Annotated in this window: 53 protein-coding genes and 1 pseudogene; 10 read left to right on the forward strand and 44 right to left on the reverse strand. The window is 46.1% G+C overall.

The window, feature by feature from the left end; genetic code table 11:
• The 28 genes and pseudogenes from WG8_RS28665 to WG8_RS16960 form a co-directional block, all read right to left on the reverse strand.
• The coding region (locus WG8_RS28665; protein WP_007431424.1) for a DUF1177 family protein at nt 1-266 on the reverse strand (266 nt) is incomplete at its 3' end.
• Nucleotides 267-279: 13 nt separating this feature from the next.
• A complete protein-coding gene (locus tag WG8_RS16835; RefSeq protein ID WP_007431425.1) occupies nt 280-1,551 on the reverse strand; it encodes a M20 family metallopeptidase in 1,272 nt (423 codons plus the stop codon).
• A 140-nt stretch (nt 1,552-1,691) separates the two neighbouring features.
• Complete coding sequence (locus WG8_RS16840; RefSeq protein WP_007431426.1) at nt 1,692-3,284, reverse strand: ABC transporter substrate-binding protein; 1,593 nt, start codon at nt 3,282-3,284, stop codon at nt 1,692-1,694.
• A gap of 33 nt (nt 3,285-3,317) precedes the next feature.
• A complete protein-coding gene (locus WG8_RS16845) occupies nt 3,318-4,226 on the reverse strand; it encodes an ABC transporter permease (RefSeq protein ID WP_007431427.1) in 909 nt (302 codons plus the stop codon).
• Nucleotides 4,227-4,261: 35 nt separating this feature from the next.
• Entirely contained in the window at nt 4,262-5,272 is a 1,011-nt protein-coding gene (locus WG8_RS16850) for an ABC transporter permease (RefSeq protein ID WP_007431428.1), read from the reverse strand.
• A gap of 338 nt (nt 5,273-5,610) precedes the next feature.
• On the reverse strand, nt 5,611-6,828 hold the full coding sequence (locus WG8_RS16855; protein ID WP_007431429.1) for an MFS transporter: 1,218 nt from the start codon (nt 6,826-6,828) through the stop codon (nt 5,611-5,613).
• Nucleotides 6,829-6,937: 109 nt separating this feature from the next.
• Nucleotides 6,938-7,900 carry a helix-turn-helix domain-containing protein gene (locus WG8_RS16860; protein WP_043891140.1) on the reverse strand — a complete coding sequence of 321 codons (963 nt, stop codon included), beginning with the start codon at nt 7,898-7,900 and terminating at the stop codon, nt 6,938-6,940.
• A 184-nt stretch (nt 7,901-8,084) separates the two neighbouring features.
• Nucleotides 8,085-8,258 (reverse strand): hypothetical protein, encoded by a 174-nt coding sequence (locus tag WG8_RS27165; protein ID WP_007431431.1) that lies wholly within the window; start codon nt 8,256-8,258, stop codon nt 8,085-8,087.
• 178 nt (nt 8,259-8,436) lie between these two features.
• Nucleotides 8,437-8,661 (reverse strand): annotated as a pseudogene (locus tag WG8_RS16865) (family 1 glycosylhydrolase); the annotation flags it as partial.
• Between the two features lie 43 nt (nt 8,662-8,704).
• Nucleotides 8,705-10,162, reverse strand: coding sequence for a glycoside hydrolase family 1 protein (locus WG8_RS16870; RefSeq protein WP_007431433.1), 1,458 nt, complete (start codon nt 10,160-10,162; stop codon nt 8,705-8,707).
• Between the two features lie 108 nt (nt 10,163-10,270).
• Nucleotides 10,271-12,184, reverse strand: coding sequence for a beta-glucoside-specific PTS transporter subunit IIABC (locus WG8_RS16875; protein WP_007431434.1), 1,914 nt, complete (start codon nt 12,182-12,184; stop codon nt 10,271-10,273).
• A 110-nt stretch (nt 12,185-12,294) separates the two neighbouring features.
• Entirely contained in the window at nt 12,295-13,128 is an 834-nt protein-coding gene (gene licT, locus WG8_RS16880) for a BglG family transcription antiterminator LicT (RefSeq protein WP_007431435.1), read from the reverse strand.
• Between the two features lie 591 nt (nt 13,129-13,719).
• The gene (gene moaA / locus WG8_RS16885; RefSeq protein WP_007431436.1) at nt 13,720-14,736 is read right to left on the reverse strand and encodes a GTP 3',8-cyclase MoaA; all 1,017 of its coding nucleotides are present in this window, start codon (nt 14,734-14,736) and stop codon (nt 13,720-13,722) included.
• A gap of 37 nt (nt 14,737-14,773) precedes the next feature.
• Nucleotides 14,774-15,007 (reverse strand): molybdopterin converting factor subunit 1, encoded by a 234-nt coding sequence (gene moaD, locus WG8_RS16890; RefSeq protein ID WP_007431437.1) that lies wholly within the window; start codon nt 15,005-15,007, stop codon nt 14,774-14,776.
• A complete protein-coding gene (locus WG8_RS16895) occupies nt 15,000-15,443 on the reverse strand; it encodes a molybdenum cofactor biosynthesis protein MoaE (protein ID WP_007431438.1) in 444 nt (147 codons plus the stop codon). Before WG8_RS16895 ends, moaD begins: the two co-directional genes overlap by 8 nt.
• Nucleotides 15,444-15,532: 89 nt before the next feature.
• The gene (locus WG8_RS16900) at nt 15,533-16,552 is read right to left on the reverse strand and encodes a ThiF family adenylyltransferase (protein WP_007431439.1); all 1,020 of its coding nucleotides are present in this window, start codon (nt 16,550-16,552) and stop codon (nt 15,533-15,535) included.
• 62 nt (nt 16,553-16,614) lie between these two features.
• On the reverse strand, nt 16,615-17,814 hold the full coding sequence (locus WG8_RS16905) for a nitrate/nitrite transporter (protein WP_007431440.1): 1,200 nt from the start codon (nt 17,812-17,814) through the stop codon (nt 16,615-16,617).
• A gap of 204 nt (nt 17,815-18,018) precedes the next feature.
• Nucleotides 18,019-18,666, reverse strand: coding sequence for a response regulator transcription factor (locus WG8_RS16910; RefSeq protein WP_039774269.1), 648 nt, complete (start codon nt 18,664-18,666; stop codon nt 18,019-18,021).
• A 7-nt stretch (nt 18,667-18,673) separates the two neighbouring features.
• A complete protein-coding gene (locus WG8_RS16915; protein ID WP_007431442.1) occupies nt 18,674-19,738 on the reverse strand; it encodes a sensor histidine kinase in 1,065 nt (354 codons plus the stop codon).
• A complete protein-coding gene (locus WG8_RS16920) occupies nt 19,739-20,191 on the reverse strand; it encodes a GAF domain-containing protein (RefSeq protein ID WP_043891141.1) in 453 nt (150 codons plus the stop codon).
• Nucleotides 20,192-20,237: 46 nt separating this feature from the next.
• The gene (gene narI / locus WG8_RS16925; RefSeq protein WP_007431444.1) at nt 20,238-20,921 is read right to left on the reverse strand and encodes a respiratory nitrate reductase subunit gamma; all 684 of its coding nucleotides are present in this window, start codon (nt 20,919-20,921) and stop codon (nt 20,238-20,240) included.
• Entirely contained in the window at nt 20,918-21,484 is a 567-nt protein-coding gene (gene narJ, locus WG8_RS16930; RefSeq protein WP_007431445.1) for a nitrate reductase molybdenum cofactor assembly chaperone, read from the reverse strand. Before narJ ends, narI begins: the two co-directional genes overlap by 4 nt.
• The gene (gene narH, locus WG8_RS16935; protein WP_007431446.1) at nt 21,477-23,066 is read right to left on the reverse strand and encodes a nitrate reductase subunit beta; all 1,590 of its coding nucleotides are present in this window, start codon (nt 23,064-23,066) and stop codon (nt 21,477-21,479) included. Before narH ends, narJ begins: the two co-directional genes overlap by 8 nt.
• Nucleotides 23,056-26,730, reverse strand: a complete 3,675-nt coding sequence (locus tag WG8_RS16940; RefSeq protein WP_007431447.1) for a nitrate reductase subunit alpha — start codon at nt 26,728-26,730, stop codon at nt 23,056-23,058. Before WG8_RS16940 ends, narH begins: the two co-directional genes overlap by 11 nt.
• A 157-nt stretch (nt 26,731-26,887) precedes the next feature.
• A complete protein-coding gene (ric, locus tag WG8_RS16945) occupies nt 26,888-27,595 on the reverse strand; it encodes an iron-sulfur cluster repair di-iron protein (RefSeq protein ID WP_007431448.1) in 708 nt (235 codons plus the stop codon).
• Nucleotides 27,596-27,712: 117 nt separating this feature from the next.
• Nucleotides 27,713-29,131: a protoporphyrinogen oxidase gene (gene hemG / locus WG8_RS16950; protein ID WP_007431449.1), complete on the reverse strand. Its 1,419-nt coding sequence runs from the start codon at nt 29,129-29,131 to the stop codon at nt 27,713-27,715.
• Nucleotides 29,128-30,234, reverse strand: coding sequence for a TIGR04053 family radical SAM/SPASM domain-containing protein (locus tag WG8_RS16955; protein ID WP_007431450.1), 1,107 nt, complete (start codon nt 30,232-30,234; stop codon nt 29,128-29,130). Before WG8_RS16955 ends, hemG begins: the two co-directional genes overlap by 4 nt.
• Nucleotides 30,235-30,249: 15 nt before the next feature.
• Nucleotides 30,250-31,038, reverse strand: coding sequence for a YwiC-like family protein (locus WG8_RS16960; protein ID WP_043891142.1), 789 nt, complete (start codon nt 31,036-31,038; stop codon nt 30,250-30,252).
• 489 nt (nt 31,039-31,527) lie between these two features.
• On the opposite strand from WG8_RS16960, the gene WG8_RS26025 reads away from it, so the two are divergent.
• The 3 genes from WG8_RS26025 to WG8_RS16975 all read left to right on the forward strand — a co-directional run bounded on the left by WG8_RS26025 (nt 31,528) and on the right by WG8_RS16975 (nt 32,996).
• On the forward strand, nt 31,528-32,169 hold the full coding sequence (locus tag WG8_RS26025; protein WP_007431452.1) for a WXG100 family type VII secretion target: 642 nt from the start codon (nt 31,528-31,530) through the stop codon (nt 32,167-32,169).
• A gap of 67 nt (nt 32,170-32,236) precedes the next feature.
• A complete protein-coding gene (locus tag WG8_RS16970) occupies nt 32,237-32,518 on the forward strand; it encodes a hypothetical protein (protein ID WP_007431453.1) in 282 nt (93 codons plus the stop codon).
• Nucleotides 32,511-32,996: a DUF5381 family protein gene (locus WG8_RS16975; RefSeq protein ID WP_007431454.1), complete on the forward strand. Its 486-nt coding sequence runs from the start codon at nt 32,511-32,513 to the stop codon at nt 32,994-32,996. The genes WG8_RS16970 and WG8_RS16975 overlap by 8 nt, the downstream gene beginning before the upstream one ends.
• A gap of 76 nt (nt 32,997-33,072) precedes the next feature.
• On the opposite strand, the gene WG8_RS16980 is transcribed toward WG8_RS16975, so the two are convergent.
• The 4 genes from WG8_RS16980 to WG8_RS16995 all read right to left on the reverse strand — a co-directional run bounded on the left by WG8_RS16980 (nt 33,073) and on the right by WG8_RS16995 (nt 36,944).
• Nucleotides 33,073-34,932 (reverse strand): stalk domain-containing protein, encoded by a 1,860-nt coding sequence (locus tag WG8_RS16980; RefSeq protein ID WP_007431455.1) that lies wholly within the window; start codon nt 34,930-34,932, stop codon nt 33,073-33,075.
• 120 nt (nt 34,933-35,052) lie between these two features.
• Nucleotides 35,053-35,550, reverse strand: coding sequence for a methylated-DNA--[protein]-cysteine S-methyltransferase (locus WG8_RS16985; RefSeq protein WP_007431456.1), 498 nt, complete (start codon nt 35,548-35,550; stop codon nt 35,053-35,055).
• A gap of 23 nt (nt 35,551-35,573) precedes the next feature.
• The gene (locus WG8_RS16990) at nt 35,574-36,134 is read right to left on the reverse strand and encodes a bifunctional transcriptional activator/DNA repair enzyme AdaA (RefSeq protein ID WP_043891143.1); all 561 of its coding nucleotides are present in this window, start codon (nt 36,132-36,134) and stop codon (nt 35,574-35,576) included.
• A 42-nt stretch (nt 36,135-36,176) separates the two neighbouring features.
• Nucleotides 36,177-36,944: an isocitrate lyase/PEP mutase family protein gene (locus tag WG8_RS16995; RefSeq protein WP_007431458.1), complete on the reverse strand. Its 768-nt coding sequence runs from the start codon at nt 36,942-36,944 to the stop codon at nt 36,177-36,179.
• Nucleotides 36,945-37,416: 472 nt separating this feature from the next.
• Here WG8_RS16995 and tnpA point away from each other — a divergent pair, with 472 nt between their 5' ends.
• From tnpA to WG8_RS26680, 3 genes are read left to right on the forward strand one after another with little or no spacing between them, the layout of a single operon-like run.
• Nucleotides 37,417-37,821 (forward strand): IS200/IS605 family transposase, encoded by a 405-nt coding sequence (gene tnpA, locus WG8_RS17005; protein ID WP_007431459.1) that lies wholly within the window; start codon nt 37,417-37,419, stop codon nt 37,819-37,821.
• 3 nt (nt 37,822-37,824) lie between these two features.
• Entirely contained in the window at nt 37,825-38,862 is a 1,038-nt protein-coding gene (tnpB, locus tag WG8_RS17010) for an IS200/IS605 family element RNA-guided endonuclease TnpB (protein ID WP_007431460.1), read from the forward strand.
• Nucleotides 38,772-39,245 carry a GNAT family N-acetyltransferase gene (locus tag WG8_RS26680; RefSeq protein WP_232289115.1) on the forward strand — a complete coding sequence of 158 codons (474 nt, stop codon included), beginning with the start codon at nt 38,772-38,774 and terminating at the stop codon, nt 39,243-39,245. The genes tnpB and WG8_RS26680 overlap by 91 nt, the downstream gene beginning before the upstream one ends.
• Here WG8_RS26680 and WG8_RS17015 read toward each other — a convergent pair.
• The 4 genes from WG8_RS17015 to WG8_RS17030 form a co-directional block, all read right to left on the reverse strand.
• A complete protein-coding gene (locus tag WG8_RS17015; RefSeq protein ID WP_007431461.1) occupies nt 39,218-40,390 on the reverse strand; it encodes an MFS transporter in 1,173 nt (390 codons plus the stop codon). The two genes, WG8_RS26680 and WG8_RS17015, sit on opposite strands and share 28 nt — an antisense overlap.
• A gap of 71 nt (nt 40,391-40,461) precedes the next feature.
• A complete protein-coding gene (locus tag WG8_RS17020) occupies nt 40,462-40,740 on the reverse strand; it encodes an ArsR/SmtB family transcription factor (protein ID WP_007431462.1) in 279 nt (92 codons plus the stop codon).
• A gap of 148 nt (nt 40,741-40,888) precedes the next feature.
• Entirely contained in the window at nt 40,889-41,539 is a 651-nt protein-coding gene (locus WG8_RS17025; RefSeq protein ID WP_007431463.1) for a hypothetical protein, read from the reverse strand.
• Between the two features lie 112 nt (nt 41,540-41,651).
• On the reverse strand, nt 41,652-42,698 hold the full coding sequence (locus tag WG8_RS17030; RefSeq protein ID WP_007431464.1) for a LacI family DNA-binding transcriptional regulator: 1,047 nt from the start codon (nt 42,696-42,698) through the stop codon (nt 41,652-41,654).
• A 340-nt stretch (nt 42,699-43,038) separates the two neighbouring features.
• Here WG8_RS17030 and WG8_RS17035 point away from each other — a divergent pair, with 340 nt between their 5' ends.
• The gene (locus WG8_RS17035; protein ID WP_007431465.1) at nt 43,039-44,091 is read left to right on the forward strand and encodes a 2,3-butanediol dehydrogenase; all 1,053 of its coding nucleotides are present in this window, start codon (nt 43,039-43,041) and stop codon (nt 44,089-44,091) included.
• A 117-nt stretch (nt 44,092-44,208) separates the two neighbouring features.
• Here WG8_RS17035 and WG8_RS26685 read toward each other — a convergent pair whose 3' ends face one another.
• Nucleotides 44,209-46,200, reverse strand: a complete 1,992-nt coding sequence (locus tag WG8_RS26685; protein ID WP_007431466.1) for an ABC transporter substrate-binding protein — start codon at nt 46,198-46,200, stop codon at nt 44,209-44,211.
• A 188-nt stretch (nt 46,201-46,388) separates the two neighbouring features.
• On the opposite strand from WG8_RS26685, the gene WG8_RS17045 reads away from it, so the two are divergent.
• Both WG8_RS17045 and WG8_RS17050 read left to right on the forward strand, forming a co-directional pair.
• Nucleotides 46,389-47,732 carry an amino acid permease gene (locus tag WG8_RS17045; RefSeq protein ID WP_007431467.1) on the forward strand — a complete coding sequence of 448 codons (1,344 nt, stop codon included), beginning with the start codon at nt 46,389-46,391 and terminating at the stop codon, nt 47,730-47,732.
• 7 nt (nt 47,733-47,739) lie between these two features.
• On the forward strand, nt 47,740-48,894 hold the full coding sequence (locus tag WG8_RS17050) for a VanZ family protein (protein WP_007431468.1): 1,155 nt from the start codon (nt 47,740-47,742) through the stop codon (nt 48,892-48,894).
• 84 nt (nt 48,895-48,978) lie between these two features.
• On the opposite strand, the gene WG8_RS17055 is transcribed toward WG8_RS17050, so the two are convergent.
• The 6 genes from WG8_RS17055 to WG8_RS17080 all read right to left on the reverse strand — a co-directional run bounded on the left by WG8_RS17055 (nt 48,979) and on the right by WG8_RS17080 (nt 56,558).
• Nucleotides 48,979-49,626 (reverse strand): nitroreductase family protein, encoded by a 648-nt coding sequence (locus tag WG8_RS17055; protein WP_007431469.1) that lies wholly within the window; start codon nt 49,624-49,626, stop codon nt 48,979-48,981.
• Between the two features lie 53 nt (nt 49,627-49,679).
• Nucleotides 49,680-50,072 (reverse strand): MarR family winged helix-turn-helix transcriptional regulator, encoded by a 393-nt coding sequence (locus WG8_RS17060; protein ID WP_007431470.1) that lies wholly within the window; start codon nt 50,070-50,072, stop codon nt 49,680-49,682.
• Nucleotides 50,073-50,362: 290 nt separating this feature from the next.
• A complete protein-coding gene (gene gdhA, locus WG8_RS17065; RefSeq protein ID WP_007431471.1) occupies nt 50,363-51,739 on the reverse strand; it encodes an NADP-specific glutamate dehydrogenase in 1,377 nt (458 codons plus the stop codon).
• A gap of 469 nt (nt 51,740-52,208) precedes the next feature.
• Complete coding sequence (thrC, locus tag WG8_RS17070; RefSeq protein WP_007431472.1) at nt 52,209-53,600, reverse strand: threonine synthase; 1,392 nt, start codon at nt 53,598-53,600, stop codon at nt 52,209-52,211.
• 216 nt (nt 53,601-53,816) lie between these two features.
• Nucleotides 53,817-55,160, reverse strand: coding sequence for a TldD/PmbA family protein (locus WG8_RS17075; protein WP_007431473.1), 1,344 nt, complete (start codon nt 55,158-55,160; stop codon nt 53,817-53,819).
• Between the two features lie 3 nt (nt 55,161-55,163).
• Nucleotides 55,164-56,558, reverse strand: a complete 1,395-nt coding sequence (locus WG8_RS17080) for a TldD/PmbA family protein (protein WP_007431474.1) — start codon at nt 56,556-56,558, stop codon at nt 55,164-55,166.
• Nucleotides 56,559-56,626: 68 nt separating this feature from the next.
• On the opposite strand from WG8_RS17080, the gene WG8_RS17085 reads away from it, so the two are divergent.
• Entirely contained in the window at nt 56,627-56,812 is a 186-nt protein-coding gene (locus WG8_RS17085; protein ID WP_007431475.1) for a hypothetical protein, read from the forward strand.
• Between the two features lie 152 nt (nt 56,813-56,964).
• Here the strand turns inward: WG8_RS17085 and WG8_RS17090 are convergent, their stop codons facing one another.
• Nucleotides 56,965-57,237 carry a hypothetical protein gene (locus WG8_RS17090; protein ID WP_007431476.1) on the reverse strand — a complete coding sequence of 91 codons (273 nt, stop codon included), beginning with the start codon at nt 57,235-57,237 and terminating at the stop codon, nt 56,965-56,967.
• Between the last annotated feature and the right edge of the window lie 434 nt (nt 57,238-57,671).

A 57,671-nucleotide genomic window follows, 5' to 3' on the forward strand; every position in this document is an offset into this window, starting at 1 on the left:
TCGGATACAAATCCGATCATTTCCGGTCTGGCTCCAAGCCCGCCAAGGCGGCCAACTACGCCCAGAGTTGGAGAATTCCCTCCCTGAATGCGGCCGTTTTTCCCGGCAATGACGATTTTAATAAAATCCGTAGAGCCCTTATCGCCTTCTACGGTTGAGACCGTGATCTCCGCTTGACCCAGCTGCTCCAGGTAAGCTTTGACTTCTGCCCCACTGGCAGACGGGCTATCCAAAAGTTCATATACTTCATAGACTTGCTTCATCATGCTGCAGATCCCCTTATGCTTCTTTTTGTGTTGTTTTCAGATATTTAAGCGCCGTCAAAGCGTATACCTTCGCAGATTGAATGATCTGCCATACCGGAGCCTTTTCATTAAAATTATGAATGGTCCGCAGTTCGGCAGGCCCGTATTGCAATACCGGGATGTTGTATTTGCGGAACGCACGTGCATCGCTGGTTGCCCATTGCAGTACACCATAGGCCTCTTTGCCACTGACCTCAGCGATAGATTCTACGAGCTCATGCACAATCGGTTCGGTGGGCGGCGTCCAGTTGGCATTGCCATAAAATCCGAATTGTTTGGGTTCAGCATCAATACCTACACTTGCAAGCAATTCCTTCGCTTTTGCCAGTACATCCCGGTAATCTACGCCAAATGGAACACGGGAGTCCACTTGTACTGTGCAACGGTCGGCAACCACATTGACTTTGGTGCCCCCCTGAATCGTACCAATGTTCACTGTTACATGATCAAACGCTTGTCCATAGCTCGGGTTTTCCCGTTCGCTTGCATAACGTTTGGAGATTTCAATAATTTCTTGGACTTCCTCCGGAATATCCGGCTTGATGTCCCACAGTTGCTGCAGAGCTTCAATCCCTCTGGCCGCCTTCAAAATAGCACTTTCACCTGCGATCGGCTGCAAACTGCCGTGACCTGGCGTACCCTCAACGGTAAATTCAAACCAGCAGCTTCCTTTTTGCCCGATGGTCGGGTTTTGCGGGCCCGAAGGCTCTGCGATCACAGCAGCCGTTCCTTCAATCAGTTTTCTTTCCAGCACCCAAGGTACACCAAGATGTCCCCCGGTTTCTTCGTCTGGAACTACAAGCAGCGACAATGCCCCTTCGAGCGGTACGCCAAGCTTGGAAAACAGCGCAACGGTAAATATCAGTCCAGCCAGTCCGGCTTTCATATCCGAAGCGCCGCGGCCAAGCAGATAGCCGTCACGAATTTCGCCGCAGAACGGATCAAAATCCCAGCGGGTAAGATCCCCTGCTGGCACAACGTCGGTATGCCCACAGAAAATCAGCTTTTTTCCATCCGTTGTTGCAGTGCCATAATCGGAAATGAGATTCCACATATTCGGCCCGGATTCATGTACAGTTGTTTCAATCCCCGCTTCTTTAAGGTAGTCCATAATAAACTGGCTGATTTCACGTGAATCGCCTGGAGGATTTTCCGAAGGAAACTGAATCAACCGCGAGCAAAGCTCAAGCAGCTCATCCTGCCGTTTATCTATTTCATCAAGAACTAGCGTCTTCCAGTCTGTCATTTTATTCCATCTCCTTCACTTTTTTATTCCATGTAGTGTAGTCATCTACAGCTCCCACCCCGAAATAGCAGTCTACTTCAGATGTAAAATGATAGCCTTCGGCTGTAGTCAACCGAAGGCATCCAGGTAAGATGAGCAACCTACTCTTTTTTCAATGAATAGAATCGAATAACTTCATCCGGGTAGTACACATATCCTGTGATGTTCTTGCTCATGCCGACAACCCGATTGTATTCATACAGGTACGCCCAAGGGGAATCTTGATTGATAAGCTCTTGCGCTTTGCCATACAGCTCTTTTCGTTTATTTCCATCCTGCTCTTTGCCTGCTTGCTCCCACAGCTTATCCACTTCCGGATTGGCGTAATGCACATAGTTCGAGGAACCGCCGCTGTACATCAGGAAGCCAAGATGGTAGCCTGGGTCATTGACGAAGGAGGTCCATTTGGAGATGTATGATGTCAGGTTGCCTTCTCTTTGTTGTTCAAGAAATTGTGCACGAGCAACGTTGACAACGTTCATCTTTACACCGATTTTGGCAAGTTCAGCTTGAATCAACACGGCATCATCCGCCCAGTCCTGGAAGCCGGAGCCCAGGGTCAAATCAAAGCTAAAGCCATTCGGGTAGCCTGCTTCAGCTAGCAATTGTTTTGCTTTGTTCAGATCATGCTTATAGCTGTAGCCTGCATCAGTGTAGCCCGGCGTGTTGCTCGCTACGGAACTCTTCATTTGCTTCGCTTGACCGTACATGACATCATTGATTAATTGGTCATAAGGAATAGCATAAGAGATTGCCTGACGAACTTTTGGGTTATTAAAAGGCTTTATTTTGTTGTTCATGGCAAAATACAAAATCCGGTTACTTGCGTTGGATTGAACCTTCAACTCGGAATTGCTTTCCAGCTTCGCTACGTCCTTGGCAGGAATTTCAATGGCCATGTCGACATCGCCTTTATCCAGCAGGAGTACACGATTGGAGGCTTCCTTGGTAAACTTCATCGTGACTTTGCTCAGACTTGGCGCACCTTGCCAGTAGCTGGAATTGGCATTAAAGACGGCTTCTGTCGCCGGGTCCCATTTTTCAAGCTTGAACGGACCAGAGCCTGCTGCATTTGTTTTCAAAAAGTCGCCATCGCCCTTTTCTTTGACAAGCACGTCATCCACGATAGAGAAGTTGTACAAGGACAGAATTTGCAGGAACATATGATTAGGCTGGGACAAGGTAATGACAACGGTGTGCTCATCCGGTGCAGTAGCGGTTTTGATAGAGCTCATGCCGTAAAGAAAGCTGCCGGAATCGGAATTTTTGAGCCGCTCAAAGGAATACAACACCGAGTTGGCGGTCAGCGGGTTGCCGCTATGGAATTTAACGTCTTTACGCAGATGCATTGTATAGATCATGTTATCAGCGGAAACGTCCCATTTCTCAGCCAGCATGGGCTTGATTGTCTCCGTATCTGCGACTTCGCCGCTGTCCGTAGACTTCTTGCCGTAGGTGACAAGCTGGTCATAGAGCGCAAGCACAAGTGTATCGGATGTAAGATCACTTGCTTCAGCAGGGTCCATGGTCGACCCTCCCTCCGAGTAGGCAAGCGTAATCGCCTTGGGCGGGGCTGAAGCTTCTGCGCCTTTCTCACCGGATAAAGCGGATGGGCTATTGGCATTGCTTGCGCAGCCTGCCGTCCAAAGCAACGTAGACAAGACGACAATTAGAGAAAGACTTTTTTTCAACATGGCTTACGTTCTCCCCTTTGATGATCTATTATTTTATTTGCTAGAGCGCAGTCTAGGATCAAGAACATCCCGCAAACCGTCTCCAAGCAAATTGAAGCCCAAAATAGCTGTCGCAATTCCAAGACCCGGGAAGGTTACAATCCACCACTCACCGGAAATGATATACGCCCGCCCTTCTGAAATCATCGCTCCCCACTCAGCAATCGGGGGTTTGACACCAAGTCCCAGGAAGCTAAGACTGGCAGAGGTCAGAATGGCGAAGCCCATTCCAAGGGTTGCACTCACAAGCAGCGGAGCAAGTGCATTCGGCAGAATGTGTCGAAACAAGATCGTTCCGTTCGTTACACCGATCGCCCGGCTGGCCTCCACAAACTCCTTCTCCCGCAGAGAGATGGTTTGTCCGTGAATCAGTCTGGCGAATTCGGGGATACCCACAATACCCACAGCGATGAGTGCACTCATCAGTCCTGGTCCCATGGCTGCGGCAATTGCCATGGCGAGCACCAGCGAAGGGAAAGCAAGCAGGATATCCATACAGCGCATAATAAGACTGCCCATTCGACCGCCATAGAACCCGGCGACTGCTCCAAGCGGTACGCCGATAATGAACGAGATCGACACGGCGATCATCCCTGTCCAAATACTGATTCTCGCCCCGTAAATCACACGGCTGAGAATGTCACGTCCGTAATTATCAGTTCCAAACCAATGCTCCGCACTTGGCGGCAACAGCTTGTTCGCCGGGTCGGTTACATAAGGATCATGTGGAACGATCCATGATGAGAGGATGGCGACGAGCGTCCATCCCACAATAAAGATAAAGCCGATTAAAGCGAGCTTGTTGCCAAACAACAAACGCCAAAAGGTCTTTCTTTTCGGTATAGCGGCTGTGTTGGGCTGAGGCACAGCCGCTTTTGCCGCCAAATCACTTGCAGTGCTCATCCGAGTACCTCCCCTACTTTTCGTGCTTCATGTCATCATTCGTACCGGATACGTGGGTCAATTAATCCGTAAATCAGATCAACTCCGAGGTTGATAAAGCTGTAAATCAGCGCACTTACCAGGGTAAAGGCTTGTATCGGTGCATAATCAGCCGCCAAAATGGAATCCGTCACATAGCTGCCCACCCCTGGCCAGGTAAAGATCGTTTCGGTAATAACCGCCCCACCAATCAGGTACCCAACCTGCAAACCAAGTACGGTAAGCGTTGGAATAAAAGCATTAATGAGGGCGTGCTTGTAAATGACAATCCCCTCACGCAAGCCCTTGGCTCTGGCTGTACGGACAAAATCCTGGCCGATAACCTCCAGCATGCTGGAACGCATCATCCGTGCCACAATCGCCATGGTGCCGGTGCTGAGACAGATTGCAGGCAGAAGCAGATGGGACAGGCTGCTTTTTAGAGCTACAAAATCTCCCGTCATCAAGCTATCGAGCACATAAAACCCTGTAATGTGCGTGGGAGGATTGATGTCTCCACTAATCCGGCCCATTGGCGCTGGAGCTATCCCCCATTTGGCATAAAAAATATAAATGAACAACAGTCCGATCCAGAAGATAGGCATGCATGCACCGATTAAGGAAAACACACGTGAAATGTGGTCAACAATCGATTCTTTGCGGGTCGCCGCCAGAATGCCAATCGGGATCGCCACCAGGACGGCAATGATCAAACTCGCCAATGCCAGCTCGATGGTTGCCGGAAACCGGGTAGCAAAGTCACTTGCCACCGATTGCCCGGTGTGGTAAGCCTGGCCCAGATCACCGTGGAACAATCCAACTACATAATGAAAGAATTGAATGTACTTGGGCTGATCCAGCCCCATGCTGCTGCGAATATTTTCAATCGTCTCAGGTGTAGCCTGTTCCCCCGCAAGCATCACGGCAGGATCACCCGGAAGCACTCTCGAGATCATGAATGTGATGACGACAATACCAAGCAGTGCCGGAATCATTTGAATCAATCTACGTAGTGTGTAAACGGCCACAGCCTGTCCCCCTTTGCTCTTAATCCCTTTCTTCCTGTCACGTTTCTTCTCACTAGTTGTTATTTTGAATAATTGTACTAAGGAGGAGAGCTAGGTTCCACGTCCTGAACAGCTAAAAATAGTGGCGATTTTTGTCGTTTGCGCACTAAAGCAACTCATCATGTTATTTAAATGTTATGTATTAATGAAAAAAATCAAAAAACATGACAACATTACAGTAAAGCAGTATAGCATTTTCATATGATTGTATATAAAATGCACAAAGACCCTCATCCAACAGGACAAAGGGCCTTTATCAAATATGAAATAGTCAAACTCTTATATACTTAATTCTCTCCTCATTCCACTTCCTGTTGATTTTCCTGATACTTCTTATAGCTTATTGTCCCTTTTCCTTTTCTTACCCCCAACATCATGATAGCCATAGCAGCTACCAAAACCGCTATAAGCACAAAGGGAATATATTTGTCTACCCGATACAGGGTGGTCGTCAAAATAGGAGCAATGATCGCGGAAATTCCCTGTACCGCTGCTACCAGACCTGCGGCTCCCCCTTGCTGTTCCTTACTGACCGAAAGAGAGGCACCGGCCATAAATCCGGGCATCAGCAAGCCTGTACCTATACCAAACATAAAGAACGCTGCATAGTAAACGGCCAAGCTGGTTGAAATCAGAAATAATCCCATGCCAGTAATCAGGAACAGAGAACCAAGCAAAATCATCGGCTTCGGCTGCCATTTAAGCCATTTCATCTGGATAATCTGCACAATCAGCATCGCTGCCCCGGAAAACATGAGCCCAAAAGAAACTACTCTTGCCGTTTCTTCGGATGTAAGACCCAATTGATCTTGAAAATAAAAACCACCTATAACCTGAATAGTCACAATGCTAATCATCGTAACCAAGCCTGCAAGCAAATATATTCTTAGGCCAGGCTGGAAAGGGTTAATCCGAGCTAGTTTTTGCTGAATAACGGGTTTGGCAGCCGGAATCGCCAGCAGAGACACCACGAATGCAACAGCGGCAATGACAATTCCAAAATATAAGGGCCATAGCAGCCCTATTAAAGTAAAGGCACCTGCAATCGCGGGGCCAAATACCAGCCCAAGCCCATTAGCTGCACTAATAATAGCCATACCACTCCCGCGCTCTTCTCCCTCCGTTACGTCCCCCATATAGGCTTGAGACGATGACAGCACCGCCGGGATAAAGCCTCCTATCAAGCCGCGTGTAACAATCAGCAGAACTAAAAGCAGTCCACCATTGAGCCATCCATGTAATCCACCAAAAAGAGTAAGCGTAAACAGCAAGCAGCTTACACACATCCCTATGAAACCAAGCAGGATCACAGGCTTGCGTCCCTTTGCATCACTCAGATTTCCCCATACTGGAGCTATTAAGGCCATCGTTATGGAACCAAGCGATATAATTAATCCGGAATGGCTTTCTCTTAAACCCAACTCACGAATAAGGGGTGGCATAATCGGAGCAATGAGCATTAGCCCTAGCATGGCCACAAATACACTGAAAAAGATACTCCCTTTGATTCTATTCATCCTCATGCACTCCTCTGCATTCAATATCTCTTTATGCAGAAGTATAAGGGGCATATCACAAGCCCACTACCTGTACACGGATGAATCTGCGGTTAAACGGATTTTAATTTTAAAATACTTTCTTTATTGCCGACGGCTTCACTCCGTATTCACGGAAAAATTGCTCCGAAAATGCACTCACATTGCTATATCCTACAGCCATCGCAGCTTCTGTCACATTGCTTTCTTGACTTCGTAGCAGCTTCATCGCGTAATCCAGACGAATCTGGCGCAAATATTCAAATACAGTAGTCCCAAAGCACGCTTTGAATCCTTTTTTTAATTTAAAGTCGTTAAGGCCAACTTTTCTGGATAATGCGATTAGTGAGGGAGGATCAATCATGCTGGATTCAAGGATTTGCCGGACCAGGTGCAGCTTTCTGACATCTTCTTTGGACAACCCTTCAGGTATGGGGGTTAAATCAAATAATTGAATCATATACCTGTTGAATATCTCTAATGCCGCTGCCTCCATTAATAAAGGGGATCTATGCACACTTTTCAGATCTTTTATCAAATGCTCAATCATCACTTTGCTTCTGTGATCCAGTTCAAAACTAAAATGATGAAAAGCAGCTCCCTTAATAATTTGATTAAATTCAATGGCTGCCTGCTGACGAGCCATCAGCTGCGAGGCCGCATAATTAAACAATGAGACAGGGATGCCAAGTGCAAATGATGTGTATGGCTCACGAACCGGGGGATGAAAATGCGCTTTAAAATCCTGCAAAAAAATAAGTGCCCCCCGTCCGATCGGAAGTATATAATCCACACTGCCTACATGGACATGGCGTTGACCGGAAAGCGCGAATTGAAGCTCAATCATTTGCCCGCTGGAGGCAAACTGGATCGGATACGGCTCGTAATATTGAATGTGCGAATACACAATTTCAATTCCGCTGTATGTTGTATACCGGTTAATCTGTCCATGACCCGCTTCCGGTAAAATCATATAGGTATGTTCATTCTGTTGCTTAAACGGAGTTTTTTCCAAATAGCGCTGGTAGATTAATGATAATGAATTTGATATCACAAGCATTCACCTCAAATGTATTCATTCAATCCAATCCCACAAATGAGAATCATTATCAATAATCATAGCTGAATATGCACGATTTGACCAGACTTATTGGAGTAATTCGAAACCGTTGATTTTCCTTAATCTGCTCATATACAAAAGCCGTTCCCTTCCGTTCGGACTATTTAGTAAGCGTCACTTAAAAGTTACCTATTGAGCCACTGCGCAGTCGGATGGTGCTTCCCATCGCCACCGCCCCCGGATTTCTGGAATAAATTCTTTTATCGGTAGAAATCCGGGGACAAAAGCGACCGCTTCGCTTGTACAGCACCATTCCGCCTACTCCGTTTTCCAGATACTTTTCTGCATTCAATAGATTGCTTGCTCTAATAACAAATAAACACCCAGTTACTGATGTTCTCCTCCACCTTTTACACATGCTACTTTGAAAATGAACATACAATAAAGACCATTAATGACTATAGGCAACAAAAAAGCTCCTGAATGTTCAGGAGCCCAAAAGATTGAAAACAAAGGATATATAAGAAACCTTAATAACTTAAATATTCACCATTGGAAGCAATCACTTTTTGATAAAAATAGAATGAATCTTTCCGGTATCGATTCATTGTACCCTTACCGAATTCGTCCAAATCTACGTAGATAAAACCGTACCGTTTGGACATTTCCGACGACCCGCAGGAAACGATGTCAAACGGCCCCCACCACGTATAACCGATGAGATCCACGCCATCTTGAATTGCCTCTTTCAAGCGCGTACCGATTTGGGGTCGGCACGCGCTGGCTGTATATATTTTTTTAATCCAACTGCTCTCCATTTGTTTCTATCACGTTCTTATACCAATAAAAGCTCTTCTTTCTGGATCTGGCAAGTGTACCGTTGCCTTCATTATCCTTATCGACATAAATGAAGCCATAACGCTTTTTCATTTCCCCGGTTCCTGCGCTTACCAGATCAATACATCCCCACGGAGTATATCCTATTAATTCCACTCCATCAGCAATGGCCTCTTTCATCTGCTCAATGTGTTGCTTCAGATAATCAATGCGATAATCATCGTTAATGGAGCCGTCTTCTTCCACTGTATCCACGGCGCCAAGACCATTTTCAACAACCATTAACGGGATTTCATATCGGTTATAAATGTTATTGAGAGACCATCTTAATCCCTGTGGATCAATCTGCCAATCCCAGGCGCTTGCTTTCAAATGTGGATTCTTTAAGCCCATGGATAAATTTCCTCCCACCTTCTCCTGGTTGGGATCGGCACTGACACAAGTAGACGAATAATAACTGAAAGTATAGAAATCTACACGACCTTCTTTTAAGATGTTCTCATCCTCTTCTTGCATGTTGATCTGAATGTTATGATCTCTAAAATAACGCTTGGCAAATCCCGGATAAGCTCCTCTGACTTGAACATCTGAGCATAGGAAATTACTCATGTTATCCTTTTGCTGGGCCAACAGCACATCATCAGGGTGACATGTAAGCGGATAGGAACACATATAAGCAATCATACAGCCGATTTTAAAGTCCTTGTTGATTTCATGCCCCAGCTTTACTGCCTTGGCACTAGCAATAAATTGATGATGCAAAGCTTGATACAGGACCTGCTCATCCTTTACTGTAGCATGGGCAAGCTCTCCATTCCCCTCCGGCATCATAGCTCCAGCCATGAACGCGCCAAAGGACAAGGTTAAAATATTGATTTCATTAAAGGTTAACCAGTATTTCACGACATCTTTGTATCTGTTAAAAAGCACTTCACAATATCTCACATAAAAATCTACGACTCTGCGATCTGACCAGCCATTATATTTTTGGGTTAAATGAAACGGTGCTTCATAATGGGAGATCGTAACCAAAGGCTCAATATTGTACTTTTTCAATTCTGCAAATACACGATCATAGAACTGAAGGCCTTGCTCATTCGGCTCCGCATCATCTCCGTTAGGAAATATTCTTGACCACGCAATGGACATTCTAAAAACCTTGAATCCCATTTCCGCAAATAAGCGGATATCCTCTTGATAGCGGTGGAAAAAGTCAATCGCCTCGTGACTCGGATAGTTCACTCCTTCTTCCAGTACAGGTGTAATTCTTCGTGAGGTTGTATGGGTTCCGGCTGTTATCACATCAGCGGTGCTTAATCCTTTACCTTCTTCATTATACCCACCTTCAAATTGGTTGGCAGCCGTTGCCCCTCCCCATAAAAATCCTTGCGGAAATTCCATAGGCGTTGTATTTTTCATGATTTAATTCCTCCTCAGTTTTTTGTTGCCCAGGCTCCCTCCGGCTTCGTACAAAAGCCCGTTGGAAGCCTAAGCACATGATCAGAAAGCCCTTTCCATATATTAGGATCAGACCACGACGGTCAACAGGTCCTCTTGATACTCAATCGACTTTTTCTCGGTTTCAATGACATCCAGATAATTCGCCGTATTGGCAACGATAACAGGTGTGGTCAAAACATAACCTGCCTCTTTAATAGCCTCCATATCAAACTCCATGAGCAGCTGTCCTTTTTTAACAGCATCCCCCTGTTTTACTTTAGGATAAAAATGTTGGCCTTTTAATTTGACCGTATCCTTGCCTACATGGATAAGGACCTCAACACCGTGATCACTTGTAATTCCGATCGCATGGCCTGACGAAAATAATGAGGTTAATACGCCATCTACTGGTGCAACAACCTTGCCTTCGGAAGGCTCAATGGCAACTCCTTTACCAAGAGCACCTGTCGAGAAGGCTTCGTCGGTTACTTCAGATAAAGGCTTCACTTCACCCTTTAACGGGCTAATAACCGTCTCTTGTTTTACTAAAACTTCTCCTTTAGCTGCCCCTGTTGTGCTAACTTCCTGTTTAGCCTCTTTCACTTCATCATCTTTAAATCCGCTAAAGAACATAAGCAAGAAGCCTAACACAAAGCTTACCAGGATACCAATAACTGCTCCATAAAATCCGGTGTCTATTCCTGCCGGACTGATATAGCTTGGAATAGCGAAAATACCCAAGCCACCAAGGATATACCCTTTGGTTCCCATCGCCCCTATAATACCGCCACCAACTGCAGCCGCTATACAGCTTAAAATAAACGGTTTCTTACGCGGTAATGTAATCCCGTAAATCGCGGGCTCTGTAACACCAAAAATCCCCGAGATGATAGCTGGAATAGAAAGTGATCTCAGCTTTACATTTTTGGTTTTAAACAAAATCGCCAGCACTACGCCTGTCTGAGCAAAGGAAGCTCCAAGCGTCGCAGCAAGGATCGTATCGAATTTGAGCACTGCCAGATTGTTAAGTGCGATAGGGACAACTCCCCAATGTAATCCGAAGATAACAAATACTTGCCAGAAAGCACCCATGAGAATACCTTCAATAATCGGACTTAAGTTATACACAAAGAGAGTTCCTGCCCCCAGCAATTGACCTGCCCATGTCGAGAGAGGTCCAATCACAATCAGTGCTAATGGTACAATAACTAACAAGGTGAAAAATGGAACCAAAAATGTTCTTACTACACTAGGAATTACCCTTTTAAAGAAATTTTCTATTTTTGAGCCTACATAGGTGGATATGATAATCGGAAGAACGGTTGACGCATAGCTCATCAGAATTACTGGAATACCTAAGAAGGTGATATATACTGGTGACTCAAATATAGTACCGCTAAATAAAGTGTATAGCGGTTTGCCCGTTGCTGTTATCGCGCTAAATGTTGGATAAACAAGCGATGCCCCGATGGCCATGCCTATAAAAATATTGGCATTGAACTTTTTAGCCGACGTGTATCCCAGGAAAATAGGGAAAAAGTAAAATAAGCAATCTCCTAAAGCATTGAGAATTTGATAAGTACCTGATGTGTTGGTGAGCCAGCCCAAAGCTACAAATAAGGCAGTAAATCCCTTAATCATACCTGTGGCACTCAGAACACCAAGCGTTGGTGTAAATACCCCTGAAATGGTATCGATAAATTTATTAAACAAGCTCACCTTTTCATCAGATACTTCTTCCGAAGAACCTGCCTGGAAACCGCCTATAGCGGCCACATCTGCATACACCTCAGGTACATGGTTGCCTATAACAACCTGGTATTGTCCACCGCTTTTTACTACCGTGACAACCCCATCCATATTTTTCAAAACCTCTGTATTGGCTTTACTTTCATCTTTTAGTTTGAAACGCAAACGTGTAATACAATGAGTTAGACTATTCACATTTTCTTTGCCGCCGACATTTTGGATGATGTCTTTTGCTAATGTCTCATACTTCATCGTAAGTTCCCCTTTAGCTGTATTGGTATTTATAAAAAGGCGAAACCAAACAGATCGAATTCGATCTAGGTTGGTTTCGCCTGCATTACCAGTAACAATCCAAGTGTTATTTAATTTTGTCTTTGGGTCAGCCGCTGAATATGAATCGTGATATACAGCTTTTCCTCATCCGACAATACCGTATTCAAGTATTTCTCGATCTTCAGCATGCAGCCGTGGGCCTTTTTATACTTTGCTTTCACTTGTCTCCACAGAAAATCGTCTTCCAGTTCTGTTTTTTCTTTTTTATTTAATCGCTGAAAGAAGAATCTTAAATGTGTAACAAATCGCTCATAACCGATCGAGTGTTCATCCAGGGTAGTGTTATAAGAGTATTTAATAATATTCAAGATATCCTGTATTTTTTGAGTTTGCTGTGCAACATCTGCTACCTTATTGTAGGAGCTGTTTACTTGAGCATTGATCAAATGAAGAGCTATATTACCTGCTTCATCTTCTGACAATCGTTTGCCCGTCTCATCTTCAATAAAGTCCAGTGCTTTTAATCCAACCCCGAATTCTTTGGGATAAAATTTTTTGATTTCCCAAATTAACGGATTTGTATTTTTAAGCCCTTCATCAAACATTTTAAATGCATTGTTCATGTGATCCGTAAGCGACACATATATATAATCGCTCAATTGTGCTTCTAATATACTTTTTCCATATTCAATGATGTCATAACATAACGAAACATATTCTGTAGGAACATCCTCTAACAATAATTTAAATTTCTCTGAAGCATCTTTTTGTTTAAGCACGAACACCTTTTCGATTAAATGCTCTTCTACTTGCTCTCCTGCACTCTTTTTGAATGCAATACCGCGGCCCATAACAACAAATTCATCCCTTTTTGAATCTTTGGCTATTATGGCGTTATTATTAAATATCTTCGTTATGATCATCTTACTGCCCCCTTATCCCACAATCATTAAAAAAAGGATTTAGATGCTGGGCGAAATTTCAGATAGGTCACAAGACGGTAATAGCCGATCAAACCTTCGTCGTAAACCAAAATGGAAAGGTGACGATTTACAACTCCATGTTATGAAAACGCATTCATACCAAGAGACAAAAGCCTTACGTTTTCCATGAATGATCTTGAGTGCTCCCAAACCGATCTGATATTCCGGTATTGAAAAAATGGATATTAGTCGGTTAACCACGTCCTGCATCATTTCTCAGCTGTCGCTTCGTTGGTCGACGTCATCATCTTTGTTGCTTAGCACTTGTAAGGCTCAACATCACTCACCTTTCTGCGTTATGGCTGGGCCAAATATTCATATCGTGCAGGATATCGCAAAGCTTAGTATTCTATAAGAAAAGGCAAAACCCAACACATGGAAATATGAATTCCATGCCTCGGGTTTTGCCTTTTCAGTAACAATCCCAAGATCATAATAACACTTAATTTAAGCTTTGCCAACAAAAATGTTTGCGCTTTCTTTTCTGGGACGATCACAACTAAAACGGCACATTTTTTCTGGTATAAAATGTTAGCCGCCAATGTAGGACATGTTAATCTTTTTTCTATTTTTTGCTGTCTGTTCAGTACGTTCATCGGAATACCGGTCTGTGCGTTGTTCCCACACTGAAGTAATCACATCAAGTAGTTCCTGGTCATTCGCTCCATTACGAAGCATCTGGCGTAGATCGAATCCACCTGAAGCAAACAAGCACGTATAAAACTTGCCATCGCACGATAAGCGGGCACGTGTGCAGGACGAACAAAACGATTCAGAAACCGAAGTAATAAAGCCAAGCTGTGCATCGCTGTCTTTATAACGATAACGCTTTGCTACTTCTCCAAAATAATCCTGATCCACCGGCTCCAACTCGTACATATTCTTAAGTCGTTCAAATATTTCCTTTTTTGTCAGTACCCTTTTAAAGCTCCATCCGTTGTCATTCCCTACATCCATAAACTCGATAAAGCGAAGGGTTATTCCCTGCTCCTTAAAATAAGCAGCCATCGGCAAAATCTCCGAGTCATTCACGCCTTTTTGGACTACCATATTGATCTTGATTTCAAAGCCGATTTCTCTTGCATATTTGATCTGCTTCAAAATAACATCAGGCTTAATCCCCCGCCCATTCAACCGCCCAAACAGCTCGGGGTCCAGAGCATCCAGACTGACATTAAGCCGTCGTAGTCCCGCGTCATAGAGAGGCTTAGCCTGCTGTCCCAGCAGCACACCGTTGGTGGTCAGGCCGACATCTTCCACTCCGTCAATGGACAGGATTTGGGAGACCAGGTCGGGTAGATTCCTGCGCATTAATGGTTCGCCGCCCGTGAGGCGGATTTTTTTTACACCCAGGGATACAAAGAGCTTCGTCAGCCGATAGATCTCTTCAAACGACAGACATTCATTTTGGGGAAGAAAGGCGTAATCGTCACCGAAAATTTCTTTGGGCATGCAATAGGAGCAGCGGAAATTGCAGCGGTCCGTAACTGATATACGCAGGTCACGTATCGGCCGCTGCAACATGTCTTTCAGTGGATGAAAATTCATACGCCCCCTCCTTTCTGGTTGTTTAGCATCGTTATCATTAGCCGCCGCTGACTGGCGGAATAAAGGCTACAACGTCTCCATCCTGCACCACATCCGTGGACAACGCATACTCCTCGTTTAAGGCAATTCGTACAGAACTGATTGGCACAGCTGGATATTGATCTGTTATCCAATTGTATAAGTCGCCTACAGTTTGGCCTGCCAAATCTGCCATTTCTTCAGCTTTTCCCGTCACCTCACGGAGTCCTGCAAAATAGTACAGCTTAATCATAAATGATCTCCTTCGGCTTTTTCCTCTGATTTCCGATCCACTGCGTTCCATCTTCCCAAATCTCTTGTTTCCATATGGGGACTATTTCTTTGATTCGTTCGATCGCATATTCATTCGCCTCATACGCATCCGAGCGATGTGGTGAAGAAACAGCGATGACAACGGCAATATCACCGATTTGAAGCTCGCCAATCCGGTGTGCAATGGCCACTTTGGTCCCTATCCATTTTTCTTCGATTTCGCGACCAATTTCCGCGAGCTTTTTTTGAGCCATAGGTACATAGGCCTCATAAGCGAGGTATAAGGTTCGCACACCTTCGGTCCACTCCCGGACGTGCCCTGTAAACATGGTCACCGCTCCCGCTTCCGGCCTTAGGACATAATCCGCATAAGTCTGCGGAACAATAGGCTCAGTCACGATTTCAAAAACACTCATCTTTTCCACCTTCCAGCCACCGTGCAAACCACTCTATGATGACAAACTCTATCTAATAACTTCTGCCTCTTATATCTACATTCTTATGCTCAGCCGAACAACTGATGATATAGCTTTTGACCTTTGGCAATACTTCCAATACCGTGAATGAGAAGCCTTCCGTTTTTGAATAAAATCATTCGATGCTTAAAGGCATAAAATTCAACGAAATATGGGGTTCTTTTTACATTTTCGGCCATAAGTCTACCCATTTTCTCGGCATCATCGAGTGTAATCGGACGATTAGGGTCCGGAAGAACCTGCACAACATCCCGTCCACACAGCGCAGCATACGCCGAGCGGCGTGGTGCAGTCAGTGCAGGAAATGCAGGGTGTTCTCCACAGGTTGGACAATCCTGGTTACGGATGCGGGAAATCCCTATGTCCATCTGTGTGTTCTCCCATAGATCAAATAGATGAACCTTGCGGCGCATTTTATCACGTCTACCGGTCAGCCACTTCATGGCTTCTGCACATTGGAGAGCGGCTGTCACCTGGACTGCGGGCGAAATAATTCCAGCCGTATCGCAGGTCTGATTGATCGCCGGCAATGATGGCAGAAGGCAGCGAAAACAGGCTGACTCGCCCGGAACGAAAGGAAAAACGACGCCTGTGCTTCCAACACAGGCTCCGTAAATCCATGGAATTCCGGTCTTCAGTGCGGCATCGTTTATAAGTAGACGGGTTTCAAAATTGTCCGTAGCATCCATCAACAATGTGCTTTTGCCAGCAAGCTCTTGAACAAGCTCGGCATCCAGGTTGTCGAGATATGTGTACAAACGTACATCTTCTCGTATGGCCTTCAGCCTTTTTTCGGCAGCCATGACCTTGGGTAGCATTTCCGCAGCATCCTGTTCCGTGAACAGCTGCTGACGTTGCAGATTCGATAGCTCCACATAATCACGATCAACAAGGTGAAGCTCTCCAACGCCAGCCCTAACCAGTGCTTCGGCAATGGCGGAACCCAACGCCCCGCAACCAATAATGGTGACGACAGCTGCGGACAGATTGCGCTGTCCTTCACCGCCGATGGGTCTAAACAAGATCTGTCTTGAATAACGCTCATTCATCACAATGTCCCCCTACGTTGAAGAATGATCGTCATTCTCAATTTTTTTCTGGTGTCTTTCGGTTACTTTTGGATTTCTTTTTGTTTTTTAAAGTTGCCTTGCCCCGCCGAATCGATCGCTAAGCGTGCTTGATAATACAGCCACATGACAAGGATCAGGCTAGCCAGCGCCACTTGGGAGAGCAGCATGAATCCAATGGAGTATTGGCCAGTTGCGGCATGAATCGACGATAACAGGATCGGAGGGAAAAAGCCACCGAGGCCGCCCATCATGGATACAATACCGTTCACTATGCCTGCCTGCTTATTAAAATAGAATGGAACCAGCTTGAAAATGACACCGTTCCCGACTCCCGCACATACAGCGATAGCCAAGCAGCCTACAGTATAAAGGGTGATCCCTGGTGAAAAAGCCAAAAGAATCGCAGCGACCGTATAAACGGCAAACGTACCTACCAGCAGGAACAGAGGCTGAAACCGATCCGCCAGCCAGCCACCGACGGGGCGGAAGAATGTCGCAATCGCGATGAAGCCTGCTGTACGCATCCCTGCATCCACTTTAGTCAGTTCAAAATTCGATACCAGGAAATTCGGCAAGTACACCGTGAACGCTACAAATGAACCAAACGTAATAAAATAAAAGAGCGAGAAAAACCAAAGCTTTTCATTTTTGTAAACCCCTTTGATCTGCTCCATAATCGGTGTTTTTACTTTAGTTTCATGACGGTCCCCAAAGAAGAAATTCAAAACGATAAAAACAAGCAACAAAATAAGGTACAGCTTGACTGCAAGTGCCCATCCTACCTGCGTCGCTACAATTGGAGCGGAGAAGGTAGTTACTGCTGTTCCCAGGTTCCCCACACCATATATCCCGTTGACAAAGCCATGCTTTTCCTTCGGATAATACTTGGGCAGCGAAGTCACCCCAACCGAGAACACCGCTCCGCCAATCCCAAGGAACAATCCACCGATAATTAAATCCATCATCGTGGAAGCTTCACTGATATAGTAAACCGGAAACAAAAGTAAAATAAAGCTGACGAGGAAAACGATTCTAGCTCCGAAAATGTTGGCATAATAGCCCAATGGAATGCGCAGAATCGAACCAAGCACGACCGGAATCGCCGTGACCATGGCCAATTTTCCAGGTGGAATAGCAATATCCTCGGTAATGAACGGCATGAGGGAAGAAATGATAACCCATACACTAAATCCAAGGAGCAAGTTCATTGTTTGTAGCGGCAACTGCAACTTTCTAATCATTTAACTCACCTTTTCCAACGTTTTTTCTGTCGAATTATTGTTTTAAATTTCTGTCCCCATTGTAGCCGCTAGCTGCTCTTAACGAATATAGGGGACTCCCCTTTCCCTAACAGGGGAGTCCCTGAAAATAAAAAAAGCCGCTTCTACTAGAAACGACTTCGTTTATTCAAGAGATTTTTTTCACAAAACGTTCATTTCATTGGTTTAAAAATCCAGCATTTTTTTCTTTAATGCATATTGGACCAGCTCAGGCCGACTTCTTAAGTTCAGCTTCTCCATGATTTTGGCTTTGTTCGCTTCCACCGTCTTGACTGAGATGAACAGCTTTTCAGCAACTTCCTTGTTACCATATCCCTTTGCGACCAAAGGGAGAATCTCCAGTTCCCGCTTGGTCAGGATCTCAAACGGATCTTCTGTTTGTGATGTTGTATCTTTCTTGATGAACTCACGAACGAGAGAAGTGGCCATTTTAGGATGGATATAAGTTCCGCCCCCATGAATGGTTCGTATGGCAAGCAATAGCTCCTCATCTGGTGCATTTTTCAAAACATATCCCGAAGCGCCACTCTTCAAAATATGAAACAGATATTCTTCATCGTCATGCATGGTCAGAATCAGAATTTTAGTATCAGGATGGTCCTCCTTAATCTTGCCTGTAGCGATCAATCCACTTTCGCCTGGCGGCATGCTGAGGTCCATGATTAGAATATCCGGCTTACATTTAGCTACCATTGTGTACGCTTCAATTCCGTCTGCAGCCGTTCCAACAACCTCCATATCCGATTGGAAGTTGAGAATCATGGAAAAACCGCTTCGTACAATCGCATGGTCATCTGCTAACACAATTTTGATCAAGTCTCTATTCCTCCCCTTGTCCAATCGGAATTTGTAAAAAGACTTTGGTTCCTTGGCCAACATTCGAAAGGACACCAAAGCTTCCGCCTACCAGCTCTGCCCGCTCCTGCATACCGTATAAACCGAGCCCTGTTCCAATAGGCTTGCCCCCCTTTTCAAAGCCAATTCCATTGTCCTCTACAGTCAAACGAAGCGCATGATCATGCTCGGACAAAGAAACTTTGATCGTGTCTACCTGGGCATACTTCAAGGCATTGAGAACGGCCTCCTGACAAACACGGTAAATAACGGTTTCCTTTTCACTTCCATATCGCTTGCGGGGAAGATCGGACACAAACTCAACCACCAGACCATAGCTTTGCTCGATCCGCTTGAAGTGGGAACGGAAGGCTGCTTCAAGTCCAAAATCATCAAGGGTAGCAGGACGGAGTTCCACAGACAGGTTGCGGATATCATCCAGCAATCGCGTCATGGATGCTTCGGTCTGCTTCATGTTTTTGAGGAGCTGGTCATCATTCGTCATATATTTTAACACTCGTAATTCAACAACCGCGCTCATCAATTCCTGAGCAACACTATCATGCAGCTCCCTGGAAAGCCGCTTACGCTCGTTTTCCTGCGCTTCAATGACATGCTTCATCATTTTGTTTTGATACAATTTTTCTTGCGTCTGAAATTGCAGAGTCAAATCTCTCAGCATCAACACCCGAATTCCATTTTCAGCATCAATCGTGTGAAAAGAAGCGGCATAGGGAACCATTCCGTTTCGCTTTGTTTCCAAATAGACCTGGAAAGAAGCGAAATTTTTGGATTCGGGCACATTGAAATAACAATCAAGACAGGTGCGGGGCTCTGTGTCGCTTGTATAGCCTCTGCATGTTCCGCATAAAGCTTTTTCCTTCCCTTCATAGAGTTGAATGAGGACGTCATCACTCACAATCTCCTCAGCAGCCGGGTTCATAGCCAGGGTATCCCCTTGTCTATCAAAAAAGAAAATAGCTTCTGTACTGTTCTCAAACAATTTCAGCATTAGCGAACTCAAAGAATCGGTCCCTACAGACAATGTCAATTACATCACTTCCTTCCCGTTCAGCTCTCCAATTCCTCTCCGCGCCAAGGCTTCCAGATCGCGCATCATGGCTTCGGTCATCAGCTGTTCTTTACGAAATCCACCAAGCAGTACACCCGCGACGCGAGCATCATTCCACAGGGGTACAGCCCCGAGACTCTGGAGCCTCTCGGATTGGACGATAGGATAGTTAAACAGGTTGTCTGCACCCACAAATTGATAAACAGATGGAATGAAAATGGATTTTCCGGTTTTAAACACGACTCCTGCTATGCCCTTTCCGGATTGCAGCACAATCCGTTTAAAGCGATCATTTAAATTCCCGGCCGCATTTTTCCATTTAATTACGTATTGATATTCGGCCGGTTCAACAAGAGCAAGCGCCATGAAATCATAACCGAAATGCTCGCGAATTCGCTCAAGCTCCCTTTGATAATCCATCCTATTATTCATCACTCTCTCCTAATTACAATTAGGAAAGAAGGCAGCGCCCGCTTTCCTAATTCGATTTATGTCTTCTGTACAGAATATAACTTCTGCGCACATAATTCAATGGAACACTCCACACATGAACAAGCCGGGTGAACGGCCAGAATGCAAAAATGGCAAAGCCCATAAGTACATGAAGCTTGAAAGACAACGGTACGTCTCTCATCAGTGACGGGTCGACACGGAATATGAATAAACCGCGGAACCAGATCGAGATGGTTTCCCTATAATCAAATTCAGGCTGTACTGCGTTCGTTACAAGAGTCGCAAACATCCCCATACATACAAGGGCAAAAAGCATTATGTTTACAATCAAGTCAGAAGCTGAGCTTAAGCGGCGTACATTGCGTAAGGTTAAACGACGAAAGGTGAGAATCAACATACCGAGGAACGTTATGGCTCCAAATATGCCCCCAATATATACTGCTCCAATGTGATACAAATGATCGTTTACACCCAATGCGTGCATCCAGGTTTTTGGAATACCCAGACCGGAGATATGACCGAAAATAACCGGAATAATTCCCAGGTGGAATAAAAGACTGCCGATCATCAATTGTTTCTTTTCAATAAATTCACTTGATTTCGCTGTCCAATTGAACTGGTCTGTTCTGTAGCGAAAAATGTGGCCAACAATAAAGATGACCAAACACATGTAAGGGAAAATAACCCATAAAAACTGCTCTAGCATCATAGCGTGGCTGCCTCCTGTTCTACGCAAGCTTTAAGCGTTTCACGCAGCCCCTTGACCAGATGAAAATACGGGCTTTCCATTTTTTCCAGCGCTTTAAGCAAATGATAGGTGCCGTCTTCTAAAATTGCGACAGGCATGCGGAAGTTTTCTGTCGTCTTCGGATCTTGTGCCCATTCGGCGGCATACAAAAATTCACACATGAGTGGCAAGTAATCCGGCAGCTCTCCATCCGGCATTTCAAGACCGTACATCTCATACAAAACCTTTAACTTGACCAGCATTTGTCCTCTTTCTTTTGCATCCTCGAACTTGAAGTAAGTCATATATAGTGCGCAATTTTTTTGAAAATCAAAGGTTTCCGTATACATCTCCTGAATCTCTTCCATGCTGAATTCTTGCATAAGAGACCAGTACTTGTTAGCGTGCGTATACGCAGGATGACCCGGATCAAATGATGCCTCCAGAAAAGCTGGATGAAAATCCAGCTTTTCCGGGTACATGAGTTGTTGGGCGAAAAACCCGAATGAAGGCTTGCATTCATACAGCTTCGCTACATTAATCACGCCAAATACCCCCGTAGAAGTTTTCTTCATACATTTGCTTGCCTGTTTTTGAAGGCTCTTCCATTCCCATTGAGCTTCCCAGGCTACAGCCGCTACAGCCAGATCCACCCGATCCGCAAGATTCCATATTCCCTAAGGTGTCGCCGAAACCAGCAGCTCCCTGGGCGCGGTATGGATTGTCATAACTCTCTTTATGTGATGTTGGAATGACGAAGCGGTCCTCATATTTGGCAATGGCCAACAGTCGGTACATCTGCTCCGCCTGACGTGGTGTCATGCCAACGCGCTCAAGACGGCTTTCATCGAAAGATTGTCCTGTGGACTGGGCACGCATATAGGCGCGCATCATAGCCATCCGTTGCAGGGATTCCTTCACCGTAACCGTGTCGCCCGCTGTCAGCATATTGGCAAGATACTGAACGGGCGTACGCATTTCTTCGATAGCCGGAAAAATCATATCCGGATTCTCGATCGAGTCTTTCCCTTCAAAGTAATTCATGATCGGGCTAAGTGGCGGTACATACCAGACCATAGGTAATGTGCGATATTCCGGGTGAAGCGGGAATGCCAGCTTGTATTCAATTGCAAGCTTGTAGACTGGCGAGTTCTGAGCGGCCTCAATCCAGTCTTGCGAGATACCATCTTTTCTCGCCTGAGCAATTACCGCCGGATCACTTGGATCTAGGAACAGGTCGCATTGCGCTTTATACAGGTCCTTCTCATCCTCCATAGAAGCAGCCTCCTGCACTCGGTCTGCATCATACAGCAGAACGCCAAGGTAGCGAATTCGTCCTGTACATGTCTCGGAGCAGACGGTTGGCAACCCGGCTTCCACACGTGGGAAACAGAAGGTACATTTCTCCGCTTTGTTCGTTTGCCAGTTAAAGTACACTTTCTTGTATGGGCAGCCTGTCATGCAATATCGCCAGCCGCGGCAGGCTTCCTGATCCACGAGCACGATTCCGTCCTCGTCCCGTTTGTACATCGCGCCCGAAGGACAGGATGCGACACAGCTTGGGTTCAGACAGTGCTCGCAAAGCCGAGGGAGATACATCATGAACGACTTCTCAAAATTGAATTTGATCTCTTCTTCAATTTTCTGAATATTCGGATCAAGTGGCCCCGTTACATGGGCTCCTGCCAAATCATCCTCCCAGTTTGGACCCCAATCCAGATCCATTTTTTCGCCCGTTACTGCGGAATGCGCACGCGCTACCGGAGAATGCTTTTGCTCTTTTGCGTTGGTCAAATGCTCATAATTATAAGTCCATGGCTCATAATAATCTTTCATTTCCGGCATGTCGGGATTGTAGAAAATTTTGCCCAGCGCTATCTTGGACAGCTTGCTCCCTGACTTTAGTTCAAGCTTTCCTTTGCGAAGCTGCCAGCCGCCCTTATATTGCTCCTGGTCTTCCCAGCGCTTTGGATAGCCAATGCCGGGTTTGGTTTCCACGTTGTTGAACCACATATATTCCGCGCCTTTGCGGTTTGTCCAAGTTGTTTTGCACGTCACGCTGCATGTATGGCAGCCAATACATTTATCCAGGTTCATGACCATGGCAATTTGAGCTTTAATCTTCAAGCCAGTTAACCTCCTTCATTTTACGTACCGCTACGTACACATCACGCTGGTTCCCGATCGGACCGTAATAATTGAACCCGTAGCTTAGCTGAGCATATCCGCCAACCATCTGGGTTGGTTTGAGATGAATTCTTGTTGGAGCATTATGACTGCCCCCGCGCGTATCCGTGATTTCGGAGCCCGGCACTTGAATATGCTTGTCCTGAGCATGGTACATGAACATTGTTCCTCTTGGCATCCGGTGGCTGACAACTGCCCGTGCGGTTACGACACCGTTGCGGTTGTACACCTCCAGCCAGTCATTGTCGGCAATACCATGAGCTGCTGCATCTTCGTTATTGATCCATACCGTAGGACCTCCGCGGAACAGCGTAAGCATATGCTGGTTATCCTGGTAGGTGGAGTGAATATTCCATTTACCGTGTGGAGTCAGATAACGAAGCACAAGTGAATCCTGACCGCCCTTGATTTCCCGATCACGCGTACCGAATACCATTGGCGGCAGAGTCGGTTTATAGACTGGCAATGACTCCCCAAACTGCTGGAAAATCTCATGATCGATGTAGAAATGCTGTCTTCCTGTCAACGTGCGAAACGGAACGAGACGTTCAATATTCGTTGTAAATGGCGAGTAGCGACGTCCCTGCTTGTTTGAACCGCTGAATACCGGTGTTGGTATAACTTCACGCGGCTGTGCCGTGATGCTTTGGAACGTGATTTTTTCAGCTGCACGGTCGGCCGAGATGTCCATCAGTTTAACACCGTGATCCTTTTCCGCCTCTTCATAGGCTTTTTGCGAGACACGGCCATTAGTTGCGGACGAAAGATGAAGAATCGTATCGGCCACTTGGCGGGCTGTCTGGATTTTCGGCAAGCCGTCTTTAATGGACTCATCGTAATAGACCCCATTCAGCTTCTTCAACTCCTCATATTCCTCTGCCACCGAGAAGCTAACGCCGTGCGCACCTGTCTTCCCGGTAGCCAAATTTGGACCGAGCGAGACATATTTATCGTGAATTTTTGTATAATCGCGTTCTACAATGCTGAAATTCGGCATGGTTTTACCCGGAACTGCTTCGACCTCGCCCTTCGTCCAGTCCTTTACAAGACCCATCGGTTGCGAAATTTCGCCTATGGAGTCATGCCCGAGCGGTGCAGTCACAACGTCTTTATATATTCCTGGCAGATGCTCTTTGGCCATTTCCGAGAAGGTTTCGGATAGATGACGGTAGATATCCCAGTCCGAGCGGGATTCCCAAAGAGGATTAACCGCAGGATTAAATGGATGCACGAACGGATGCATGTCTGTCGAAGACAAATCTGTCTTCTCGTACCAGGTTGCAGCCGGGAGTACAACATCCGCGTACAATGGAGTTGTTGTCATCCGAAAATCAAGTGCAACCACCAGATCAAGCTTTCCTTCCACATCTTCCCGCCAGACGATTTCCTCAGGTTTCTGCTCTTCGTTCGGCCGGGCAAGCAGCGCGTCGGAGGCTCCGAGCAGATGCTTCATGAAATATTCCTGGCCCTTCGCCGAACTGGAAATCAGATTGGAGCGCCAAATAAAGAGTGAACGCGGGAAGTTCTCTGCTGCCCCTGGATCTTCAACCGCAAAACGGGTCTTGCGTGATTTAATCTCTTCTACAGCATGGTTAATAATGTCCGCGTTTGACTTCTTGCCTAGTTGCGCCGCTTCTTCGGCAAACAACAGGCTGTTCTTGTTAAACTGCGGGTAAGAAGGCATCCAGCCCAAACGTGCTGCCAGCACATTGTAGTCTGCCGGATGCTGATATTTGACATCCCCGCCCGTCGGTGATTTCAGCGTATCCGTGCCGCTTTCTTCATAGCGCCACTGTTCTGTTGCAAAATAGAAAAATGAAGTAGCATTTTGCAAGCGCGCTGGTCCCTGCCAGTCTTTGGCAAAGGCAATCGTTGACCAGCCTTCAATAGGACGGCACTTTTCCTGGCCTACATAATGCGCCCAGCCCCCGCCGTTTACGCCTTGAGAAGCAGTCAACATAACCAGGTTCAAAATCGATCGATAGATGGTGTCACTATTGAACCAGTGATTGATCCCCGCGCCCATAATGATCATGGAGCGCCCTTGGGTATCGATTGCGTTCTGAGCGAATTCCCGTGCAATCTGCACCACAACCGATGCCTTGACACCCGTGATTTTCTCCTGCCAAGCAGGGGTATAATGCGAAGCCGCATCGTAATAATCCTTGGCGTTATGAGGGCTGTCGTTGCGAGCGATACCATACTGACTCATCATCAGATCGTATACGGTCGCTACGAGACGTTCCGAACCATCTGCCAGGCGTACTTTTTTAGCCGGAATCACACGCTGGAACGTTCCATTACCCGAGTTATCAAAATAAGGGAATACAATCTCTTCCCATTGCTCGTCATGACCTTCCATCGTGAGCGCAGGCTCAACCCTCGTTCCATCTTCCCGTTCCAGGATCAGGTTCCATTTCTTGCCCTGCTCCCAACGCTGTCCCATCGTACCGTTCGGAACCAGCATTTCCTTCGTCGCTTCATCGTATATGACTGGTTTCCAGTCTGCATGCGGCGAAGCATCCCCCAGATCACTCGCCCGTAGAAAACGTCCACCTTTCCAGGCTCCCTCATGGGGATCAAGCAGAATCATAAATGGCATATCTGTATATTGCTTGGCATAGTTAATGAACATCGGTTCTTGGCGTTCTTTGTAGAACTCATCCAGAATGACATGCGTCATAGCCTGGGCTACGGCAGCATCTGTACCTGGATTAGGTGCGAGCCAGTTGTCAGCGAACTTTACATTCTCCGCCAAATCGGGTGCTACCGACACAACCTTAGTCCCTTTATAACGTACTTCCGTCATGAAGTGGGCATCCGGTGTCCGGGTAAGCGGCACGTTCGATCCCCACATGATCAGGTAACCCGCGTTGTACCAATCCGAGGATTCAGGTACGTCCGTTTGCTCACCCCAAATTTGAGGAGAGGCAGGCGGAAGATCGGCATACCAATCGTAAAAGCTCAACATTTCCCCACCGAGCAATGAAATGAACCGCGCTCCCGAGGCGTAGCTTATCATCGACATCGCCGGAATGGGTGTGAAGCCTGCAATCCTGTCAGGACCGTACTTACGGATGGTATAAATCAATTGCGCCGAGATCAGGCGTAGAACATCGTCCCAAGCCACACGAACATGGCCGCCTTTTCCGCGTGCCGATTTGTAGAGCTTGGCTTTCTCAGGGTCTTCCACAATACTCGCCCATGCGTCTACCGGATTGCTATGCTCCTTGATCGCATCCAGCCATAATCGCAATAGCTTGCCGCGCATATAAGGGTATTTCACACGTAACGGACTGTATTCATACCAGGAAAATGAAGCACCACGCGGGCATCCACGCGGCTCAAATTCCGGCATGTCTGGACCGCAGGAGGGGTAATCAATTTGCTGATTTTCCCAGGTGATGATGCCGTTTTTCACAAAAACCTTCCAGCTACAGGAGCCAGTACAGTTAACACCGTGCGTCGTACGAATTACTTTGTCGTGAGACCAACGCTGACGGTACACGTTTTCCCATTCTCTATTTTTTTCCTCAAGGATTGACCAGTTTCCGGAATAACTCTCGATCGGCTTAAAGAAGTTGAGACTGTATTTTTTTTTCATCGATGATCAACGCTCCTTAGATTCATTCGCTTACTCTCATTATGTAATTCATTCATCTCTGTTCCCATTAGGGAATGTCCTATAGCGGTATAGAAAATCCCTCGTTCTATGGAAAGGTACAAAAAAGCTTCCCTCTGCCAAAGGGAAGCTTGTATAATTATATTTTGAGCTGCGCCTGTCTCGTGCGTTCGATTAATGTGCAGTTCTCAAGAAGAATATGATTAAAAATATCGGCTTCCAGGTCCTCTAACCGTCTCAATACAAGTCGGTGCGTACCACAAGCTTCCTGTGTCGGCTCAAAGCCGTTGGTTATCAAGCGGAGCTCCTTCAGCAACTCCACCACAGCCTGATGCTCGTCTTGCAGCTTGGATACATACGGATTCAGCGCGTTTGCCCCTTCCACTGTCGATTCCTGTAAAAACACTTGAATCATCGGAAACACAACGTTTTCCTCATTCTGAATATGGTCGGATAGCTCCTGTTTAAGCAAGGTAAAAAGCTCATTCACTCGCTGTAGATGCGGATACCGTTCGCCATGAACTCGTGTTAGTTTGGTTACATACGGCGTGAGCGCCGATAGTTCCTCGCGAAGCCTTGTATGATACGTATCCTGAATATAGGCGATTAGCTCTTTGGTTTCGAGTGAGGACGGCTGCATTTGCTTATGCTGTGCCTGACTTTCAGCCACTTCATGCACCTGTGCCAGCAGTTCACCAGCATGCAGCCCCCGGCTGGCAGCCGCTTCCCGGAGTGGTATTTTCCCGCCGCAGCAAAAGTCAATCCCCAGTTTACGAAATAAATCTCCCGTTTTGGGAACCTCTTTCACAATATCAGCAACCCATGTTTCTTCCGTTAACTGGATCATTTTCTATTCCCCTACCTTGCCTTTAAGTTATTGTATTATTCATTTCAACTCTACCTCTCCTTTCAATCCGAACCCATTAGGGAGTTCCCTCTTCCAAAGCAGGAAATAGCCTGATCATTACAAAGCCGAAATCAGCTGTTCAGCCGCATCTTTCCCTTGAGCGACACAATCCGGAATTCCAACGCCTCCATAACCAGCACCACACAAAAACATATTTGGAAAATACTGTGACAAATCATGCCTTACCTTTGCCATGTGCTCTTTGTGACCAATCGGATATTGTGGCATCGATTCATTGCACCGACTAACTTCGACGAATTCCGGCTCCGCTTTCAAGCCCATTAAATCCTTCAAGTCTTTGCGCGCGGCATCCACAAGCTCAGCATCCGTCATCTGCATCCATTCCTGTGCGCCTGCATGTCCGATATATGTCCGTAACAGCGTATAGCCTGCTGGAGCAGTATGACTCCACTTGGTCGAAGACCACGTGCATGCTGTAATCCTTTTACCTTCCTTGCGCGGCACCAAAAATCCCGTTCCCTCAAAGGAAAGATTAAGCTCTGTATTTTTATAAGCAAGCGCAATATTGGCTACCGAAACATAGCTGATCTGATTGAGCAAGCCAGCACTCGCAACGCCGGAAAATAATTTAGCCGCCTCGAAGGCTGGAACAGCGCATATCACTGCATCTGCATCTATGACTTGTCCATGATCCAGAACTACCTGATAACCGTCCTCTTTTCTTACTTCAGCTACACCCTGTCCCATCACAAAATGTACGGTATGCAGCCTCTCCTTTAACCGCTCCACGATGGTAGATAATCCTTGCCGATAGGAAAGAAACATGCTTTTCTTGGCGATCTCCGGCAATTGGTTAGGAACACCCGTCTTTCGCCCCGCTCCTTTAGCCATACCTATAATCAGACTTCTATGCTTTTGCTCCATCTGCTTAAATTGAGGAAAGGTTGACATTAAGCTGAGAGAATACGTATCGCCAGCGTAAATTCCAGATAGCAGAGGCTCTGTAATCTGATCCAAAACCTCTTTACCGAGACGACGCTTGATAAAATCACCCAGCGATTCGTCCATATCACCTTGCTTTGCGGGAAGGATTAAATCCAGAGCTGCGCGCGCTTTTCCCAGTGGAGAAATCAGCCCTGTCCGAATGAAGGGAGTCAACTTTGTTGGAATGCCTAAAATGAAGCCCATCGGCATGGTGTGCAGCTTGCCCTTATGCAAAATGGAGGCAGACTTGGCCTTCGGGTTCGTCGACACCAGTTCGGCTTCCAGTCCCAATTCCATGGTCAGCTCCAGCATAGCCGTTTTTCTGGCCAGAAAAGCATCCGGTCCTTTTTCGATCAGAAAATCATGCTGACGAATGGTGTGCAGCTTTCCTCCCAGCCGATCGCTTTTCTCAACCAGCGTAATCTCTACCTCCATTTGCTTCTCCTCAGCCAGCTTTTTCACATAAAAGGCAGCGCTTAGACCACTTATTCCTCCACCAAGAATAACGACTTTTTTAGAATTCTTTTTCATAAAAACACTTTTCCTTCCTTAGCTCGAGGAGGTATATATGCACAGTAGGGGTCACTCTCCAGATAATCTCCTGTTACTGCATAGGCCCTTGCTCTGGAGCCTCCGCAGACTGTATTGAATTCGCAGACCCCACATTTTCCTTTAAGCTGTGACTTATCTCTAAGATTGTTCATGATCGGAGAGTGCCGATAAATATGTGCCAGGCTATCCTCTCGTACATTACCGCATGCAAGGGGCAGGAAACCACTCGGGTATACCTCGCCGATATGACTGATAAAAACAAACCCATCTCCATCATTTACGCCTTTTGGGGCACGTCCTAATACATCCGTCCTTTTGGGCTCGAACGTCGCACTGCTCTTATTTGCGCTGCGCTTTGCCTGCAGTACAACCCTTCGATAGTGAGGTGCTTCTGTAGCCTTTACACCGTAAGGCATCTGTTGTTGTATTTGATACAACCACTTCATTACTGCTTCATGCTCATCAGGAGTAATCATATCCTTCTCCATACCACGCCCGGTTGGAACAAGGAAAAACAAGCTCCACAACACCGCCTGCATTTCCTTTACCTTCTCTGCAATCTGCTCCAGATCGTGAAGGTTGTACCGGGACACGGTCGTGTTTACTTGGATAGGAATGTTCATTTCCTTCAAATAGCCAATTCCGCGCATGGTCGTAGCGTAAGAGCCCACAGTCCCCCGAAAATGATCATGGATATCTGCACATGAACCATCCAGACTAAATGCCCACCGTGATAAGCCGACTTGCTTGGCTTTTTCGACCGCTGCTCGTGTCACTTTTGGGGTGGCACTGGGAGTCATGGAAACCGACAGTTTTTTCTCTTCAATGGCATATTGAGCCAACTCAAATAAATCAGGACGCGCTAGCGGATCTCCACCTGTGAAAACCAGCAACGGATGATTCATTTCGGCGATTTGATCGATCAGCCGCTTGCCCTCTTCAAATGTCAGCTGACGGGGGTCCGGGTGGTACTGGGCTTCCGCTCTACAATGAAGGCATTTTAAAGCACAAGCTCGCGTTACCTCCCAAATGACGATAAACGGGTTTTCGCGATAATCTCGCGGTGTTTCCAAAGATATCATTGATGTCCCTCCTTTTTAGAAATATAAAAACAACACAGATACATAGAGCATCAATGAAAATCCAATTTCAGCCATGCCAACTTGTTTTGCCTTTAAATCGAATTTAGGAAGCCATATCGCTCGTAATAATAAAATTAAAAAAGGAACAACCAAAAATACCTTTATCCAGGCAGCAAACAGCACAATGATCAGATGATAGATGATAGAAGCATAATAATAGCGTATATTTTTTCTTTCACGGATGATCGTTTTTACATAAAGAGCAGTTCCCGTAAAGTAAGCCACCAAAAGCAAAAATAGCTCCGTGGATATTCTCCAGTCCCCCGCTTCTCCAATATGAGCAACAGGGTAAATAAAAGAACAAAAAAGTAAAATCGCAATAATATCATTGAGCAAGGCGCGTTCATTTTTCATTTTTGCGTAGTATATATTGGCCATAAAAAAGAACAGCAGCAGAACTCCATACCAGATCAACTCAGGCTTAATCCATACCAGTGAAACTAATAAGGGAAGCAGTATCGCTCCGTATAAAACAACAGGCTTGTGGTATCTTACACGGTTTCCTGTTTTGATCCATTGGAGGACAGGAAAACTGAATAAATAGATAAAAAACCAGCACGCGAATAGTAGTATATGAATGAATTCCCCTTGAGAGGCCGCTAAACCGAATAAAAATGGAAGAATGAGCATTGCCCAGGCTCCATGTTGATTGGGAATGTATCTACTGATCCCCATCAAAGACTTGCTCCTTTTTTCACAATGTATAATATCTTTATTGCTTTGGTTAATCGATTCATCATCCATTCCCCCAAGATTAAATTTTTTTACCTTCTTTAATTCTAATTATTCTTTCCAGTTGAACCAATCAGGGAGTTCCCTGATTCATATCGGGGAATATCATAAAAACGCACCGAAATAATAGTCCACTGCTTCCTGCGAGTATCCGTCATCTCCTTGCCATCCAGCATATCCCTACACTTCCATAACTACGTCGCCCGTCTAAGCATGACCGTGTGTTACCTGTTTTCACTTACTTGCAGGAGTTCGAAAAACTGTCCAAGCAAATTCCGCTAAAATAAGCTGACGGCGCGAAAGTATTAGCTTTTATGCAGGCAGGCGCCTCTTTCTTAGGAGAACTTCGGATCATAAACACTCCTACCATTCTCCCTTATGCTTTCCCACGAACTCGTACAAACGACTTATTTTTGCTTGAAAACCCCTACTTTTTTTGCTTATGCCCACTGGATTTACTAAAATATAAATTAACAATTTTATTCATCCGAGGTGGAAATCATGGCTAAAATTATGGTTCCTCCTGAGAAACTAGAGGCGGTTTCCAGGCAGTTTGCGCAGGCGCGAGAGTTGGGTGCGCAAATTTGCGGACAACTGTCACAGCAGATTCAAATGCTGGAAAATAGCTGGGCAGGAACAACACAGCAGCGTTTTTATCAGGATTTTCATAGAGCACGCGGGCAAATGGATGCCTTCACTCAAACTGTCGGTTCTGTCAGCACAGAGTTGCGTTCCATTGCAGTAAAGTTCAAGGAAACAGATACCCAGGCAGACGCGGGTATTAGTAAAGGGGATCACGGACAGAGCGGCAACAGTGAGGGAACAGCTTCCGGGAAAAAAGGCTCCGATCCAGCAGATATAGCCATTAACAGCCTGTCAGAGGCCAATAAGTGGCGTGGCCAACTGGGCTTTGCCGGAACAGCTATCTACAGCGGCCTGGCCTCCACACTTGTACTTACCAAAACAGTAGAATTCAAGAAAAGTCTGAAAAATCCCGCTAGAGCGGTCATACATAATGCGGCATGGGTGAAGGGCAAAGGCAACAATGCTTTTATGCGTAATTTGGGCAAAAGCCTAAACCGCCAATTCACCAAGCCAGGGCTTGTAATGAAGGGTTTAAAAGGCAGAGGAACAATGGAATGAGCTAACCTCTCTCAACTTTACTGTACAGCAGACAGCAGCTTGGAATCTTGGCGAGTCGGACCGACAAATGCTACAAGTCTGGCATGATGATTTTCAGCATAATCACAGCAGCTTGGATAATTTGAGCCGGATGGTATACACAGATACGGATGAAGATGGACCTTCCGTTACAGATCTGCTATTTGTTCTCAAAGGAGCGAATGATCTGTGGATTGTAAGAAATACGGAACAGGATATGCAGGCTGCACCGTGTCTGCGGATTGAAAGTGTTACCGAGGCTGAATGGAGAGAGCGGATAACTCATTTCATTCAGGCATTTGTACGCGATGAGGCGGTATTCCGTGGATAAAATTACGTATCGCAAATCTTTGGCTTTTTGGAAGGCCATGGGGAGCTTGATGTTTGTACTTATTTGTCTGTTCTTGCTGCTGCTCATTTTTATCGACGAAGATATCTCGGCTTTGCAAATCTTCTTCTTTATTACGTCAGCCATAATCGGACTCCCATTTTTCGGCAGCTATCTCGTTGTTTGTTTGAGCAGAACGCTTCGTAAGGAGAACTATTTGTTTATCTTTGACGAACACAGTATCTCCGATGGTATTCGAACTGTCCCATGGTCTGCAATCACAAAAGTTGAATTCGAAGGGGCCTCAATCCGCAAATGGCTGCGCCCTCGTTTTCCCGCCTTTATTTTTTATCTGAATGACCGCAGCACCTGGGAAGTCAGCACCGATTATGTGTTGAACGATGTTGAGCTGAACCAAGCCGGCAAACAACTGCGAAATTTCATTAACCAGCATGGCAAGCCGAAGAAAAAACGTTCCTGAATATTGCTATTGAATATATCAAAAGGGAGCCTGACATCAGCTCCCTTTGTACGGCTTTATTTTGATTTGGACAAACCTACTTCGCTAAATTCAGCTTAGCATCCCTGATATCATACAAGGTTCCTTTGTTGCTATCTACGAGCTTTTTCATTTGCTTGTTGGCCGGTCCATTTGCAGGCACGATTGCATTAAAAACAACATCATTTTTTTGTAACTGCTCGTTTATTTCATCCACTGAGAAACGGGCTTTATCCGGCGTTGTACTCTTATCGTGAACCGGCGCATCTGTAATGAATATGATCGTTTTGGAACTTGAATTTTTGGGGAATTTACTGATAGCCAACTGGATGGCCTCCAATCCCGATTCCTTCAAATCCCCGCCAGCCAAAGGGCGCAGCATATTTAAATTGCCCTTTAACTTGTTTTTATCCTTCGTAAACTCAAAAAACTCCAAATCCTTATCTGCCTTTAAATTGATATCCCGAAATGCAACGACAGCAAATTGGGAACCTGATGGAACGGAATCAACGAAACCTTTAACCTTCTGTCTCACATAATCCAGCGTTCCAGTCATACTACTCGTAACATCTATAACGAACACAATATCAGTAGATTTGGTGAGGGTAGTGGAAATCTTTTTCAGAATTGTCGGATTGGTTTGTGGTTCGGAATTGTCCTCGTTTTCCTCCATTAATTGTTCACTTTCGCTTGTTGTCAAAACCTGCGGTGGGGCAAGAAAAATTACAACGCTCTGTGCTGCAATATTCCACTTCACCTTCGCTCCCAGCGCCTCACTTACAAAGCGAATCGGAACCATCACTTTGCCGTTAATGAGTCTCGGTGCAGCATTGAGTCGCACCAATTTACCATTGATATAGGCATCTCTGGAGCCCACGGTTAATTTGATCGTCATATTCCCTTTAGTCGCCGTAACGGTCTTGGTAGCTCCATCCCATTTCACCTTCGCTCCAAGCGCTTCAAACACAGCACGAAACGGCACCAGCATACTTCCGCTAATAGAGGTCGCAGGCTGCTCATATTGTTGCAACTTTCCATCAATAAACACCACAACCTGCCCAGCTTTGTTGTTATTTATGGGAACAAATTGGGGGACAGACGCTGCCGAATTTCCCGATTGATCGATCATTTTAATATAAAAGTAGTATCCACCAGTAGACAAATTCAGGTTACTCAAAGAGTAATTAAAGGTTGTTGCCGGATCGAACTGAATCCGTTTAACCAATTGCGCATCCGAATTTTTGACCATAACGTATGCAGTGTAAGTTGGTTGAATATTTTTTATCTTCAAACGAACCGCAAATGACGTACCTGAAGAGTTAATCGTAAATGTGCCCGGGAAATTTTCACCAGATGGTATGGACAAAGGAATTTCCGGTGATTCATCTACCGGGATGTCTTCTTTAGACTCCATGACAGGCTGTATTGGCTGAGGATCGACGACTGGTTGAGAAACCTCGGATTCAATGACACCGGGGGTCTCTTTCGTCCTGGTCTCCACATCAGGCTGCGTCACTTTGGGTTCTTCAACGGGTTGGTCTGCTTTTAATTCTCCGTCAGACCCCTCCATGATGGAACCTATAGGAATCACTATATGATTTTCTGATCCTACACTAGGCGCTGGCTGCGAATCCGCAATTGTAATGGTTGAATTCGTATAATCGACTGTAAAGCCACTGGAAGGAATTTCAGTAAGGTTACTGTACAGACGAATTGGTGTACCAGGCATAATCATATTCTCAAGATTAAATTTAAACACTCTGTTGGCACCATTGCCATCCTCAAGTAAGAGCTTAAGCCTGTCTCCCTCTCTGAATACAATTGAAGTGGCAGCGTGAACACTTTCCGTACCCACCGTTAACCAACCCGTGAGTATCGTTGAAAACATGAGCAGAAGCATCGTCTTCTTGAACTTCATCCTTATTTCCCCTTTTTGGAATCTCTGATCTGTTTGGTAAATCATAGCACAGGGTTCAATGAAGTTCATGTAATCTAATGACAGTTTTGGATATGACAGCTCACTTTTTCAGGACCCTCCTCAAGATCTCTGAATGGCCTTTGAAAAATGCTTCTCATGCTGGAGTAACCATTCTTTTCTCCATAGGCCTCCTGCATAGCCAGTTAGTTTCTGATTTGAACCCATAATTCGGTGACATGGAATGACAATACTCAATTTATTTTTTCCATTTGCACTGCCTACGGCTTGAATCGCTTTTTCATTTCCAATAGCAAGGGCAATGTCCTTATACGCTGCCGTTTCACCATATGCTACTTTCACCAGCGCATTCCATACCCTTTGCTGAAAGTCTGTACCTTCAAAGACATAGGGAAACGTAAACTCATGGCGCTCACCTTTAAAATACTCGTCAAGCTGACTCGCACATTCCTCCAAAACCTGGGGTAGAACCTCTTCCTTAATTATGGTTAAGGGCACATCCCGATCAGAGAACATAATGGAATGGACGGCTTCACTCGTGCCCCATATCTCGATCTCCCCGATCGGCGATACATAATTCAATACATATAGCTTGCTCATAAAAGGATAACAACCTCCTTGAACTACTCCTTATTCAGCTTCCTGTACTCACTAGGAGAACATTGGGTCAAGCCGCGAAATACCTTATAAAAATTCGAAGGGCTTTGAAAGCCTGTCTCATAGCAAATCTCCAGATTCGTAAGATCTGTAATTCTAAGCAGATAGGCTGCCTTATCCACTCTGATTTTTTCCAAATACATGCGGGGCGTTTCCGAGGTTTCCAGCTTAAAAATGCGTTCCAAATAAAAAGGGCTTACGCCAACATGATCCGCAATATCCTGCAATACCAGTCTTTCTTTATAATGATTGACCAGGAAGGCGACCGCATTCTGGACAAGCCTGATATACGGCGAAACATCTGTGTGGGGCTGGCATCTTTTGCAGGCACGAAACCCTGCTTTCTCCACTGCGTGTATTTCATCATAAAATTCAACATTTATTTTTTTCGGCTTCCTGGAGCGACAGGAAGGTCGACAGTATATGCGGGTTGTTTTCACAGCGGTATAAAACAACCCGTCATATTTACGATCACACGCTATAATTTTCTCCCACATTTCTTCAAAAGAAAGCTTGATATTAGTCATGATCGAATGCCCTGTCCTTTCTATCGTATCCTCGGTTCATCCTCAAGAATATAAATGCGAGGTATCTTGAAGCTTGATTAACTGTTCAGCGTTCTTGTGCAAAGCAACTTTTATATTATCAGAAAAGGCATTACCAAAGCTAAACCGTTTAACTCCTAGCTGCTGAAGCTTGCGGACATTCGTCAGACCTGGCAAGGATAAAACATTCAGCGGAGCTTTTACATGGAGTACAACTTCTCTAATCTCTTCATCATCCCGGAGCCCCGGAACAAAAATGCCGCTCGCACCGCTCTCCACATACGCTTTGGCCCGTTCAATGGTTTCCGCAAGTGGAGCATCCTTTTGCAAATATGTATCCGTTCTTGCGTTTATAAAAAATTCTTTATACCCATGTGCATCCAATGCAGCTCTTATCTGGGACAGCAGGTTACTGTGCAGGCCCACTTCTCGAAGCCCCTTTTGCGTTTTCAAAGAATCCTCAATATTAATCCCTGCAACTCCCACATCGGCTATCCTTAAAACATGCTCAATGATTGTTGCCGTATCCTCCCCGTACCCTGCTTCAATATCTGCCGATACCGGAATCTGAACATGGTCTGCAATGGTACGAATGATGCTTACATGCTGGTCAAAATCAATAAGCTCACCATCTGCAAACCCAAGCGTATTGGCAATCCCCCAGCTCGTCGTACCTATTGCCTTAAAGCCTGCTTTCTCAAGAGCGACGGCAGATAACAAGTCCCAAGCGTTCCCCAAAAATAATAGTTCCTCTGATGTATGCAGTGCGTTAAATTGCTGTATTTTGTTCATGTTATTGCCTCCTGATAGGTGATGTATCTCATTCTATCAAGAGGCTTTTTTTGTTTCGTCCTCATTCTTGCCCTTATGGTCTATATAAAAGGAATAGACTTGAAAAAGGAACGTATGTTCTGTATAATCTAACTTAGCAATTTGCACAATCCTGAACTAACAGAGATGCGGACATGGACCATAAATTTATTGAGGAACTACGCGAGATCAGTAGAAATGACAAGCGAAGATCCGAATTTCTTATCAAGGGTATGAAGGAAACACTTCAGGAAAGAAAAGAAAAAAACTTTATTGAGAGATGGATTTGGCGACAAAAGAACAAGAAGCGTATCGCGCGGAGATTTAACCATTAGTTGTCATAATTCCCCCGTCTTCTAAAGCGGGGGATGAATGGCAACGGTTTGCACTGTACAACCTCATAATACTATAATAGATTTGTTCAGTCGTACTATGATAAAAGGTTGTGTTATCAGTGCAATTAGACTCAAATAATCATTCAGTGTTCTCGCTCAATTATCACCTAATTCTAGTAATCAAGTATCGCAGAAAGGTAATCAATGCTGAAATATCCGAACGTCTGAAAGAGATATTTGAGTACATTCAGCCTAATTACAACGTTACCTTTCAGGAATGGAACCATGACCGCGATCATGTTCATATCCTCATGAAGACGCATCCGAATACCGACATTTCCAAGTTTCTGAATGCCTATAAGAGTGCATCGTCAAGGTTGATCAAGAAGGAATTCCCGATCATTTGTAAATCCTTGTGGAGAGAGTATTTTTGGTCACGTTCCTATTGCCTGCTTACTACGGGTGGAGCACCGATAAACGTGATCAAGAAGTATATCGAAACACAAGGTCAGAAAGGGGGATAGGACTTGCTGAAAGCCTATAAGTATCGCATCTATCCAACTGGCGAACAGCAACAGTACCTTGCAAAAGTGTTTGGTTGCGTTCGGTTCATCTATAACAAAATGCTTGCGGATAAGATCGAGCATTACAAGAAGACTGAAACCATGCTCAAGAATACGCCTGCTACATACAAGAAGGAATTCGACTGGCTGAAAGAAGTAGATAGCCTTGCACTTGCCAATGCTCAACTGAACTTGGACAAGGCATATAAGAATTTCTTCCGTGATCAGAGCGTTGGGTTCCCGAAATTCAAGAGCAAGAAGACGAACAGGCACAGTTATACAACGAATAATCAGAAGGGCACGATCCGCGTGGAAGGCGATTACATCAAGCTTCCTAAGCTGAAAAGCAGAATCAGAATCAAGTTACACCGTCCATTCGTTGGGCTGATCAAGTCATGCACCGTAACCCAAACATCGTCAGGCAAATATTATGCGTCCTTACTAGTGGAAACGGATATTCAGCCCATGCCGAAGCTTGCGAATAAGATGGGAGTTGATCTTGGACTCAAGGTGTTTGCTATGACTTCCGATGGAGAAATCATTGATAATCCGAAGCACCTTCGCAAGTCTGAAAAGCGATTAGCAAAATTACAAAAGGACTTGTCACGCAAAAAGAAGGGAAGCAATAACCGTCACAAGACTAGGCTGAAAGTTGCCAAATGGCACGAAAAAATAGCCAATCAGCGTCAGGACTTTTTGCACAAAGTATCTTCCAAGATGATTAGCGAAAACCAAGTCATTGTCATGGAAGACCTTCGAGTAAAGAACATGATGCAGAATCACAAGCTTGCTAAAGCGATAAGTGAAGTATCATGGAGCTTGTTCCGTTCGATGCTTGAGTACAAGGCGAACTGGTACGGACGTGATCTGATTATTGCACCCCAACATTACGCTAGTAGCCAATTATGCTCATGTTGTGGTTACAAACTGTTGATCCGGTTAGTCAAATATCATCTGCTGAGGAGGCTAGCGGGACGGGAAATTTATATCTTTGGATTGTAAAAAACATCCCCGTGTCTATAGCCAATATAGCTCACCGCTCTCCGAGACATGCTCGTATTAATGCTGTGTATACCCCGCCTACTTTGCGAAAGAAAGGTTTTGCGAGTGCACTTGTAGCCGAGCTATGTTCCATCTTAAAAAATGAGCAGCTAATTCCTATGCTGTATGCAGATTTAAAAAATCCTGCCTCTAATCAGGTATATAAAAACATCGGCTTTACCGAGGCAGGTAAAATTACTGATAGTCCCTACAGAAGACGTGACCTACAGAAAACGTACTGTCAATTCAATCAAAAGAGGGCCCGTAAAACCATCTTTGTGGCCGAGCTCCCTCTTTTCAGTTTATCTATAAATCTTTATTCCGTAATACTTACTTCCGTTTGAACTGAGGATCTTCGTGAAAGCAAATGCACAGCTACAATCGCAATAGCAACACCGGCTGCTCCAAACCAAGTGATGGAAGCCAGCGATACCTGACCTACAACTACGCCACCAATTCCGGCTCCGGCCGCCATGGCAAGCTGCATTGTAGACTGATTAAGACTCAGCATGACGCCAGAAGATTCAGGCACAAGCGTGACCAGATTATATTGTTGAGTAGGTCCGGATGTCCAGGCTGCGAACGACCACAGAATAAGTAAAGCAAACACTGCAATTAGAGAATGCGCGGCAAAAGGAAGTAAAAGCAAGGAAATGACGTGTAGTATCATGCCTCCAAATAATGTAAAAGGTATGCCCTTTTTATCTGCGCTGTATCCACCGCTTTTAGACCCGATCAGGCTGGCGATCCCGAAGGCGAGTAAAACCGAACTTAGCATAGTCTCCCCTACACCTGATACGTTCAGCAAATAGGGTGAAATATAAGTATACGCAAGTGAATAGCCCCCTAGCCAAAAGAAGGTGATAGCCAATCCCAAAGCGACTTCAGGCTTTTTCAGAAGGGCAAATTGCTGTAGTAAGGGGACAGGTTGATCTCCTCTTAAACGGGGAATCGTCATAGCGATAATAATCAGGGCAATAATCCCTGTCAAAGCGATGCCAAGAAATACAGTTTTCCAGCCATATGCAGAAGATATCATTCTCCCCAGTGGAACTCCAATGATCAGCGAGGCCGTAAAACCCATGGTGACCGTAGCAATAGAACTGGCCTGTCTGCCTGCTGGGGCAATTTTCGCTGCGATGCTCAGAGCCGTAACCACAACCATTCCCGCCCCGAGTGCCATAAGAATACGTGCGGCAATAAACATGCCAAATCCCGGCAAAACAAAGGACAGGACATTGGCGACAGCAAATAATCCGAGCGAATACAGGAGCAGCTTACGTCTGTCCCATTTAGCGGTTATTGCCATCAGAATCGGCGTGCCAATCGCGTAGGCAAGAGAAAAAACGGTAATCAACTGACCTGCGGCTGCCACTGTAATTCCCATGGTCGTCGCAATCTGATCCAAAATCCCCGAGATTATATATTCGGATGTGCCTACCAGAAAACTGACAATTGCCAAGATATATACCTTCCACGTGCTCTGCATTTCTGAGTAACGCCTCTTTTCTTTTTTTGTTTTTATATTTCTACAAATATCGAAATTAAGACTAAAAAAAATTATTTTATCAGGAAAGGGGCATATTTCTCTGCTGCTTCAACATCTAAGCTGTAATAAATAAAAGTACCCTCTTTTCGAAATGTCAGCAGCCCGGATTCTGCCATTTGCTTCAAGTGATGCGATAGTGTTGAAATAGCAACACTGTTCAGCTTTTCGCCCAGCACAGAGCAGCATTGGTCACTTTCCTCTTTTAGCAAAAGTGCTATCTTGAGACGAGTCGGTTCTCCAAGCGCTTTATATATTTTTACAGCCTGCTGCATCTCCGTAGTATCTTTCACCCTGCTCCATTCCCTTCTGCTTCCAGCCATAATTTCGATGTTCATCGAAATAAAATTATCATAAACATCTACAAAAGTAAACCACTTATACTGAAAAATGAAGATAAGCCGCTCCTCAGGTAGAGAAGCGGCGGTCATATTATTTTTGTTAATAAGGGTCATCCAGCTTTACAAGCAAAGCCCGAATGACCTCCTTCTCCGCCGCAGTAAGCTTTTGTCCTGCCTGCCATTGCCGGATTTCCTTCTTGACTACCTTCGGTTCCTGATAACTAAGACCGTACGCGATGCTACCGATGCCATGTACGCGGTATGATTTGTCCGTATTGGCCAATGCTCGGGTCATCGCTGTCTTATCCCTTGTGAACAATTCCCCCATGATGGCAGCATAACTTTCGCTTAAAGCCCCATCCAATCCGTCAGAAGCCCGGATCACATTTGGAAAGCTTTCCGATGGAATAAAAGCGCGCTGCTTATACAAATATTCGATGATTTCCAGGCTTTGATGTTCACTGTTTTTGTTCAACTTCCCCCATTGAATACCTGCCAAATCGTCAGTAATGTGATGGACCTTTTCTTCATCACTGAGGGATGAATCCTTGTAAAAAGAAAGCACCCGCTCCTCTTTACTTTGCCGGGTTTGCTGCGTATTGGCTGCACTTTGCTTGGGCTTCACGGCCTTTTCCCCGGACGGCACCGCAGCATCAGTATACTGTTCCACCGGACTGGAAGCACATCCAACAGTAACGGATAGCAATAATAAAGTACAAACTACAGATACGAACATGCTACCTTTTGACACGAGTCCACTCTCCTGTCCAAACAAACAATGGTATTACGATTGCTAGACTATTTATATTCTACTGCTCCTGCCGCAGTTCATCTATCGTTACAACGATGAAAAGGTTTCTCAGTTAAGCTTCTACTCCATCACGTCCAACCGTAGGCTTACGGATTACAGAAACGCTTGATTCCCTGACGATCAGGCGGGGCTCGAATTGCACTCGCTCATAATCACCCGGTGTCTGCTCCTGAATTCGCTTAAGCAGCAGCTCCGCAGCCAATCGTGCCACCTCTTCCCCCATGATGGAAACAGAGCTGATTTGTGGCGTCGTTACCGTTGCCCACAGATTGTTATCAATACCGACTACAGCAACCTCATCCGGCACTTTGACACCCAGATCCTTAAAGCGATTGACAATACCAATCGCCACCATATCGTTCACCGCATAAATAGCATCCGGCATATGCTTCAGGCTGTAAAAATAATCGGCCGCACGCAGCCCTGTCTCAAAGGAGAAATCATCGCCAAAATAAACGAGTGAAGGGTCCACATGCTGGAGAGACTGCTCGTAAGCGAAGTATCTTTCCTCGATTTTGTCCTTTGCAGCACCTGCATAAGCAATCCTCGTTCTCCCGATTTTAAGCAAATGCTCCATCACAAGCCGGCCCTCTTGCCGGGCCAGACTGACGATATCCGCTTTTACATTTTCACCCAGCTTCTTGCCGTAATTAATGATGGATACGGGAACACTGGACTTGTTGATCAGATCCACCAGCATTTTGGGGTATGCCAGCGGCATAATAATAAGTCCGTCCACATGCAGCTTTTTAACCTCCCGAACCGTTTCAAGCTCCATTCTGGCATTGCCGGCGGTATTAATCTGCACCACACGGTAGCCATGCTGCTTGGCTGCCTGCTCCACAGACCAGGCAATCTCAGGGATGATCGCGTTGCGAATATCCGGCACGGCCAGCGCAATTTGGCGTGTCTGACGTACCTTCAAGCTTTGCGCCGAGGTATTGGGTGTAAAGCCCATTTCTTCAATTACCCGCAAGATCAACGCTTTCGTCTTCGGGCTGATGCCCTCACTATCGTTAATAGCTCTGGAGACAGTCGCAATACCTACCCCTGCCCGCTTGGCTACATCCTCTATGGTTACTTTTTTTTGATCTGTCACGCCCAAAATCCTTTCAAAAACGGAATCGTTTTCCGACTTTCTAAAATGTAATTTCGATATTGATATTATACCATAGAATGAGTCTCCGAAAATGAAAGACAGTCTTCTACATTGTCTCTGCTTCACCTGAAAATCCACCCCATCCCTTGGATGAAGGGGATGAGCCAGAATAGCACCATAATCACAAGTGATTATATTCACAAAAAAATCAAGTGCTTTTTGCATGAATTTGGTTTGACAATGTGTAAAATCTGTGACATATTATCTTTCGGAAACGTTTCCTACTTTATTCGCTTTTATAGCAGTAAATGATCATATATTCGTCAAGGAGATGACAGACATGCAAGCATTGAGATGGCATGGAGTAAAAGACTTACGTTTGGAAAACATTGAGCAGCCTGCTGCTCTGGCAGGAAAAGTGAAAATTAAAGTGGAATGGTGTGGCATTTGCGGAAGTGATCTTCATGAATATGTGGCAGGACCCATCTTCATTCCCCAGGACGCTCAGCATCCATTGACTGGTGAAAAAGCTCCGATCGTAATGGGACATGAATTCTCCGGACAAGTGGTTGAAATCGGCGAAGGTGTAACCAAAATTCAGGTTGGCGACCGTGTGGTCGTAGAACCGGTTTTTGCATGTGGAGAATGTGATGCTTGTAAGCAAGGCAAATATAATCTTTGCGATAAAATGGGCTTCCTCGGCCTGGCAGGCGGCGGTGGCGGCTTTTCGGAATACGTTGCAGCTGACGAGCACATGGTTCACAAGATTCCAGATAGCGTCTCTTTCGAGCAGGGCGCTTTGGTAGAACCTTCAGCCGTTGCTTTGTATGCTGTTCGTCAAAGCCAGCTAAAAGTCGGCGACAAGGCCGTCGTATTTGGTGCCGGTCCTATCGGCTTGCTGGTTATTGAAGCCTTGAAAGCTTCGGGCGCATCCGAAATTTATGCAGTAGAGCTTTCCGAGGAACGCAAAGCTAAAGCCGAAGAGCTGGGTGCTATCGTCCTTGATCCTAAAGCTTACGATGTCGTGCAGGAGCTACACAAACGGACCAACGGAGGCGTAGATGTAGCCTATGAGGTCACTGGCGTACCGCCTGTGCTGACTCAAGCGATCGAATCTACCAAAATCAGCGGACAAATTATGGTCGTCAGCATTTTTGAAAAAGAAGCTCCGATCAAGCCTAACAATATCGTCATGAAGGAACGCAATCTGACGGGTATCATCGGCTACCGTGATGTGTTCCCGGCTGTCATCAGCCTGATGGAAAAAGGTTATTTCCCTGCGGACAAGTTGGTTACCAAACGTATTAAGCTCGAAGAAGTGATCGAGCAAGGCTTTGAAGGCCTCCTGAAAGAAAAAAATCAAGTTAAAATCCTGGTATCTCCGCAATCCTAATATAGAAGCAAAATCAGATGTCTGCTATGTGCAGGCATCTTTTTTATCCAAAAAGCGCTCCCCTCCTGCGGCATGCGACCGCCAAGATGAGTAGCGCTTTTCGGATTCCACTCCAAATTATTGAATTACATTTTTCAGAACATCGTCAATCATTTGTCCATTCGCAATCGTCCCCGTATACAACCAGCTCGAATCTTTGCCAAAATCGTATACATGGCCAGCTTTCACAGCTGGAATTCCCGCCCATACAGGATCTTTTATAATTTCTTCTTTACTTGCGTTTTTGCTGTTCACGATAAAGACATAATCCGCATCCAGCTCTGCCAGCTTCTCCAGCGATAAATTACTCCAGTTGGCCTTGGCAGTTTTGGAGATTTCCTGTACGACCTGGGGAATCTTGAAGCCCAAGTCCTTATACAATACATCACCACTGGATAGATTCTGGTTCACGACATACACGTTTTTATCCGTTACCCACAAGGCTGCTGCGGTTTTTTGTCCAACCGTCTGGCTCAGCTTGGCCTTGGCTTCTGCCGCTTTTTTGTCATAGCTGCTTAATGCCTGCTTCGCTTCACTGCTCTTATTCAGCACCTCACCCACGGTCAACAGCTCTTGACGCCAATCGTTGTTCATATTACTGCCTACAACGTAGGTGGGGGCGATTTTAGAGTATTGATTATATTTGTCGCCCTCTACCATACTCGCACTGTCCATAATGATTAAATCAGGCTTGAAGTTCAGAACGGCTTCAAACGGAAGGTCAGAAGCGATGGTAGGAACATCCTTTAGTTCTTTTTGCAAGTAAGCCTGAACCGAATTTTTACCTACCGACCATTGAGCTACGGGTTTAACACCCAGCGTAACCAGATGATCCTCCAGATATGAAGCAATTACACGCTGGGGTTGAGCCGGAACCTTCACCTCATGTCCAAGTGCATCTTTCAGCACCCTTTCTTGTGATGCTTGCTCCGCTGTATTGTTGGTCCCTTGGGACGTATCTTCCGTTGCCGCAGGACTGGATGTGCCTGAGCATGCACTGAGCAATAGTGTAAAACTAAGCAATAAAATAAATGCCATGGAATGCTTTGCGTTTCTATTCATTCGTAAAATCCCTTCATCGTAATTTTGATAATGATTATTATCCTCAATAACAGTATGCAGGGCACCACTTTTCGAATCAATGGAACATCCGGACATGGGTAATGGATTATCCAGACGTTCATCTCTTACAAAAGCAGATGAATGTAAGCTGTCTCGGTAATGAACCGGGGATACGCCGGTATACTTTTTGAATGCCCGGCTAAAGAAATAGACATCCGGGTATCCCACACCGACAGCAATATCCTGTAAAGCAGCATCCGTCTTCCGCAGAAGCTCCTTCGCCTTGTCCATTCGCAGCCGGATCAGATACATAATCGGGCTGCAGTCTGTTTGTTTTTTAAATAATCGGGTCAGGTGCCTTGTGCTGCATTCCAGCAAGCCGGCCAAACGCTCCAACGTTATGGACTCCGCATAATGCACCTCCATAAACCGAATCGCCTCTGTCACCGTATCCCGCGCGGGGACCTGCGCCTGCTGTTCCTGATACTGGCGCATAAATTCGTAGGCAAAATCAAAGAACTTGCTTTGAGCCTGTACCCTGGACAATGCATCCCGATCCTGCCATGCACGCTCCAGCAGTTGCAGCTTTTGGTACAGCATAACCGGATATGGCGGTACAAAGCCATGCGCTATAGCTGGAACATTATACACCGTATGTCCTGATACAGAAGTCGCTTTATATAGTACAAGAAAATATTCGATCCCTCGGTTCGAGGGGGACATTTTCAGTTCGAAGCCTTTGCTGCCATGCAGTATGTACCCTGAATGCGCTGTATCATTCCATTCACCACCCAAACGCACACTACCCTGTAGTACCAAAATAAAAGCCTGCGCGGGAAGACGGTATGGTTGAAGCAGTTCTTCGGGTTCCAGCCGAATATGGCGAATGTCCATGATACGGATCGATGAATGGAGCCATGTGGACAGCAGCCTGTTCAGTTCATCTGCTTCATGCTCCTTGCCTATTCCACTTTGGGAGCCTGCCTGCTTTTTCCGATCCTGCTTCACTGATTAAAGCCTCCGCTCATAAAATAACCATACTATTTTTCCAAACCAACCTCATTATATATCATTCTCTTCATTGATCCTATTTCTTTCATTTCCTAATTGGATATTTTCATGTAGTATAAGTCTAATTGAAGTAACCCTGTTTGGGCTATGCTGAAGCTATACACTTTATGAAGGAGGATTTCAGGTTGAAATCAAATGAAGCAACTTTGCACAAAAAGCTGCGCCCAAGACACATTACCTTTATGGCTATGGGCGGGGTCATCGGGACCGGTATTTTTAAAGGGAGTACCGAAACGATTAGCTTGGCAGGACCTGGAGTTATTTTATCCTATGTCTTTGCGGGGCTTTTGCTCCTGGTCGTTATGGGCGCAATTGCCGAGATGGCTACCGTCTATCCGAACATGAATATGAAGGATTTTATTCGCAAAGCTTTTGGAGAACGGCTTTCGTTTATCATCGGCTGGTTGTATTGCTTCATGTGGCTGGCCGTCTGTGTCATTGAGGTCATCGCTGCGGGAAGCTTCCTGCAATACTGGCTGCCGGATGTCCCCTTATGGGTACTCAGTTTGGCGAGTGCGGCTTTTATTATTGTCGTCAACATGCTGAGTGTCGGCGGTTTTGGGGAACTGGAATTTTGGCTTGCGGGTATCAAGATTGCCATGATTATCATCTTTATCGCGCTGGGTGGCTGTATACTGTTCGGCATTATCCCCACCGAAACTCCGCCCTATCTGAGCAACTACGCGCAGCATGGCGGATTTCTCCCCAATGGCTGGCTGGCCATTTTTTCGGCGCTGCTGGTCGTTACCTTTTCCTATGGGGGGTCCGAGCTGATCGGACTAACGTTGACGGAGACAGAAAATCCGGAAAAGGTACTGCCTAAGGTAGTTAAAAGCTTTATTTTTCGCGTTGTCTTGTTTTATACGTTGCCGATTCTCATCATTTGTGGCTTGATCCCCTGGAATCAGCTGGATGCGAATACCAGCCCGTTTGTACAGGTACTATCTTCGGTAGGGCTTCAAAGCTCGGCCCATGTCATGAACTTTATCCTGATCACTGCCGTACTGTCTGCCGCCAATTCGGGGATTTACGGTGCCACACGCATGCTGCATTCACTGGCAGTCAATGGAGAAGGGCCCAAATCACTCGCGCGGGTATCATCGAACGGAGTGCCGGTGAATAGCCTCAAATTGTGCGCTGTGATTCTGATTGTGGGCTCCATGGTTGCTTATATCGCTCAGGACGGACTGTTCCGTATTTTGATGGCTGTGCCTGGCTTTGTCGTGCTGCTCGTCTGGAGCTGTATTTGCCTGTCCCAGTTGAAACTGCGCAAATCCTATCCCATAGAGCCCAGCTTCAAAATATGGGGATTCCCTTATATCACGGTGATAACCATTGGATGTCTGTGGGTGATTGCATTTCTGTTCCTGCTGGACCCGCAAAATCGGATCAGCATTAGCGTATGCGTGGCTTTCATGGCATTTCTGATCATCTGGTCTTTGGTGAAGTTCCGGAGAAAGCAGGCGTAAGCAGCTTATGATTCAATCGTATTTGTTTCCTGTTTCATATGCTTTTCTGGCGTTCCCTTTTGCTGCGTTATTGTTTACACTGCCTTTTCTCATCGTGCAATATCGCAGACATGGCTATATTCACAAGGCTAGAGCATGGCTGCTTTACCTGATGCTTTTATACTTGATGAACGCCTTCTTTTTGGTCATTTTACCGCTTCCGTCATCGCGTCATAACGCAGCATTAGCCGGGGGAGCGCTGCAATTCATACCCTTGCAATTCATTCACGACATTGTAAGAGAAACATCGGTCTCACCCGCTCATCCCTCCAGTTATCTTCATGTGCTGAAGGAGCGGGCTTTCCTGCAAGTGGCTTTTAACGTCCTTATGACCGTGCCCTTTGGCATGTTCTTGCGTTATTATTTCCGTGCACGATGGGGATGGTGCCTGATTCTGTCCTTTGCCCTGTCCCTCTTCTTTGAGGTAACGCAGCTGACAGGATTGTATGGATTTTTTGACCATGCGTATCGCGTGTTCGATGTGGACGACCTGATGGCTAATACATTGGGCGGTATGCTGGGCTTTTTATTGGGCGAATGGTTTTCACGCTTCCTTCCCCGCCTGGAGCATCTGGACAAGCATTTGGACATTACCACCAAGCGGGTATCCTATACGAGACGGGGTGTGGCCTTTTTCCTGGATTCTATCGTTTGGACCGGGCTGCTCGGCATCATGGAATCCCTGCATGTACCTGCTGCTTTCTGGGTTTCCAGCGGGGTGTACTTTATGCTCGTTCCTTGCCTGACGAATGGACGAACTCCAGGGAAATGGCTGGTGCGTATTCATCTTACAGGGACAGGAAAACGAATTTCCCTGTGGGGGCTCATCAAGCGCTATAGTCTCTTATACTGGTTGTATTTCGGGCTTAACTATGTGCTGGGTGGTCCTGTGTTATGGCCTCAGGTCTCTCCATGGGTAAGTGTCCTAATCAGCCTCTTATTGCTGGTGATGAACGGATGGTTCTTTTTCCATCTCGTCATACGCCTGTTCAAGAAAGGCCCCTTATTCTATGAAGAGCTTAGTCATACTTCGCATCAGATTAGTTGGCCCAAGCACTATCACCATTCTCAAGGTGACACCGTTGATGCCATAGAATCACCGGGAGCTCACACGGACGTCTAAGCCAGCTAAAAAAAACAGGCGAAGCAAAGGAATTTCCTTTGTCCGCCTGTTTTTATTTTGTATATAAACGATAGCTCGCAGCTCTTATTTCCACTGTGCAATTTGATCAATGGGCAAGCGTGTGGACGGATGGCCGTCGTTGACTCCTTTACCCATGGAAATGAGCATTACAGGTACATAACGATCTTTATCCAGACCAAAGGCTTCAGCAATTCTGGCCTTGTCATAACCACCGATTGCATTGGTGTCGTAACCGTGAGCGCGCGCTACCAGCATGAGCTGCATAGATACCAGACCACCGTCGATCAGGACCGTTTCTTTGTTCACAACCGGATCAAGCGCTGCAAAATGGGCTGCCACTTTCTCCTGCTGCATTTCCTTTACATCCTTTGGCATATAGCCCAGTTCTACTGCTTCTCCGAAAATTTGCTCGAAATTATCAAAGTTGTTCAAATCTCCGAACACCGCGATCACTGCCGATGAAGTCTCCACCTGACGTTGGTTAAAACTTGCCAGTGGTGTCAGGGTTGCTTTGCCCTCCGGGCTGTCAATCACGAGGAAGCGCCATGGCTGCAGGTTAATGGAAGATGGGGCGCGTGTAGCTTCCGTCAAAATCTCAGTCATTTCCTCGCGGCTGATCTTCACGGACGGATCGTATACTTTCACCGAACGACGTCCGAGTGCGATCTCTTTAAAATCATTTGATTTTACAGTTGTGTTCGTATTGCTCATTCCAATCTCTCCTTGTTCCCCTACGGGTATAATTTGTTATGATAAAATTTCAATCAGTCCATATCGGAAATATGACCATTCATGACTTGCAGCATTTCAGCCAGCTGTCGCCGCTGTGCCTCGTCGAAGCTTTGGAGCAGTCGATCCACAAACTGCGTGCGCTCCTGTCTAAAGGTGATCATGTGCTCACGCCCATAATCGGTCAGGCTTACCAAGGTAACCCTGTTGTCCTCCGGCTTGGTGCGTCGTGTGACCATAGCATTCGCTTCAAGCTGCTTCAAATGGCGAGTTACGGCTGCGGCGTCGATGCCAACCTCTTTTTGCAGCAGAGTTTGACTGATCTCCTCCACCTGATACAGCTTGCACATCAGCTGCAATCTGGATGCGCTGATTCCTGCACAACGCTCAAACTTGGAGCTCATCTGCTTGTTCAGCAACAGCAGCATTTCAAAAATATACTCAGCGTCAGATGATGTTTGGGTGATAGCAATCTCTCCTCCTTAAGCATGTGCCAGGCTTTGCGATCCAACCTTTGACCCATCAATGATTGATCTATCAAGTAATATACATCCGCTTTATAAATAAATCAAGTCCCTGAGAAAAATAAAGTGCCTCTTGGCAAATAAAAGCTGAGCGCCCTTGCGAGGGACACTCAGCTTCTCATTTTATTAGCTAGCTTATTCAATATTACGTGTGTTCACTTATTTCTCTACTTGTATCCTGGGCTGCCGTTGACTTAGACAATCCCGTGGGACAGCATAGCGTCAGCCACACGAACGAATCCAGCGATGTTCGCACCGACAACCAGATTGCCTGGCACGCCGTATTCCTCAGCCGCCTTCACGCTGTTGGCATAGATATTTTTCATAATATCATGCAGCTTGGCGTCCACTTCCTCAAAGGTCCACGATAAGCGCATGCTATTCTGTGACATTTCGAGCGCAGAGACCGCAACCCCGCCTGCATTGGCAGCTTTGGCTGGCCCAAACAGTACTCCACTGTCCAAAAATACTTCAATTGCTTGTAGCGTGGATGGCATATTGGCCCCCTCACCCACAGCTTTTACGCCATTGCTCACCAGCAGTTGTGCTGCATGCTCGTCAATTTCGTTCTGTGTGGCACATGGCAGTGCGATATCGCATGGAATCGACCAGATACCGGAACAGCCTTCCGTATATGTTGCACCTGAACGCTCCTTGATATACTCGCTAATCCGCAGACGGTTCACTTCTTTGATCTGCTTCACCAATTCCAAATCAATGCCTTCGGGATCATAGATGTAGCCATTCGAGTCACTACAAGCAACGACTGTAGCACCGAGCTGCTGTGCCTTTTCAATCGCATAAATGGATACATTCCCCGAGCCCGACACGACCACTCGCTTACCTTCAAAGGACGATCCCTGAGCCTGCAGCATCTCATTTACAAAGTACACACAGCCGTAACCTGTCGCTTCTGTACGCGTGAGGCTGCCTCCGTAATGAACCCCTTTACCTGTCAGGACACCGCCTTCATGCCCTCCGCGAATCCGCTTGTACTGCCCGAACAGGTAACCAATCTCACGGCCGCCTACCCCAATATCCCCTGCCGGAACGTCGGCATCCGGGCCGATATACTTGTACAGCTCGGTCATGAAGCTTTGTGTAAAGCGCATAACTTCGTTATCTGATTTCCCTTTAGGATCAAAATCGGAACCGCCTTTGCCACCACCAATGGGGAGACCTGTCAATGCATTCTTGAAAACTTGCTCAAAGCCCAAAAATTTGACGATTCCCAGATATACAGACGGATGGAAGCGAAGTCCACCTTTATAAGGCCCAATCGCACTGTTAAACTGTACGCGGAAGCCGCGGTTGACCTGTACATTCCCTGCATCATCCACCCAAGGCACACGGAAGGTAATGACACGCTCCGGCTCCACCAGCCGTTCCAAAAGCCCCTGTTGCATATACTTGGGATGCTTAGCAAGCACGGGAACCAACGAATCCAATATTTCTTTGACGGCCTGATGAAATTCATTTTCATGAGGATTGCGCGCGATAACCTTTTCAAAAACGGACTGCACATATTCGGCTGCTGCCTGTTGACTCTGCTCTGAACGGATAATGGTCACTTTTCAATACACCCCTTTATAATTAGCCCCTCTGTAAGACGATGATCCAGGTTGATCTACACCCGCAAGAGTGGAAGTTTATGTATTCATAAAATTTAGTTAACTATACATGATTTTTAATATAAATACATCTAATTTGCTTATAAAAATAATTTGTCCCCTATATTAAATAACTCTATAAACCTCTCATACCCTGTTATATTCACAAGGCCTAATCCCTTGATTTACGGGCTTTTTTCACCATTTTCACATGTTCTATACCTTACTCAATATGGGACAATTATGTGAACGAATGAAGCCGACTTTCAATTTGGGCAGGCGAAATCATACCGTATATCATTTCCTCTGTCTTCGATACACATACAGCCTTATCGGCAAATGTAGAGGTAACAAAAAGAGACCACGCACAGGGCGTAGCCTCTTTTCCTCATCCTTTTGGGATATAGCACGTCATTGCTGAAATGATCATCTACACATAAAAGGCTTCAAGCTGACGCACGATTTCTGCCTCGTCATGCTCTACCACTTGCTGGTGCTGCGGCTTGGAGAACAATTGTTCAATTGGCGCCGGGAACTCCTGCTGAATGTCCACCAGACGGATGGCTTCATCGAATTTGGCCGGATGCGCTGTCGCAAAGGTCACACATACTTCGTCTGAGCCATTATACGCCTCATATGCGGCAATACCGCAAGCCGTATGCGGGTCCAGCAAATAATCGTATTCGGCCTTGTATTTTTTGATCAGCTCCAGACACTGCTCATTCGAAGCACCGAGAGCTTCAAAATCCTGATGTACCCGTTGCAAATCCTCTGCACTGATCACAATCCGCCCCTCGGTTTTGAGGTTATTCATGTACTCCGATACCTTGGCTGCATCTTCTCCGAGGAAATAGTACAGATATCTTTCGAAATTGCTTGCCACCTGAATGTCCATGGAAGGACTGTATGTGCTTTTGAAGTCGCCCGGTTTGTATTCGCCTGTCTTCACGAAGCGCTCCAAAATATTATTTTCATTCGTTGCAATGATCAGCTTATGGATCGGCAGACCCATTTTCTTCGCGAGAAAGCCGGAAAAAATATTGCCAAAGTTGCCGGATGGCACGCTGACATTGATCTTCTTCGTACCCGCTGACTCCTGCGCCCGGAAATAGGCATAGAAGTAATACACTGTCTGCGCCAAAATACGCACAAAGTTAATCGAATTAATCGCGCGCAGATGATGCTTGCCTTTGAAATCGAGATCTGCAAACAGGTCCTTGATGACTTTTTGACAATCGTCAAAGTTCCCTTTTACAGACAGATTCAGTACATTTTTATCGTCAACCGTCGTCATTTGCAGTTCCTGTACCTTGCTCACCTTTTGATGCGGATGCAAAATACAGATTTTAATGCCTTCCTTGCCACGTACGCCCTGAATGGCTGCCGCCCCGGTATCGCCTGAGGTTGCGCCCAAAATGTGAATGATCTCATTCTGCTTTTTGGACACGTAGGAATAAAATTCACCCATAAATTGCAGCGCCACATCCTTGAACGCAAACGTAGGACCGTGGAACAGCTCCAGAATATACAGGGATTCGTTAATCTTCTGCACTGGCGTAACTTCCGGGTGACGGAAGCTTGCATAACTGCGTTCCACCAGTTGCTCCAAATCTTCACGAGGAATTTCATCATTGATATACAGCGCAAAAACTTCCAGCAGCAGCTCTCTGTAGCTCAATGTAGCCCATTGCTCCAGCGTAGCTGCAGACACCACTGGAATCTGCTCCGGTACCATCAAACCGCCATCGTCAGCTAACCCCATGAGCACGGTATCAATAAATCCCTTGGCTTCTACTTGACCTCTAGTGCTTATATATCTCATATACATCCTCCAATAAAAATTCAATTCGAACCTTTTTCGAATATATTATTGTCTATAATACCCTGTCGCGGTGCTGTAACCAAGCCTTTTTTTCATATTTTTAAAACCTTTCTCCTACTTTACCATACCCCGAAGCATCAGGCATCTGTAATCGCCAGGCAATCGGAACGTCAGAATCAGACTGTAAATATGGAAAGAAGGAGATTGCTCCAGTAGTTATGAACCTGAAATCGAGAGTGAAGCCAGCTTGAGTGAAGGTGAAGTGCAGCTTCCCGAAAAACGTAAATCATTGCCAACCTCCTCTACCTGCTGCAACACATCAAAGAAGTTGCCAGATACGGTAATCTGATTGACCGCTCTGACCACTTGCCCCTGCTCAATCCAGTATCCCAAACAAGCCAGCGAAAAATTACCGGACGCTGTGTTCGTTCCCGCATGCAGTCCTTGCAGCTCAACGATCATCAACCCGCGATCCATCCTGCGAATCATATCCTCCAACGTAGAGGTGCCTGGTTCCACATACAGATTATGATATGACACACCGATTTTGCCGTTATAGCTGCCCTTGGAAGCATTAGAGGTACTCTGCACCCCGGCCTTGCGGGCCGTCTTGCGGTTATGGAAATATGTCCGCAGTTCCCCGTCCTTGATGATCTCGTTGCGGCGCGTTGCGCTGCCTTCAGCATCAAACGTACTGCCTGCCGGAACGTTCTTCATTAGCGGATCATCAATCAGCGTGATATGTTCGCTTGCCACCTTTTGCCCCAGCTTCCCAGCCAATCGCGAAAAGCCTTTATCCACCGACTCCGCTGAAAATACCGTCGTATACGCAGCCAGCAATTGCGCTGCTGCATCATGACGGAAAATGACCGGATAGTTATCCGATTGAATCGTGTGAGCGCCCAGACGGGAAACAGCCTCTTGTACCGCCCTGTGGGCCACATCCGCAATATCGATTTCTTCCACACTTCGCAGGGAATAATCATGCCAGCCCCCGGTAACGGTCTCCCCATGTTCTGTTGCAATGACGTATACATATGCGGTTGCCAGACTTTTGCGGCGATGGCAGTGCAGTCCCTTTGTGTTGGCAATCAGGACCTCATTTTCACGAATGCTGACCGAGCAATGCCGAGCCATCACAATCCGTGGGTCTGCGGCAAGCGCTGTGCGCTCCATTTCCAGCGCAGCCTCGATAAGTATCTCGGGTGCGGTGTCGGCCAGCTCGGCGGTATAGGCAGGCTGCTCAAGGTAGCTTTCAGAGCCCTCAAATAGTTCATCCTGCTCCTCGCTCTCCAGTATGCCTGCGTTGCTGCGTGCCTCTTCCAATAAAAAGTCGATCACGTCCGGTTCCAGCTTCTCCGTAGAGGCATAGCCTATTTTCCCGTTAATGACGCCCCGGAAGGAAAGCCCACCGTTTTCGACGATGGTATATTGGTCAATTTCTCCCTTCAATACCTTTACCGAGGTAGAACGTCCATTCACATAGTAGATTTCCATATCTGCGTAGCCGATTTCCCGCCCCTTCGTGAACAACGCTTCCTGAAATTGCTGAATATTCATCGCCTATTCCCCCTTCCGTCCGCCGACGGTCATTTCGGAGACTCGTATCGTCGGCTGCCCGCAGTTGACCGGAAGACTTCCGCTGACCGAGCCGCACATGCCCTGGCCATGATCCAGATTGTTGGCGACCATATCTATATTTTGCAGGGTTTCAATCCCTTTGCCGATCAGCGTTGCGCCTTTGACCGGCTCAGCAATTTTACCGTTGCGAATCATATACGCCTCTTCGACTGCAAAATTAAACTCGCTCGTCGAAGTATTCACCGAACCGCCGCCCAGCGATTTGGCATAGATCCCGTACTCTGTATTGGCAATGATCTCTTCACGGGTGGACTCGCCATTCGCAATAAATGTATTGTTCATACGGGATGCAGGCGCGAATTTATAGGATTGTCTTCGTCCTGATCCTGTCGTAGGTACACCCATCTGGCGCGAGCCCATGCGGTCGATCAGATATCCTTTTAAAATGCCGTTCTCGATCAGTACGTTGCGCTGTGTCGGCGCTCCTTCATCATCAATATTGAGCGAGCCCCACGCGCTCGGAATCGTTCCGTCATCCACAGCCGTGACAAGCGGTGAAGCCACCTGCTGCCCGATTTTGTTTGCAAACACGGAAGTTCCATGGGCCACCGCCGTGGATTCCAGCCCATGTCCACACGCCTCGTGAAAAAGGACTCCGCCGAAGCCGTTCTCAATCACGACAGGCAGTCTGCCGCTGGGCGCATATCCCGCTTTGACCATCGTGGACGCAATACGAGCGGCGTGTCTCGCATTTTCTTCGATATTCAGATTCTCGAGGAATTCAGTCCCCGCATACGCTCCCGGTCCGCGAAAACCGGATTGTCTATGCTCCCCAGCGGTCGCTATGGCGCTTATTCTCATGCGTGTATATGTGCGGGTATCCTCCACCAGCAAACCGTTGCTATTGGCGATCAGTACGTTCTGGATCGAGTTGCTAATCCCAATAGAGGTTTGCGTGATAGAAGGATCGTATTGGCTTGCCGCCTCATGCGCCCGTCTCATCATGTCGATCTTGGCGCGCTTCTGTGATCCGTCAGGTATGATGGCAATCGGATGGTGGTTAGGGATCGCGTGGGGATGGAGTGTAATCGGTTGTGTACCTGGCGCTCCACCTCCGCGAATGGCCTTGGCGGCCGATTTTGCCAGTCGAATCAGGCTCTGTTCGCTCATATCACTGGTGTAGGCATACACCGAAAAATGCTCCTTCATGATCCGAATGCCAATCCCAAAATCCCGGCCTGACAGCGCCGTATCCACGACTCCCCCAGTCATGCCCAACTGTCCATTGGTACGGTCCTCGACGAACACCTCTGCAAAATCTCCGCCCGTCTCCAGCGCGGCTTGGAGCATATCCTGAATCTGTGTTGGATGTATCATCACGTTCCTCCTCGTTTTTGCCATGTTTCATATTGTACGGTTAAGCGTTCCTGATTAGATGCGGGTTCATGTTTATTTCCCATAACTTTACTATACATGATGTTGGGAGTGGGCGTAACTATCTGGGCGGCGGTGTGTTTGGGGATGGGGAAGATTTATGCGTGGAGATTGGGAGAGGGAAAATGAGAAAACCCGATCAGACCGTGAAGGGTCATGTCGGGTTATTTGAGCAAATTGATTACTGGGTGGATTGAGCAAGTACGTGCATGTAAGGCCACTACGTAGACGGATCATTCTTCCGATCGCTGTTGCCCCCAGATTTTTTTGAATTATATTTTTAACGGTAAAAATCCGGGTTCAAAGGCGAACGCTCCGCTTCTTCAGAACGATTCCGCCCCCTCCGCTGCTATGCTTGGGTTTGCTTCATTCTGTTCGCCAAAATACTTTTTTTCAAACGAACTTTAAACAGTTCTCTTCGTAAATCCAGTTCCATAATATGAAGATGATCAGCCGCTTCTTTGACCGTTTCCATGTGCAATGCGCTTGCCTTTTGAGAAATAATAGCGAGTGCATCCCAAATAAGCTTTGTGCATGTTTTAAGTCTCTCTATGTGTTCGTCTTCTTGCTGTACCAAGCTCTCGTATTGATCAGTCGTATTTTCAGATGGTTTCGTATCCAAGTCATCATCTCCTTTTTATCAAAGTGTAGCAAAGGATGATGACTGATGTGGTACGTGGATACGTAACAATGAGAGAAAAATTGGAAAGCGAACAGAACAGTTCCAGTAGCAAGAAAAAAGGAGGACTTCAATTCTTCCTTCGCTTTGTTTCGGCTTTTTATCGAATATCAAATTTGGATGTCCCTGTTTTTTTATGGGATTTCTCTTTTTATAAATTATCAATGAACGTATTCAATCCATAGAATGTATGTTACTAGCGGTGCTTCCGGACGCCTCACCTTTAGAGCTACTGATTCTAACTTTGGATATAGTAAATGGTGGCATTCTGCCGAGTGTAAGTGATTATATAGATACACAACATATTTTTCGGGGATGAATTCTGTTCTTCTGTTCTTTGTGTACGTTGATAGGGTGACTTAATCGAACGGACATAT

The organism is Paenibacillus sp. Aloe-11 (assembly GCF_000245715.1).
In the GTDB taxonomy this organism is placed as follows: domain Bacteria; phylum Bacillota; class Bacilli; order Paenibacillales; family Paenibacillaceae; genus Paenibacillus; species Paenibacillus kribbensis.

Bases quoted from the DNA above. Each gene is read 5' to 3' on its own strand.
- WG8_RS16835 (WP_007431425.1), bottom strand. From the start codon at position 1,551: ATGACAGACTGGAAGACGCTAGTTCTTGATGAAATAGATAAACGGCAG.
- WG8_RS16840 (WP_007431426.1), bottom strand. From the start codon at position 3,284: ATGTTGAAAAAAAGTCTTTCTCTAATTGTCGTCTTGTCTACGTTGCTT.
- WG8_RS16845 (WP_007431427.1), bottom strand. From the start codon at position 4,226: ATGAGCACTGCAAGTGATTTGGCGGCAAAAGCGGCTGTGCCTCAGCCC.
- WG8_RS16855 (WP_007431429.1), bottom strand. From the start codon at position 6,828: ATGAATAGAATCAAAGGGAGTATCTTTTTCAGTGTATTTGTGGCCATG.
- WG8_RS16870 (WP_007431433.1), bottom strand. From the start codon at position 10,162: ATGAAAAATACAACGCCTATGGAATTTCCGCAAGGATTTTTATGGGGA.
- WG8_RS16875 (WP_007431434.1), bottom strand. From the start codon at position 12,184: ATGAAGTATGAGACATTAGCAAAAGACATCATCCAAAATGTCGGCGGC.
- licT (WP_007431435.1), bottom strand. From the start codon at position 13,128: ATGATCATAACGAAGATATTTAATAATAACGCCATAATAGCCAAAGAT.
- moaA (WP_007431436.1), bottom strand. From the start codon at position 14,736: ATGAATTTTCATCCACTGAAAGACATGTTGCAGCGGCCGATACGTGAC.
- moaD (WP_007431437.1), bottom strand. From the start codon at position 15,007: ATGATTAAGCTGTACTATTTTGCAGGACTCCGTGAGGTGACGGGAAAA.
- WG8_RS16895 (WP_007431438.1), bottom strand. From the start codon at position 15,443: ATGAGTGTTTTTGAAATCGTGACTGAGCCTATTGTTCCGCAGACTTAT.
- WG8_RS16900 (WP_007431439.1), bottom strand. From the start codon at position 16,552: ATGAATGAGCGTTATTCAAGACAGATCTTGTTTAGACCCATCGGCGGT.
- WG8_RS16905 (WP_007431440.1), bottom strand. From the start codon at position 17,814: ATGATTAGAAAGTTGCAGTTGCCGCTACAAACAATGAACTTGCTCCTT.
- WG8_RS16920 (WP_043891141.1), bottom strand. From the start codon at position 20,191: ATGAATAATAGGATGGATTATCAAAGGGAGCTTGAGCGAATTCGCGAG.
- narI (WP_007431444.1), bottom strand. From the start codon at position 20,921: ATGATGCTAGAGCAGTTTTTATGGGTTATTTTCCCTTACATGTGTTTG.
- WG8_RS16940 (WP_007431447.1), bottom strand. From the start codon at position 26,730: ATGAAAAAAAAATACAGTCTCAACTTCTTTAAGCCGATCGAGAGTTAT.
- ric (WP_007431448.1), bottom strand. From the start codon at position 27,595: ATGATCCAGTTAACGGAAGAAACATGGGTTGCTGATATTGTGAAAGAG.
- hemG (WP_007431449.1), bottom strand. From the start codon at position 29,131: ATGAAAAAGAATTCTAAAAAAGTCGTTATTCTTGGTGGAGGAATAAGT.
- WG8_RS16955 (WP_007431450.1), bottom strand. From the start codon at position 30,234: ATGATATCTTTGGAAACACCGCGAGATTATCGCGAAAACCCGTTTATC.
- WG8_RS16960 (WP_043891142.1), bottom strand. From the start codon at position 31,038: ATGGATGATGAATCGATTAACCAAAGCAATAAAGATATTATACATTGT.
- WG8_RS26025 (WP_007431452.1), top strand. From the start codon at position 31,528: ATGGCTAAAATTATGGTTCCTCCTGAGAAACTAGAGGCGGTTTCCAGG.
- WG8_RS16970 (WP_007431453.1), top strand. From the start codon at position 32,237: ATGCTACAAGTCTGGCATGATGATTTTCAGCATAATCACAGCAGCTTG.
- WG8_RS16980 (WP_007431455.1), bottom strand. From the start codon at position 34,932: ATGAAGTTCAAGAAGACGATGCTTCTGCTCATGTTTTCAACGATACTC.
- WG8_RS16985 (WP_007431456.1), bottom strand. From the start codon at position 35,550: ATGAGCAAGCTATATGTATTGAATTATGTATCGCCGATCGGGGAGATC.
- WG8_RS16990 (WP_043891143.1), bottom strand. From the start codon at position 36,134: ATGACTAATATCAAGCTTTCTTTTGAAGAAATGTGGGAGAAAATTATA.
- WG8_RS16995 (WP_007431458.1), bottom strand. From the start codon at position 36,944: ATGAACAAAATACAGCAATTTAACGCACTGCATACATCAGAGGAACTA.
- WG8_RS26680 (WP_232289115.1), top strand. From the start codon at position 38,772: ATGTTGTGGTTACAAACTGTTGATCCGGTTAGTCAAATATCATCTGCT.
- WG8_RS17015 (WP_007431461.1), bottom strand. From the start codon at position 40,390: ATGCAGAGCACGTGGAAGGTATATATCTTGGCAATTGTCAGTTTTCTG.
- WG8_RS17035 (WP_007431465.1), top strand. From the start codon at position 43,039: ATGCAAGCATTGAGATGGCATGGAGTAAAAGACTTACGTTTGGAAAAC.
- WG8_RS17050 (WP_007431468.1), top strand. From the start codon at position 47,740: ATGATTCAATCGTATTTGTTTCCTGTTTCATATGCTTTTCTGGCGTTC.
- WG8_RS17055 (WP_007431469.1), bottom strand. From the start codon at position 49,626: ATGAGCAATACGAACACAACTGTAAAATCAAATGATTTTAAAGAGATC.
- WG8_RS17060 (WP_007431470.1), bottom strand. From the start codon at position 50,072: ATGCTGCTGTTGCTGAACAAGCAGATGAGCTCCAAGTTTGAGCGTTGT.
- thrC (WP_007431472.1), bottom strand. From the start codon at position 53,600: ATGAGATATATAAGCACTAGAGGTCAAGTAGAAGCCAAGGGATTTATT.
- WG8_RS17075 (WP_007431473.1), bottom strand. From the start codon at position 55,160: ATGAATATTCAGCAATTTCAGGAAGCGTTGTTCACGAAGGGGCGGGAA.
- WG8_RS17080 (WP_007431474.1), bottom strand. From the start codon at position 56,558: ATGATACATCCAACACAGATTCAGGATATGCTCCAAGCCGCGCTGGAG.
- WG8_RS17085 (WP_007431475.1), top strand. From the start codon at position 56,627: ATGTTTATTTCCCATAACTTTACTATACATGATGTTGGGAGTGGGCGT.